Here is a 57,671-nt window from a genome sequence, read left to right as displayed (position 1 = left end):
ACAAAACACCATCAAAATCAAGCTGATTACGAATGATGTCTTTTAGCCAAATTTTAGAAAATCCTGCTGGCTTATTATCGACTTGCGAAAAGATAACATGGGCAGGCATTAACGCATCAAGTGATGTGAGTGTTTGGGCAAAAGGCTGCATATCGCTATTCATAATCTCATCAAAACTACGTGTATCGATGGCCTCGGCCACGTGTGAATCAGGCGCAACCGCACCATGACCAGGGAAATGCTTGCCTGTGGTTGCCATACCTGCCGTTTTCATGCCGCGCATAAACTGTGTCGCTAGGGCAGTGATCGCTTGTGGCTCATTATGAAAGCTGCGATCACCAATGACTTGACTGATGCCGTCTCTATCAAGCACTGGTGCAAAACTGAGGTCAATACCCACGGCCAATACTTCTGTCGCCATCAGATAGCCACAATCATAAGCAAGGCTCAGCGCAAGGCTAGGGTCTTGGTTGAATAATTCACCAAGCTTGCCCATCGCTGGCAAAGGGGTGAAGCCATTGCGCAGACGCGCGACCCGACCGCCTTCTTGGTCGACGCCGATTAATATATCAGGGTTGTGGTAGCGTATATCATCGCACAAGGCTCGCACTTGCGCAGCATCTGCTACATTTCGAGCAAATAAAATTACTCCGCCAACTTGTGCCTGTTTGAGTAAACTAACATCTTCAGCAGTCAGTGCGGTACTATCGATATCAATCATTAAGACGCCGTACATTGCGTAATCCTTATGGTGTTATATATTGTTATATGATGGGTAGCGCTAAAAGTAGTAAGTGATGAATCAGAACTGTCTTATTATGACAGCTATTATTAATTGAGCATAATGTGGCATAGGTATCGACTTAAATCAATTTTTAGATAGCCATTAGAGCAGTACCAACATGTCCAAATAATGATGCACAACAAATATCATAGAAAGTTTGGTATGTGCAGGTGTAGCGTGTAATATTGCTTATACAGTTTGAGACAGTCGAACCATAATGCTCATGATAATATTGATTGATTTTGAACACTATTTGAACACTGTACTGGCAGTTTTTGACGAATTTTAGGGGCTATTATTAGGACGCTATAATCGAAAAATATCCAACAGGCATTATTAGTGATAAACATGCTAACGCATAGAAAGAGTGACATTTATAGGCAGCGAGATATTTAAGCACTTTTGATCTTTATAAAACAAATAATATTATTAACGCAAAATAACTAGGGATACATGATGAAAAAACAACCAGCACAGTGGTTACTCAGTGCAGCGTCAGTGGGCATCGCCGGTATTATTCTTACCCAGAGCTATGGAACGGCAGTCGCCGATACCAACACTGAAAGCTTCGTACAAACTCCCGAACAAAAAGTCACCACTCGCCAAGTAGCGGCATTGCTGGACCGTAGTCATTATCTGAATCAGCCGCTTGACAGCAAAACGGGTAGCGAGATTCTATCCATGTATATTGATAGCCTTGATCCAAACCATACTTTGTTTTTACAGTCCGATGTCGATGAGTTTAAGAAAAAATATGCCGATGACTTCGGTGCTCGTCTCAAACGAGGCGATTTATCTGCAGGCGTAGATGTTTTCGAGCGATATCGCAAACGTTCAAATGAGTATTTTGCGATGGCAAGTAAAATGCTAAAAACGAAGATCGACTTGACTGGCAAAGACACCATCGTACTCGACCGTGAAAAGCTCAATCATTTCAAAACCAAAAAAGAGCAACGTGACTACTGGACACGTCAGCTAAGATTTCAGTTGATGAGTATTACGCTGGGACAAGAAGATGAAAAAGCTAAAGAAGAAGTGTTTTTAAGCAATCCAGATATTACGCGTGGACAAGACTTGGTACGTAATGATCAGCGGACGCCAAGCGAGATTCTACAGAATCGTTTGTCACGTCAGCAAGAGCAGTTCAAGCGTCTCACAGATGATGAGATCATGGAAACGGTCTTGAATACAGCAATGCTGACTTACGATCCACACAGTAATTACTATGCACCGATTCAGGCGACTGAGCTGCAAATTCAATCTAGTTTACAACTAGAAGGAATTGGCGTTTCTATCCGTCCAGACCGTAAAAACCCAGATTATACTCGAATTGTCACTTTAGTAGATGGCGGTCCAGCAGCTAAATCTGGACAAATCAAGCCAAATGATTTGATCGTTGGTATCGCAAAAGACGGTGAAACCATGACCGATGTGGTTGGCTGGTCAACGCGTGAGATTGTGAGTTTGATTCGTGGTAAGCGCGGAACCTCAGTGACCATCAAAGTACGCCAGCCTAATACCCCTGATGCTAGCGCCCGTAACGTCACGGTCGTCCGTGATATTATTCAACAAGAAGAATCAGGTGTTACCCATCGCGTGGTAGAAGTACAGCGTCCTAATGTTGATAAAACACCAAAACGTATCGGTGTCCTTGAGATTCCAAGTTTTTATCTGAATTATCAAGCCCGCCGTAACGGTGAAGACTACCGTAGTGTCAGTATCGATACCGAAAAAGCACTAAAAGCGCTCAATAAAGAAAACATTGATGGTTTGGTTGTCGATCTACGTAATAACCCAGGTGGCTCATTAGATGAAGTCGCTAGAATGCTTGGCTTCTTTATTAAGAGCGGGCCGATGGTGCAAATTCGTGACAATCGCGGCAATATTCAAGTCTACCGTGACGATGATGGTGGTGAGCAACTTTATAGTGGCAACATGACGGTCATTACCAACTTAGCATCTGCTTCAGCCAGTGAGATATTTGCGGCTGCTATTCAAGATTATGGCCGTGGTCTGGTCGTCGGTAGTACGACGACAGGTAAAGGCTCTGCCCAAATTCAATTGGATAGTTTGGCGCTAGGCTCAGCTACTTTAACGCAGCGTAAATTCTACCGTATTACTGGTGGTAGTACGCAGAATAAAGGCGTGGTGCCTGATGTTGAACTGGTCAATATCTATGATGACGCTACCTTTGGTGAGCGTGCACAGAAAAAAGCCTTACCGTGGGATACTATCAAAACAGCCCCTTATAAGCCTGAAGGCAAGTTTACCAACGATACATTAGCGACACTCAATCAACAATCCAAAATCCGTCAAGAGCAAAATCCACAGTTTGTTTATTTATCAGCGCTAAATGATATTCGTGATATGGAAGATGAGAAAAAACCTATCCAACTCGATATCAATAGTCGCCGAGCCAAAATGCAACTGATTGAAAAACGTTCGTTGGAAGCTGAGAACAAACGTCTTATCGCAACTGGTGAGCGTCCTTATGCCAACTGGAATACTTATCAAGCGGCAATGGATGCAAAATTTGAAGAACGCAGTCGCATGAAGGCTAGTGAACGTCCAGAGTTACCTGAAGACGAAGCCTTCATCAATGAAGCCGCTTATGTCATGCTGAGCGCTGAACCGAAAGCGTTGCTTAGTCCTCAAGAGAAGCTATAAGCAACAGTGCTGTGAATGGCAAAAATGTATTATTCAAATCCATGTAAGCATATGCTTACATGGATTGACGTTTATACCTCTTACTAACCATGGGGCAATCTGCGATTATAACTGTACGGCACGGCTGAACGAAAAGGTTCATTGGTACTAGGGATTGGTATCTTACAGGTCGCATCAAGGATAGGTGGTTTGCTGGTTAGGGATGATAGGGCTGGATGCCCGAATAGTTATAAGATGCCCCGGGATTAGGTATCTTATAGCGATGACATGGATGGTTAGTGATAAAAGCCGCATAACGCTTGTCGTTATGCGGCTTTGTTACGTCTGGAGGATGGTAATCGATAGATTTTGGCTGAAGACCTATTAAACGGTCCACAGTCTCAGCAGTATTTTTTATAAATTGTGGGTATAAAAACAAGCACAAAAAAGGGTCAGTAGCGATAGCTACTGACCCTTTTTAGATTGAACGACAATCACATTAGTGACTTACCGCCTCATCCTTTCTTACTATTCTCTAGAAGAGATTAGTGCTCAACGCCACCAGCACCATGTACATGGCCATGGTTTAGCTCGTCTTCAGTTGCTGTACGTACTTCTTGGATTTCAACGTCAAACGTCAAACGCTTACCAGCCAATGGATGGTTTGCATCAACGGTTACTTCTTCATCGTTTACAGCAGTAACGGTAACTAGCATTACTTGGCCACCAGCTTCTGACTGAAACTGCATACCAGGTTGGATGTCTTCAACGCCTTGGAAGTTGTCACGTGGTACGTGTTGTACTGCTTGCTCTTGATACTCGCCGTAGCCATCAGCAGGTTCAACAACTGCATTGACTTGTTCGCCAGCAGATTTACCTTCTAGCTGTTGCTCTAGGCCTGGGATGATGTTGCTATGGCCATGCAAATAAGCAAGTGGTTGACCTTCTGGTGATTGGTCAAGAATGTTGCCTTCGTCGTCTTTTAGTGTGTAATTGAATTTGACGGCGGTATCTTTTGCGATAGTAGTCATAAATTATCCTAAATATATCTGTGTAAAAAATTAAATACGGTTGCAATAAACCTAAAAAATCCAATTAGCAGGCCAAATAGCCACGTCATGAGTCAATTATCATCAGTTTATTAAAGTAACTTTAGCAGTTAGCATCTTTAATTGAGATGGCACATATAACTTTCAAGGTAAAAACAAGAAAAAATGCCATTTAATCTCAATAAATGTCACATTTTATTAAAATAAACGGTGTTTTAAGCAGTTTAGAGTGAGCTATTGGGTATTCGTGGTTTGGCGGTTGCGTTTTTGAGTAAGGGCTTCTAACATAATGATAAAAACAAGGATGAAAAAGACAATGACTTCCGTTACCACTACTGCAAATAACCAATTCATAGATAGCAATACCAACAATAACGATGTGAACAATACCAACGCAAGCGCTGATATCAGTTATCGCTTCAATTTTGATCGTTTCTTTGAGCATTTGATCGATGTATCGCTGAGCTTTACGGCAACGGCCAATTCTCCTCAGCTTTGGTTGCCAGCATGGATACCGGGCAGTTATCTGATGCGTGAGTTTGCCCGCAACATCACCGCCGTGCACTATCAGGTGTTAGATAGTCAAGCAACGGATAGCAAAACAACTAGCCAAACAACAGATAGTGACACACCACTTAAGACTTATCGTGCGCAGAAAACAGATAAACATACTTGGCAGCTACCTCAAGTAGAGGTAGGGCAGACAGTAGAGGTTAACTATGAAGTGTACTGTTATGATCTGTCGGTACGTACTGCCTATGTTGATCAGCAGCGTTTGTACGGCAATTTCACCTCGCTTGCATTGGCAGTTGAGGGGCAAGAGCATACGCCTGTCAATGTGAGCTTAATTATTCCGGCCACGTTTTTTGCAGATAAAGAAGAAGCGCGTGTCGTTCTGGCATCTGGTTTGAAATCTACGCATCTAAAACTTGACGGTCAGCATGCTTATAGGCTACAAGCAGATAGCTATCACGAGATAATCGATTATCCTTTTGAAATCGCAGAGCAAGATAAGTTTGATTTTATTATTCAAGATAACGAACATCAGACGCTACATCATAGTTTTTACCTCGCTGGTAAGCATAATGCCAATATGGGCAGATTACAGCAAGATATCACTCAGATTTGCCAGACGTATTTAGGCTGGCTAGGTGATGCACCTTTCCATGATTATACGTTTATGACGTTTGCCAGTGGTCAAGATTATGGTGGCCTTGAGCATATCAATTCTACCAGCTTGATTACCCCGCGCCGTGACTTGCCAAGTATTGATGAGCCAAAGATACCCAGCACAGATTATCAGCGGTTTTTAGGTTTATGCAGCCATGAGTATTTTCATTCATGGTGGGTCAAAACAGTACGCCCTGATGTCATGCTAGAGGTTGATTTGCGCCGTGAGGCTTTCACACCGTTACTTTGGGTGTTTGAAGGTTTTACGTCTTATATCGATGACTTTATGTTGCAAGCGTCAGGTGTGATTGACAAATCAAGCTATCTAAAACTATTGGCGGAACAAATAAATCGCTACTATCAAACCGCTGGGCGTGCGTATCAAAGTGTCGCAGAGTCGAGCTTTGATGCTTGGATTAAGTTATACCGCAATGACGAAAATACGGGTAATGCGGGTATTAGCTATTACAATAAAGGAGCGCTGGTTGCATTATGTTTGGATTTGACGCTGCTACAAAAGAGTGCTGGTCGCTATCGTCTGTTTGATGTGGTCAAGGCCTTTTATACTCAAGCCAAGCAAAATGATAACAAGCGTGTTGGCATCAGTAGTGCTGATATGGGTGCGGTCATTGGGCAGTTTATGCCAGTAGAGGATTGGGAAAATTTTGAGCATCGTTATGTCAATGGTGTTGAAGAATTACCAATTGAAGCGCTGTTGGCTGCCAATGGTACTAACATGCGTACTAATACCAAAGAGACCGCGGATAAGCATGTGCCGTGGGGCATGCGTTGTACTGAAACGCCCGCCGGACTAAAGGTTAATCGCGTACAGCGTGATAGTGCGGCTGCCAGAGCTGGGATTTCAGCCCATGATGTCATTGTGGCGATTGACGGCATTAAAGCGGATAGTAAACAGTTGGCTTCGCTTAGCAATGCAGCACATAGTGTTGAATGTTACTTGTTTCGCCGCGATGAGTTAATATATGTCAATGTACTGCCGAAAGCAGCTATGGAAGTACAACAGTCAGCCAGTGCTGATAAGAGTACGAATGATGTTAATGAAACGGCATTCCCGCATAAAGTAAGTCTGCACTTAGCAAAAGAGGATATAGCGTCAAGAGCCAGTGATGAGAATTCTTCAGGTAATGCGGGCTGGCAACCATGGCTTAATGCGATAGAGCGTTATCATAATTAAGGGCATTGAGTTGAGTGCATTAATTTAAGTATTATTTATTTTAGTCACTTTGCCTAAGTATTCTGTTTGGATATTCATACAAAATAAAAACCCCTGTTAAATGATCATATTTGACAGGGGTTTTGCGTTATACGCTATCGGTATATTTTGGGGTTTTCTTAAAACATCAGAAGTAACTCAGTCTCTAAGAGTCAGGTGTTTCAGTTTTTGCGTCTACTTCACCTTCATCAAGCTTATCTTCTGTACTTTCATCTGTTTGAGAGTCTGCAATCCAATTTTGCATCCGTTTGATTTCGGGTTGCTGAGTGTCGATGATATCTTGTGCCAGTTGACGCATCTCTTCGTCAGTACCATATTTCAGCTGGATAGTGGCCATTTCTACTGCGCCCAGATGATGCGGTAGCATGCCGCGCGTGAATGCCATGTCAGGGACAGGATCGGCAATACCTAATACCATCTCACCATTCAAGACATCCATACTTCTAGCATAGGCTTGTTGCATAGCTTCGGTATTGGGTTTAGGTTTGGCTGTATCAGGGTGGCTGGCAAGCCATTTATTCAAAATATCGATTTCAACTTGTTGAGCGTCAATAATCTCTTGGGCAAGCTGACGTACTTTTTCATCAGTACCATATTTCAGCTGAATTTTTGCCATATCTATCGCGCCACGGTGGTGCCCAAGCATGCTTTTAGCGAAGGCAGTGTCAGGGTCGTTGTAACCCATGCCGATCATCATTTCATCATGCATTCTAGTCATTGATTTTGTATAGTCTTTGAGCACATCAGTCATTTGGCTTTCGTCAATGATGTCTTCATTTTCCGCTAAATCATTAGCTTCGGCTTTATCTTGAGTCTCTGCTATATCAGTCACTGGCGTGGTGACTTCTTCGTCAGTGGTCGCTTCATTGTTTTCTGTTGTCGGCTGACAGGCACTCAGTATGAGCGCAGCAGAAATACTGGTGGCCAACAATAAAAAACGATGAGAAGCAATCATGATGTATTCCTAGAATAAAAATTTAATAATAAATGAATGAAACCTATTGCAGACAACCACTCATGTTTCGAAGCTTAGCAGATAAACCTTACCCGTTCGAGACGCTATGTTTAATAGGTCGTAATATATCTAGGAGATTTTATATCAGGTTAAAGTAAACTCTGATAATTTTTCCATCATATTTCTCTGCATAAACGGGATACATACCATCTCCTAAGACTGTTTTTACAGCTATTCCTGCACCTTCATGTCCTAGTTTGAAAGGCAATGCGCCATAACCTTTTTCTGATAGCGTTGAGTAACAAGCGCCTGCATATGAGAAGTCAACTCTATCAGAGTAGTCAATCTCTATTTCCTCTAACCTTCCAGAAGCTATGAGCTCATTAACCGTTTCGCTAAAACCATCAATTTTGTCTTCATAATTAGAGAAATCTTTTCTGAATTGATAAATGGAAGCAGTTTCCTTGTCCTTTAGCAAGCGGATATCCTCGAATTGAGTATCTTGCCATTCTGAATCGATATAGCATGGATCTGTTATCATCAACTGACCACTATCAACTGCAACAACTCCCATTTCTTCAATTTCATATTTAGCGTCAGATGAAAATAATCTAAACTCAACATCTTCTTCTTCGAGGTCAAGATCTAGAAGCTCCATTGTTTTTCGAATATCTCTAGATTTTTCGACTTCACTTCTCAATCGGTTTATCTCTTGAGTTTTCAATTTTAGTTCGTCAGTATGCTTTTGCTTGTCATGATTCAGCCTTAAAACCTCTTCCTCTCTGATCTTTATCCTTTCGTTAAGAATCTTCTCTATGTTCTCTGGGCTTTTCTTCTCAAGTTCAGAGTTTTTATCCTTTAAGAAAAAAATATTTTTTTCTACAGTTTTAATTTGCTCATCTTTTGAGGTAATGGTTGATTTCAATTTTTTGATATAGGCACTATATATCCAACCTGCAACCAATAATGCAAAAGCATTAACCCCTAGCTGTAGGTGGTTCAATATTTCTTCCAAAATAAAATCCTCATTAATTTTAAAATTTTGATAGCGAGCATGTATATTTTTCTAAAATCCAAAGATTGACTATATTCAAATCAAACAATAAGTAGTTAAGCTATTTACTTCTGACAATTATGATTTTAGTAATCTAGCAAACCAGCTATCAAGTAATACTCAACTGCTTACAGCGCTCACTATCCAAATGAACTCGTATAGACTCGCCAACCGCTAATTCGCCCAGCTCAAAACCTGCAACTGACCAACGTATCAAACGTAAGCAAGGCAGCCCCACATGTGCAGTCATGCGCCTTACTTGGCGATTTTTACCTTCATAAATAGTCAACATCAACCATGAGTCTGGCACACTTTTACGCTCACGTATCGGTGGGTCACGTTGCCAGAGTGGCATTGGCAATTCATCTTCACTGACATGCTTAATCTCAGCAGGCAGGGTTTTGCCATCTTTGAGAATCACACCTTTTTGGAGCTTACTAAGCTGCTCAGGCGTAGGGATACCTTCAACTTGTACTAAATACGTCTTGCCTTGTTTCCGCCCAGCATTGGCTTTGGGTGGATGGGTAATTGCTTTATTTACTCGACCATCATCAGTCAGAATCAGCAAACCTTCTGAGGTCGCATCAAGTCTGCCAGCCACGCGCAATGATTTGTCCGTAAAATACTCCGATAGCGTGGTGTGGTTGTTATTACTGTCATCTCTGAACTGACTTTGCACGCCATAAGGCTTATTGAATAGTACGAGACTAGAGGTCGACATAAACAGCTATTTCCTAAATATAAATGAGTCAGTATTACTTACTATCCAAATGATGATACACCCTAACATTCAAAATAAAAATGAGCACACACCCTGAGTATAACGTGTCCTGCTAAAAAATAAGACGGTACGAGCTAGGAGCTTCCATTTCATCCGTATTTTGATAGGCTTGTCATGTTTTTTGGATACTATATATTTTTCTAATTAAGATAAGCGTCTATTATAAAGTGTTTTTCTATTGTTCACAGGGCCACTCATGTTTTTTGCTGAGATGATAAGAGGGCATCGGCTGTACGACGGCACCCGGAAAAGGGCTCTACAATATAATCGTTCCAATACAACTTGGATATGCTATGAAAGACCATAAAAAACACCTCAACGCACTAAAGCGGTTGAGGTGTTTTATTTGCTAAGACTTAAACTTGCTTAATCGCTTTTGGATATAAACCCCAACAGCGATTAAGCTTAATGGTCTAAGTGCAATCGCTTAAAATTATAGCGATGCCAGTGTTTCGTTAAACAAAGCACTTGGACGCATGGCTTTCTTAGCCAATTCTTCATCGGCATAGTAGTAGCCTTTGATATCTACAGGCCTGCCTTGAGCTTGGTTAAGCTCTTTGACGATAGCTTCTTCGCTGTCTTTGAGCTTTTGCGCAAATGGTGTAAATTGTGCTTTTAGCTCGCTATCTTGATCTTGTGCTGCCAGCTCTTCAGCCCAGTACATGGCCAGATAGAAGTGACTACCACGGTTATCTAATTCACCTGTTTTGCGTGATGGTGATTTATCATTTAACAGCAGTTTTTCGGTCGCTGTATCTAGTGTGTCAGCCAATATTTTGGCTTTAGCATTGTTATCGTTCTCGGCTAAATGCTCCAAAGATACGGTCAAGGCTAAGAACTCACCCAATGAATCCCAACGTAAATGGTTTTCTTCTACGAGCTGCTCAACGTGTTTCGGAGCTGAACCACCTGCACCCGTTTCAAACAGACCACCACCTTTCATTAGTGGTACGACTGATAGCATCTTGGCACTGGTGCCTAGCTCTAGAATTGGGAACAAGTCAGTTAGGTAATCACGCAAGATGTTACCAGTAGCAGAGATAGTATCCAGACCACGAGCAACGCGCTCTAGGGTATAACGCATGGCACGAACTTGTGACATGATCTCAATGTGTAGACCTGTAGTGTCATGATCCTTCAAGTAAGTCTGAACTTTTTTGATCAGCTCATTCTCATGTGGACGATATGGGTCTAACCAGAAGATAACAGGCGTGTCTGATTCGCGCGCACGGCGAACAGCCAGTTTCACCCAATCTTGGATAGGGTCATCTTTAACCTGACACATGCGCCAGATATCGCCTTTTTCAACACGTTTTTCGAGCAATACTTCATCAGTATCTACGTCAACAATACGTGCAATACCAGCATTGCTCGACTCAAAAGTCTTGTCGTGTGAGCCGTACTCTTCTGCTTTTTGTGCCATCAAGCCAACGTTAGGGACAGTACCCATCGTCGTTGGATCAAAGTTACCATGCCATTTGCAGAAATTGATCATTTCTTGATAAATACGGGCAAAGGTAGATTCAGGCATAACGGCTTTACAATCATATAGTTTGCCATCGGCGCCCCACATTTTACCACCATTACGAATCATAGCAGGCATTGATGCATCTACGATAATGTCGCTTGGAGAATGGAAGTTGGTGATACCTTTTGAAGAATCAACCATGGCCAGACGTGGGCGATGCTCTTGACAAGCATGCAAGTCTTGCTCAATCTCTTCGCGCTTTGAGGCTGGCAAAGTTGCAATTTTGTCAAACAAATCAGCCATGCCGTTGTTGACGTTGATACCCAACTCGTCAAACGTAGCGCCATGCTTTGCAAAGGCTTCTTTGTAGTAGATACGAACCGCGTGACCAAATACGATAGGGTGTGAAACCTTCATCATGGTTGCTTTTACGTGCAGTGAGAACAAAATTCCTGCCTCACGGCAATCTTCCATTTCACGCTCATAGAATTCTAGCAGCGATTTTTTGCTCATGACCATTAGATCGATGACTTCTTTGTCTTGTAGCGCAATTTCAGGTTTTAAGACCTTGTTAGTGCCATCATCAAGCAATAAGTCCATACGTACAGTACGGGCCTTATCTAAGGTTATGGATTGCTCACCATCGTAGAAGTCGCCGCCATGCATGTGCGAAACGTGCGTGCTTGACCACTGTTTCCATTCGCCCATAGAGTGCGGATGTTTGCGAGCATAGTTTTTGACGGCTTTAGGAGCGCGGCGGTCTGAGTTACCCTCGCGCAAAACAGGGTTAACCGAACTACCTAAGCTTTTACCATAACGCTTACGTAACTCTTTTTCTTCGTCAGTCTGTGGGTCTTCAGGAAAGTCAGGTAACGCAAAGCCTTTGCTTTGCAGCTCTTTGATCGCAGCTTTAAGCTGTTGCACAGAGGCACTGATGTTTGGCAGTTTAATGATGTTGGTGTTTGGATCTTGTGTCAGACGACCAAGCTCAGCCAAATTGTTTGGTACGCGTTGCTCTTCCGTCAAATATTCTGGGAATTCAGCCAATACTCGCGCTGCAACAGAGATATCAGTTGTCTCAACAGCAATCCCTGCCGTTTTGGTAAACGCTTCAACAATAGGCAAGAATGAAAGGGTTGCTAGAGCAGGGGCCTCATCAGTTTTTGTATAGATAATTTTTGACATTGTAATCGGGTATCCCTTTAGTTGTCGTTAAAAATAATACGTACACATAAATTCGAATATCGTCGGATGATACTATGCAACAACGAACTATGTGGTTAGATCAAGTACATCATATGTGGTCTCAGAAATATTGAAGACCATTTAAATTTTTCTTTTACGCACGTCTATTAGCGTTCATCAAACAGGCCTCTTAAAACAGTACGATGCTTTGACTGCCTATACAAAAGGGCTTGAAGGTGAACTGCTGACTTCATATTATAGTTAATCCACTATAAATCGGCTATGATGTCAATCTTGTATAATGAACTAAGTATACTGTTTTCGCTCATATCCTATGTATCTGAATTATATTAAGCTAATAACAACCTTATTCTACCAGTCATCAGCTTCGATATCATCTTTTCCATGCAACTACTGTCTTTTCTTGAGCTTTTATATTGAGATGGAGAATAGGATAGTAAGCATCATTATAAAACATAGCCACCTCTATTATAGTAGGTGGTTTTTTATTGCATATAGATGAATTTTTGCAAATTGTGACAGCAAACTATCAAAAATTTGCTAGGCTAGGTCACTAATCAATCGGTTATCGATAAATATATAGCGACTATAATAATGACAAACAGTATGAGTTTAGAGTATGCGCTGATTAATGATACCAGTTGGCAGAACCAAGCAGACTGGCAAACACCAGATACGCCTTTTATGTCATTTGCCTTTTGGCAGGCGCTGGCAGACACGGGTGCGATAGGTGAGCAGGCAGGTTGGTTGCCAATATTTATCTTGGTACATCGTGTCGCCGATTATGCTGATAGCGGCGACAGCAACGACAAAGAAGACAGCAACGACAAAGAAGACAGCAATGGCAATGCAATAGACGGTATAGAAGGAAGTGCATTGCATCCTGTTGCGGTATTACCCGTATTTATAAAGGGTCATCATCGCGGTGAGTTTGTGTTTGATCATGCATGGGCAGAAGCCTATGCACGCTATGGCATTGATTATTATCCGCGATTGGTCAGCAGCGTTCCTTATACACCGATTACGGGTCAGCGCTTGTGGTTGGCCACAGGTGAAACCTTAAACGAAGATATTATAAAAACAGCTATCGCAGGTGTTGATGATATTGCTCAACAAGTAGGTGCATCTAGCTGGCATGGACTGTTTGTCACGCCTGAGCTTGCCTCTGTCGCGACCGCAGCGCTGCCGACAGATATCGATATAGAACAGACGTTAGCAGCCCAAGATAATGGTTTAGAGCCAACCGAAATTGAGATGCCCATATTGGAGCGTCAAGGCTGTCAGTTCTTGTGGCAAAATAAAGACTTGCTGCAAGACAGTCAGCCATTCGCAGATTTTGATGCATTTCTAATGACGCTAAAAGCCAAAAAACGTAAAACGATCCGTGCTGAGCGTCGCAAAGTTGCTGAGCAAAATATAAGCTGTCAGCGTAAGTGTGGGGCGGATATTACCGATGCCGATTGGAAAGCGTTTTATCATTGTTATGTGATGACGTATGCAGTGCGTGGTCAACAGCCTTATCTAACGATAGATTTTTTTATGGCATTAGCACAGAGCATGCCTGAGCATTTGATGCTCGCCCAAGCATTAAATGATAATGGCGAAATCATTGCTAGCAGTCTGTTCTTGTACGATAATGCTGATAGCGACAATGGTGATGTTGATGAGAATGCGACCTTATATGGGCGCTATTGGGGGGCGCTAGGTGAGTATGACAGTTTACACTTTGAGCTGTGCTACTATCAGGGTATCGAGTTTGCCATTGAGCAAGGTCTGACGTATTTTGATCCGGGTACGCAAGGGGAGCATAAACTGATTCGTGGTTTTATCCCGACCACGACGCACTCGCTGCACCGTATCTATGATCCACGTTTTGTACCCGCGATTGCAGATTTTTGTCGCAAAGACCGTGAGCATATGGCGCAATATCGTCAGCAGGCATTTGAGGCCTTGCCATTTAATGCGGACAATATGCCAGAGTTTGATACGAACCATTAGTATCAGCCTTTCCTATTTAATACTTCACAATTAGCCGTTAACTATGTCCAGTACTCAAACGTCTTGTTTTAGCAATATGTCACCTCCTAGTGAGCTACTATCGTGGCTCAACGCCAAAGGCTCTCTCACTGCTATGTTGGAAGTAAAAGCAGGGCAGCCCTTGCGTGTAGAGCGCAGTTTTGAGGGCTATCAGCAGCTGTCTCTGATACAAAAGCAGCAATTGGGCCTGCAGGGTGCTGCGCTTAATCGTCCGATGTTGGCTTGGGTGCGTGAGGTACAGCTTTATGGCAATGATGAATTACCATGGGTAGATGCACAAAGTATCTTTCCGCTATCCAGTCTAAAAGGCCGCGCCCGCCGTCTACAACAGCTCAAAGGCACACCCATCGGTTATGTGCTATTCAAGCGCAGCCGAACATTACCTAATCAGCGATTTATTCAGCAAACTGCCACAGGTTGGCAACGGCAAACCCGTTATGATTGGTATGGTCGTACGCTAATGATCAGTGAAACGTTCCTTCCTGCATTTTTATCTAGCGACTGTTAAAAATATTTTATGCTTATATACGTGTAAAACGGCCTGTTGCCAAGAATTCATAGCAGGTAAATCCTTTATTTTATTGGCTATTTATCTGTGTTATATGGTCATTTAATTCCCTCATCTTAAGGTGAGGTTTTTTTGCGTTCGCAGCACAAATTTTCATGTTACACTTAATCTTTAGCGATGATATCGGTGCATACGTGTATCGAATTTATTGCCGAATTGGACAACTTCATGGCGGGCCACTCGCCTGCATTTATTCTTATTTTAATCTCTGCTAATAGACCCCATTCACAATAATGGTCATGCCATAAAACAGATTGCCGAAAAACGATAGATTGCTGAAAAAAAGTGCAGAGGTATCACGCGTACTTCTAGCGACGTTGATGCAGTAGTTGTTTTATTGTGGGCAGGCTATAAGCTTCTTTTAAATGACATTTTTTCAATGACAGTCACTACTTAGGACATTAAATATGTTTAAAAATATCTCTCTTCAAAGTTTTGATCCAGTACTTGCTGAAGCGATGGCCGCAGAAAGCGTTCGTCAAGAAAATCACATTGAGCTTATTGCTTCTGAAAACTACTGCTCACAAGCAGTGATGGAAGCGCAAGGTACTGACCTAACCAACAAATACGCTGAAGGCTATCCTGGTAAGCGTTATTATGGTGGTTGTGAGCATGTGGACGTTGTAGAGCAACTGGCTATTGACCGTGCTAAAGAATTGTTCGGTGCAGAGTATGTGAACGTTCAACCACATTCTGGTAGCCAAGCAAACTCAGCTGTATTTTTAGCATTGCTAGAAGCAAATGACACGGTATTGGGCATGAGCCTAGATGCTGGTGGTCACTTGACTCATGGCGCGCACATCAACTTTTCAGGCCTGAACTACAATGCCGTACAGTACGGATTAGTAGATGGTACTGGTCTTATTGATTATGACCAAGTAGACGCTCTAGCACGTGAGCACAAGCCTAAAATGATTATTGCTGGTTTTTCGGCATATTCGCAAGTAGTTGATTGGCAGCGTTTCCGTGACATCGCGGACGAAGTAGGCGCTTACCTGTTAGTCGATATGGCTCACGTTGCAGGCCTAGTTGCTGGTGGTGTTTATCCAAACCCAGTACCTTTCGCTGATGTGGTTACGACTACCACGCACAAAACCCTACGTGGCCCACGCTCAGGTATGATTTTGGCACGTGATGAAGTACTTGCTAAGAAACTAAACTCTGCGGTATTCCCGGGCAACCAAGGTGGCCCATTGATGCATGTTATCGCTGCTAAAGCGGTTTGCTTCAAAGAAGCGTTAGAAGCCAACTTCTCTACTTATCAGCAGCAAGTGGTTAAAAATGCTAAAGCGATGGCAAAAGTCGTTCAAGATCGCGGCTACGAAGTTATCTCTGGCGGTACTGAAAACCATCTAATGCTGATCAGCCTAGTTAAGCAAGAAATGACGGGTAAAGAAGCGGACAAATGGCTTGGCGAAGCTCACATCACTGTGAACAAAAATGCCGTACCAAACGATCCAAAATCTCCGTTCGTAACGTCTGGTATCCGTATCGGTACACCAGCCATTACTACTCGCGGCTTCAATGAAGCACAAGCAGGCGAGTTGGCAGGTTGGATCTGTGACGTACTAGACAGCCGTGGTGATGAAGCGGTTGCTACTGAAGTACGCGGTAAAGTAGAAGCGATCTGTGCAGAATTGCCAGTTTACGAAAAAAACCAGTAAGCTCAAATCCGTACTGATTTAGCCAGCTCTGATTCAGAGTTGTACAAATAAAAAACCGCTTAGCTTTTGCTAGGCGGTTTTTCTTTTTTAATAAAAGGATAATTCGATGACGCTACGTATTCATGCCCTGTACCATGTTGATTTTGAAGAACTTAGCTATATTAAACAGTGGGCAGATAATCAAGGTCATAGCATTGCTGTCACTCGCTTTTACGAAAACTATTCATTGCCTTCTCAAGACAGTTTTGATTGGTTGATTATTATGGGCGGGCCAATGAGCATTCATGATGAAGCTGACTTTCAATGGCTAGCGGATGAGAAGGCCTTCATTCAGCAAAGTATCAAAGAAGGAAAAACAGTAGTTGGTGTTTGCTTAGGGGCGCAGTTAATAGCCGATAGTTTGGGGGCAAAAGTTGCTCCATCAGGTATAAAAGAGGTTGGTTGGATGCCAATTCAACTAACCAAACAAGGGCTAGAGCATCAGCTACTAAAAGATTTACCAAAGCAAGAGTTTACGGTTTTTCATTGGCATGGCGATGGTTTTGAGTGTCCTCAAGGTGCGACTGCAATTGCAAAATCAAACGCTTGGGACAATCAAGGTTTTATCTATCAAACGCCAAAACATAAAGAGTTAGGTACGTGGGTGCTTGGTTGGCAATGTCATTTTGAAGTGACTAAAAATAGTATGGTGGATATGGTGATGCATGGGCAGGATTATATACAAGACGCCATGACTGACTATCCTCACACAGTTCAAGCGGGGGATGAAATTATCGAGCTAGGGGACACGTATATTGCAGATAACAATGCATGGCTTTCTACAATGCTAGATAATCTAGTGAAGTATGGTTAAGGGTTTGTAGACGATAAAAGTCCGGTATAAATGAAAGGATTAAAATTTCAGAAAAGTAGAGAATGTAACGCAAACCTGTGTTGAGATTGTCATTTCGCCCTTTCAATGATACTTAGGTCTGTTGTTTATACTAAGAATAGCTACCGACATTTATTGATAATATAGTGAGCCTGACTGATTCTGGCTGTCAGCTTTAAAGTGCTAAGTTGATGTTTAATTGAGAAAAATATGCAAATGTTTTTGTTTATATAAAATTATTAGTATATAGTCGACATTGAACATTTAGTAATAATACTGATACAAAGTATAATAAATAATTACACTTTGTATCAGTATCGCTGTAAATGATTATATAAATATTATTTTCACTAAAGGAATTTATATGAAAAAACAATATTTAGTCGCAACGATCCTATTACTTAGTACTACTCTTGCGCAAGCAGAAGAACAATCAGGTTTAGCAGCATTTGGTGCTGGCCTTGATGGCTTTATGGCCAATATATTTGGCTGGTTCGTCGATCTTATTTTCTTTTCAGTACCTCTTGGTGAAGTAAGCTTTCCACTAATTGTAGGTTGGTTATTAGTTGCCGCATTAGTCTTTACCTTTTATTTTGGTTTTATTCAATTTCGTCATATAGGCCTGTCTTTAGATATTGTCAGAGGCAAATATACTGATCCAAACCCTGCTGTCAAAGAAGAAGGCGAGGTTAGCCATTTTCAAGCACTAGCCACTGCTTTGTCAGGTACGGTTGGTCTTGGTAATATTGCTGGTGTCGGTGCAGCACTCGCCATTGGTGGACCTGGTGCTACCTTTTGGATGATCATGGTTGGTCTGTTCGGTATGGCGACCAAGTTTGTAGAGTGTACGTTAGGTGTTAAATACCGTACGATCCTGCCTTCTGGTGCCGTATCAGGTGGACCTATGTATTACTTGAGCCGCGGTATGGCTGAACGTGGTATGGGTGGATTTGGTAAGGTGTTAGCCGTCGGTTTTGCCCTTATGTGTATATTGGCGACCTTTGGTGCTGGTAACATGTTTCAGGGTAACCAAGCCTTTGCAGTTATGAGCTCTACTTTTAGCATTCCAACGGATTACAGTATATTCTTTGGTATTGGCTTAGCGTTTTTGGTCGGTATGGTTATCATTGGTGGTATGCCGCGCATTGCAACCGTTACCGAAAAAGTCGTGCCTTTTATGGCTTTATTGTATATCACAATGAGTGTCATCGTACTGGTTGCAAACTTTAATCATATCGGCGCTGCGTTTGGCGAGATTTTCACGGGTGCCTTCACTGGTGCTGGCGTGGCTGGTGGCTTTATTGGCGCGTTAATTCAAGGTTTAAAACGTGCAACTTTCTCTAACGAAGCAGGTGTTGGTTCAGCCGCTATTGCTCACTCAGCGGTAAAAACGAAAGAGCCTGCTACTGAAGGTTTAGTAGCGCTGCTAGAGCCTTTCATTGATACGGTTGTTATCTGTACTATGACGGCGCTCGTTATTACTATCTCTGGGGTGAACACTGTCGCAAACTTGCAAACCCAAGCGCTTACTGGTGTGGATCTAACCCGTGCTGCCTTTATGGAAACGGCGCCTATCTTCCAGTATTTCCTAGCTGTCGCGGTATTATTGTTTGCTTTTTCAACGATGATCTCATGGTCATATTATGGTCTAAAAGCTTGGACTTACCTCTTTGGCGAAGGTAAAGGCGGCGAGATGATATACAAACTTATCTTCTTAGTCTTCGTTGTTATCGGTACCATCGTACAGTTTAGCTTTGTTATCGACTTCTCAGATGCGGCTCTGTTCGCTATGGCGATCTTTAACATCATCGGTCTATACTTCTTGATGCCAATTGTGAAAAAAGAGGTTAATTCTTTCATAGCTCGTGTGAAAAGTGGTGAAATTAAAAAGTATAAATAATGAGTTTGATTGAACACTTTATTATAACTTGATAATTAAAAAAGCCCGCCAAGATTAGTCTTGGCGGGCTTTTCGATGGCTAGTATTTGTCAAATCTCTATCAGTAGCTAGATAGAGGCGTTGCACTATTAAATACCTGAATATGCGTTGTATTCAATCTCAACTCTAAACGAGAGTTTGCCTATAATCTACCCAATAAAAAATAAGCCTATCGTAAATTAATCGTTGTAAAAAAGCGTACTACTTGCTCACTTCTTTTCGGCCAATGCGCGTTCTGTATCAATGTAAAATTGATTACCGTCTTTTTTTATTAGGATAATGCCTTTATTGAAAGGTTTTATAGCACCTTGGTTCTGCGGAATAATAGCGATATTATTATCGAGATACCCTAACTGCGCGTCTTGTTTCACACTGGTAATGTCTTCTGTAAAAGACCATACACTATCCTCTGAAAATTTTGCTTTGTTGTCTGCTAAAGCTATAAGGTTACCTTGCTCATCTTCTAATTTAAGCGTAATAGCAACATCTGTATCGATATCCAAAAAATTAATATACGTTAAATCTAGAAACTTAAGATCATTAAACTGTACTGGCACAACCTCTTTACCCAGTTTATCTACCAAGCCTACCAAGCCTACTAAACCTACCTTATTGCTTTTGGTAACGAGAGCCATATCACTAACAAAAGGCTCAACCTTATCGTACTTAAAGGGAACAACGGTTTTATTTCCAGTATCAATAAAGCCCCATAAGCCTTCTTTTTGGGCTGAAGCCAAACCTTCTTTAAAGTTATCAATGTTATCGTATTCTAAGGGAATGACGACTTGTCCAGTTTTGTCGATGATTCCCATCATATCTTCTGTATCAACTGCCAATAAGCCTTTATCAAAATGCCAAGCATCATCGTACTGTAGAGGGATTATGATAGCTCCTGTATTATCTATAAAACCTGATTTACCGTTTTTGGTAACTGCAGCAAGGCCTTCATTAAAGTCTAAGGCAGCCTCGTATTGCAAAGGAATAACAGCGTTGCCAGTTCTATCAATAAAGCCATATTTGCCGTCTTTTTTAACCCGTGCTAAACCATCAATAAATACACTGGCCTCATCGTACTGTAGGGGTGAAATAACAGTACCTGATCTATCGATGAATCCATGTTTATCTGCTTGAGAGACATGTATGATACCGTCGGCAGTGTAGGAGATATGGTCAAACTGCACGGGCACAATGACTTTTCCTACATTATTTATAACACCTTCTTTTTCTTCTCTAGTGACGATGACTAATCCTTGATCGAAGCTCTCCATATAATCGTATTCTGTAGGTATGACCTCATATCCTGATCTATTAATAAAGCCAAATCTATCATCCTTCTCAACGCGGGCTAGCCCTTCATTAAAATTTTCAATAGCACTGTATTTTGTAGAAGTGACTCTATTGCCACTTGGGTCGATTAGACTCCATTTGTCTCCTTTGATCACCCGAGCTACACCGTTATCAAAGGCATAAGCATGATCATACTGCTCTGGAATGACAAAATCTCCTTTCTTATCAATAAATCCATAATTATCCTCTGATGATGGATAGTATTCTGTCATTGATACGCTGGCTAAACCCTCATTAAAAGAGGTTGCATAGCCATATTGTAGAGGGATAACTTCATCACCCTGCCTATTGATAAAACCATACTTGCCGTCTTTTTCGACGAGGGCTAATTCTTCAGAAAAAGAGTTTGCATAGTCATACTGGATAGGGATAACAATCTCTCCAGCTCTATTAATAAACCCCCATTTATCACCTTTTTGAACGCTTGCCACGCCTTCAGAAAAAGAGCTAGCTTGACTATATTGTAGTGAGATGACTTCCTCTCCAGTTTTATTGATAAACCCGCTACTACTGTTTTTCTCAACCATGGCTAAACCTTCAGAAAAAGATTTAACATTTTCATATTGTAGTGGAGCAATAAGTTCACCATTTTTATTGATAAACCCCCACTTATATATCGTGGCAACATTTGCTAATGGGCGAGACGTCGCAACAGCTGCGAGTCCTTCTTGAAAAGATCTAGCCTTATCATATTTTAGTGGCACAACGATTTGACCTGAGGTATCAATATAACCATGTTTGTGATAAAAATATGGACGTTCAAAGGTAGAGCGTATAACGACAGCAAGTCCTTCGCTTAAGCAATCAACACTATCGTAGCCTGCTACAGGAGGTTTCTGACATATCTCTATAGATGAGTCATCTGCCCACGTTGGCACTGCGCAGAACACTGTCGCTAGAGCGAGGACGATAGGTAATTTAGATAGAATAAGGTTTGAATTCATAAGAATTTGCAATAGTCGTCATTAGTTTGATAATAAATGGACGACTAAATTAAGTCTAGAGAAATATATAGGCATATCTAATTCATTTGCATGTTTGGCTTTACTACAACTTATCACCATTTTTAAATGAAGAGATGCCATCTAGAGTAATTTTTGTAGGGGAATTTTGGTATTGAGGAAAGGTTGAAAATTTGGGCTTGGTATTGGCTCCAATAAGTAACGTCAAAATACAGAAAGTAAAAGCCCCGATTATAAAAATATAATCGGGGCTTATTCACATCAATTCAGTCTAACCTTTTACCAAGTAACCTACATAAACGGCAATTTCGTAAATATCTGCAATACCGTCGCATTAACGATATCAACAAAGAAAGCACCAACCATCGGTACAATCAAAAATGCTTTAGGCGAGGGTAGATAGCGATCCGTAACTGCCTGCATATTAGCAATCGCCGTTGGCGTTGCACCCATACCAAAACCGCAATGACCTGCCGATAGCACAGCCGCGTCGTAGTTTTTGCCCATCACTTTAAAGGTGACGAAGTAAACGTATAGAATCATCACAAACGTTTGTACCAGTAAGATGACTAATACAGGGCCTGCCAAATCTGTTAATTCCCATAGTTTTAATGACAACAGCGCCATAGCTAGAAATAAGCTTAATGATGCATTACCAATCACATCAATGGCACGATCAAACATATCAAAGTTAAAAATCATGGTTAATGAATTACGCAGAATCACACCGCCTGCCAGTGCCCATACAAAGGTAGGTAGCTCAAACGAGGTGCCTTCAGCAACTATCGTCATCAAATCAGCAAATGCCAATGCACCAGCAAATAGCGCCAAGGTTTCAATGGTTGATGATGCGGTAATCAGACGAATGTTATCAGGCTTTTCAAACATTTCCTGAGTACCATCATCATCGTTTTCGCTGTGTTTGGTGCTGTATAAGGACTGTGCACCTGCCACTTTTTCAACGTCACTTGGGTTTGCATTGGCTGGTGTCGGTTTTAAGCCAAGTTTATTAATCAATCGACGCGCAACAGGACCACCAACGATACCACCTGCTACCAAGCCATACGTGGCAACAGCAATGCCGAGGGTCGTTGCACCAACCACACCATACTCTTGTTCTAATACAGCGCCCCATGCGCCTGCCGTACCGTGACCGCCTGTAAGTGCGATAGAGCCTGTGACGAGTCCGAGCAATGGATCCAGCCCTAAAGCGCTTGCCATTGTCACGCCAACCACGTCTTGCAATATAATAAATACCGACACCACAATGGTAAAAATCAGTAACGGTGTACCACCTGCTTTCAATCGACCAAAATCAGCACTCAGACCGATAGAGGCAAAGAACATCAGCATGGTGGCTGTTTGTAACCCTTGATGAAAATTAAAACTGTAGCCCCAAATAAAGTTAAGAGCATACACAATGACCGCAGCAATCAAACCACCTGCTACTGGTTCTGGAATATTAAAATCTTCTAAAAACTTGACTTTTTTGACCAAAAATCGTCCAAGCAATAGTACCAAGGTGGCAAAGATTAGGGTGTAATAGCCATTTAAAGTAATTTCCATAGGTTAATCCTTTCTATAAAACTAAATTAACCTGAATTTGGGATAAATATGGCTTTATCTCGAATTCAGGCTTGTTTGATGATTTATCGGCTAGGCGTCATCCGTAGACGGCATGATCACCCACAATTGCGGCTTGCCAAAATCTGTGTAGGCATCTTCTATGATGCTTTTGAAGACATTAAAATCTTCCGTGTCTATTTTTTTCACCGATGTTAGATCTAACATTAGGTGTGTCACGTCGCTATCTGTTAAGCAATCCCACGCACTATCCCAATTGTGTGAAAAATAACTGGGAAAATCACAGGCATTGGCTAGATTTGTTAATAACGTGTTTTTATTTAGTACTTCGTCCGCTGCTATGGTAACAGCCTGTGTCGGGATGCCAGCACTTAGTGCTGTAGCGTTTTGGTTACTATTCTTGTCTATATAATGTATGGCTTGGCTCATATTATTTTACGTCCAGTCTGCGAAAGCTATCATAGTGGTCAACGGTTAAGTAATAGACAGTTGGCGGATTGCCACCCGTGACGATACGTCTTGCACCGCGATGTGATATGCCAGGGGTTGGCACGGTATATTCACGATAGTAGCCTTTTGATTGTGTTGGTAGCTGTCCCTCACGATTATAGAACGTCGTGCCATCTTTATTAGGGTAGGGAAATGGTCCTCCTTGCTTGATCAGCATGATGGTCTGATCTATTTGCGCATCACCCGTTACTGCAGAGTTAGATGCTGGATTTGAGTTGTCAGAGTACGTTTGAGGTATCGTTGTAGGTTCTGTGCTACTAGCAAAGAAGGTGGACTGTAAGTCATCAAAGAAGTAAAACGCGACCGCAATAATGGCGATGAGACTAAATAGCGTAGACAGCGGGCTTTTTTTATTTTGATGCTGGTTTCTAGTATTGCGACCAGTATTTTTTCGGCTAGCATTGTTATTATTGGAGTTGTTCTGCCTAGAATCGTTCTGATTAGCATTGTATGACGTGCTTTTAGCGGTATCTGTATTTCCACTTTCTTGAATACTGAGCGAAGCAGGGGTTACTTCGGTTGCTCTCAACTGATTTTTGTCATTACGTGCACTATTGAAGTAGACTCTTTGTCCGACCGTTATCGGCTGTGGTATTCGCGCTTTGCTAATATGAAAAAATACGTCTTCACTTTGATCATCGACATCAATAAAGCCATAGCCTTTATCTGAATTCCAGTGTTTGATTTCACCACTTTGCATGAGCCTACTTTCCTATCGCATGTTTGTGTTATGGTGCAAAATTACGATTGCGCCGTCTCTACAACCTATTCGTCCCTAATAAAAAAACGCCAGCAATGGAGCTGACGTTTTTTGTGGATTATACTTTAAGTGAGTAGATAAGTGCTAGGTTGAGACGCTATCCGTTAAGCGCGTGTCTCACCGTGGCCATACACGATCCATTTTTGTGAGGTCAGACCTTCTAGGCCTACAGGACCACGAGCATGAATCTTGTCTGTTGAGATACCAATCTCGGCACCCAATCCATATTCAAAACCATCAGCGAAACGGCTAGAGGCATTAATCATGACGCTTGCCGAGTCGACTTCACGGATGAAGCGTTGCGACTTGGTATAGTTATCCGTAATGATGACATCGGTATGATGACTGCCATGCGTATTGATATGCTCAATCGCTTCATCAATTCCAGACACGACTTTTACCGCTAGGATAGGAGCAAGGTATTCGGTATCCCAATCTTCAGCAGTGGCAGCTGATAGATGACCTTTAAGCGCAGCATTGTTATTTAGGATGGCTTGTGAGTTGTCATCAAGGCGCAGTTGCATGGCATCGTCAGCAGCGATGATAGCTTCAGCAATTTTTGGTAATAGCTCATCGGCGACTGACTCATCGACCAATAGTGTCTCCATGGTATTACATGTACCGTAGCGATGCGTTTTTGCATTGACGCTGACTTTGATAGCGATGTCGGCATCTGCATCACTGTCAATAAAGGTGTGGCAGTTACCATCTAAATGCTTAATCACAGGCACACGGGCATCACGACTGATACGCTCAATCAAGCCTTTGCCGCCACGTGGTACGATAACGTCGACATATTCAGTCATGGTGATGAGCTCACCGACAGCGGCACGATCAGTAGTTTGTAACACCTGCACGCTATGACCAGATAGATTGACCTTTTCCAGACCTTCCAAGATACATTTGGCAATCGCTTGGTTGGATTCAAAAGCTTCAGAGCCACCACGTAGAATAATGGCATTTCCTGATTTTAACGCCAGTGAAGCCGCTTCTAACGTTACATTGGGACGCGACTCATAGATCATACCGACCACGCCGAGAGGCACACGCATTTTACCCAAATGAATCCCTGATGGCTGATAGGTCATATCAGTGACTTCACCGATAGGGTCTGGCAATGATGCCACGTCTTTTAGACCTTGTAGCATGCCATCAAAGCGCGCATCATTTAGCTCCAGACGATCAAGTAATGCGGCATCTAAATCGTTGTTTCGACCATTGTCCATATCGATTTTATTGGCTGCTAGGATATCTGGCTTAGCGGCTTTTAATACATCATGAATGGCCATGAGGGCAGCGTTCTTATCACCAGTATTGGCAGCAGCGAGGGCGCGTGAGGCTGCGCGTGCTTGCTTGCCAACAGATTGCATATATGCGGTAATGTCTGTGGTATTCGATTGACTCATAAATTATTTTCCTTATAACTATAAATGTTTTAAACAGATAAAAGCGCCCAAAAAGGTGAAAGTTTGGCAAAAAATGACATTTGAATGCTTATCCAGCATTATGCTATTTAACATAGAGCAGATGAGGGCGATAGTAAAGTTGATTTTGTGAACAGCGCCCGTTTTATAAAGCGTTTATGAGCACTGTTTTGATTTTCTTCTTGTTTTATTCACATGCGTTTCTAATATGGCTACTGTTAAAGGTTGGTTAAAAATCAAATACATCGTTACATGGTTTTAACAGAACTGCGTTGTAAGTACTAAGGTAGCGATGATCGATCGTCAGTATAGTAAGTGCTAAGACTAGAGTTTCTACGAATATCAATACAACGCTATCAATCAGATAATTTTTATTGATAGCTAAGCATTAACTATAACGAGCGGAGCATTATTATGGCTACTACAAATGATAATATCGAAAAAAATGGAATGGCTAAAAGCTGGCTGACGATAGGGTTAGTGGCAGCTGCATTGACGTTGAGTGCTTGTGGTAAAAAAGATGAGGCACCTATGGAAACTGAGCCGGCGGCTGATGCACAGACGGCAGTAGAGGAAGATGCGGCTATCGCAGGTAATGGTGATGATATTGCAGTTGCTAGCGCCGATAATGGCATGGCAGTGGGAGATAATGACGATGTAGCGGTAGCAACTGCCGATGATACAGAGATGTTAGACGGTACTGAAAGTGAAGAGCATGTTTCGACGTACTGATTTTTAACGTGCTAAGTTTTGATATGCCAGATTTTGACATGCTAAGTCTCGACGTACTGAGTTTGGACATATTGATTTTTGACATGTTAAGCAGCTATCACTTATACACATTAGATATTGAAAGTGGGTAAACAGATAAAACAACGCCTAGTACGTGAAAGTGATAAAATAAGGCTCAGCACTGCAAATGCAGTCTGAGCTTTTTTATGTCAGCTATTCAGTGGTTTATAAATGCTGAGTGGCAGATTGCTTAAACGCAGGATTTGCCTTTTTACTGTGTAATAAGAGACAATGTGTCACTTTTTCTCTTTGTATGACGAGTTATAAGCGTATCACGACCTTATTAGGGTTGATACTTATACTCCATACCACGATTTTTTACGTATTTTCATTCATATTTATTGGAAGTCTGCTGAACCATGCTTGATATTGAAAAAAATCCGACTCGGCCTATCGCCTTAGATTTACAAGACATCCATAAAAGCTATGGCTCATTGGCAGTGTTAAAAGGGGTATCCCTTACCGCATATGATGGTGATGTTATCTCAATTTTGGGCTCATCTGGCTCAGGTAAATCCACCTTATTGCGCTGCATTAACTTGCTCGAAAAGCCCAATCAAGGTCGTATCATTATTGGTAACGATGAACTCATGTTAAAGCCTGCCAAATCAGGTGAGTTGCAAGCAGCAGAAATCAAGCAATTAGAACGCTTGCGCGCGCGTGTTGGCTTCGTTTTTCAGAATTTTAACTTGTGGCCACACAAAACGATTTTGCAAAACATCATCGAAGGGCCAACGCAGGTCTTAAAAATCAAAAAAGACCAAGCCATTAGCGATGCTGAAAAACTGCTAGATAAAGTAGGTCTACTTGATAAGAAAGATGCTTATCCAGCGAACTTGTCTGGTGGTCAGCGTCAGCGTGTGGCTATCGCACGCGCATTGGCTATGCAGCCGCAAGTGCTCCTGTTCGATGAGCCAACCTCTGCTCTAGACCCTGAATTGGTCAATGAAGTACTCGCTGTGATGCGTGAGTTGGCAGAAGAAGGCCGCACGATGCTTATCGTCACGCATGAGATGCGCTTTGCCCGTGAAGTATCAAGCAAAGTAGTATTCTTACATCAAGGTGTGATTGAAGAGATTGGCACCCCTGAGCAAGTCTTTGACAATCCTACCTCTGAGCGTGTTAAAGACTTTATGGCGTCACATCGTCAAAACTAAGTACTTATCAAAGCTAAATGTTTATCAAAGCTAAATATTTATCAGAGCTAAGTATTTAATAGTCATTGTCTCAAACAGCTCTCGCAAGCTCTGATTCTCTACTCAAAATAATAGGATGGTAAGGCTCTTACCATCCTATTGTCGTTTTAAATATAAAATTACGGATTAGTAAGTATCGTTGACTGTTTATTACTCGTTAATGACAGTCGGTATGCAAAACGTTTGTTTTTGATATTTTACTCAGGTATTATCAAAAGGCTTACGGGTGGTCATCTATGACGGCTACTTGTTTATTTTGCTGTCTATATTGCTTGTCTGACAGGGACGTCAGAGAACAAAATATCAGAACCCTACATTAAAAACCCATCAGAATTTAAGGAATGTATGATGTCGAATTCTCGCCTATTGTGGTCGTCGATGACCGTTACTGCAGCATTGATGTTGAGCGCTTGTGGTCAATCTTCTAATGAAGCCGCCGATAGCAATGCTGATGCCCCTGCAGCAGAAACGGCTGGCAAAACCATTCGTATCGCTACCGAAGGTGCTTATCCTCCTTTTAACTATACCAATGCTGACGGCACTTTGGCAGGCTACGATATTGACGTCGCCAATGCCTTATGTGATCAGATGCAAGTTAAATGTGAAATCGTAGCTCAAGATTGGGACGGTATTATTCCAGGTCTATTGGCGCAGAAATATGATGCCGTTATCGCAGGTATGTCGATTACGCCTGAACGTCAAGAGAAAGTAGACTTCAGCGAGCCTTACTTTGCCAACACAATGGTATGGTTGACGGATAGCACTGGTGGTTTTGACCCTATGTCGATCAAAGACTTGACCCTTGGTGGTCAACGTTCGACCACGCCTGGCGCTTATCTACAAGATAACTATGAAGGCAAAGACGGTAATACCGTGCAGTTGTATGACAACTATGACAATGCTTACTTGGATCTAAAATCTGGTCGTAGTGATGCTGTATTGGCTGAAAAAGTTTCTGCCAAATCATGGTTAGCGGATAATACTGAAGGCTTCGGTATCGTTGGCGATGAAATTGATAACAATGACAATATTGCTATTGCTGTCCGTAAAGGTGATGCACTCAAAGCTGATTTTGATAAAGCCTTAAGTGAAATCCGTAGCAACGGTGAGCTGGCTCGTCTTGAGCAAGCAAACTTTGGTCAATAAGCTGTAATAAATGAGCTTTCATACATCAGTCATGAGTGACTACCGGCTAGTAACTATATTAAGGAACAACGAGAATGACAAATTCAATGACATCATCAATGGGTAAAAAAGTATTATGGCTTGCCCCATTAAGCGCTGCAATGCTTCTGCTGGCAGGTTGTAATAATAGTTCAGCACCAGCAGAAAGCGCTGAAGCTGATACAGCTAGCGATGCACCTTTGAACATTAAAATTGCGACAGAGTCGAGCTATAAGCCATTTAGCTATACCGATGCTGATGGCAAACTGATTGGCTATGAGATTGAGCTGGTCGATGCGTTATGTGCACAAATGAAAGCTGAGTGTGAAGTTATTTCTCAAGATTGGGATGGTCTAATCCCTGGCCTAAATGCACAGAAATTTGATGCAATCATCGCTGGTATGTCGATCACCTCTGAGCGTAAAGAAGTCGTGGATTTCAGTGAGCCGTACTTTCATACCGGTATTATCTTGATTGGTAAAAAAGGCGACGATATTAGCGTTGCTGATCTAAACAATCAGCCTATTGCTGCGCAGCGTTCTACAGTCTCTTCACAGTACTTACAAGATGAGCATACCGAAGCTGACATCAAGCTGTATGACACTCAAGACAATGCGTATTTAGATCTGACTTCAGGTCGTGTGCGCGCGATGATGTCTGACAAAGTCACTGGTAACGATTGGCTAAAAACTGACGCTGGCAAAGACTATGAAGTAAAAGGTCAAGAAATCAGCACTGAAGAAGATGCCATGGGTATTGCATTCCGTAAAGGTGATCCGTTAGTGGCTAAATTCAATACTGCTTTGGCTGAGCTAAAAGACAACGGTACCTATGATCAGATCACAGGTAGCTATTTTGGTACTAGCTCAACGGCTGCCGCACAAAAAGCAGTCGCAACAACTGATAGTGTTGAAGAAGCGCCAGCTGATGCGATGGCTGCTGAAGAAAAATAATTACTGAAGAAAAACAGCCGCAAGCGACTACTGATGTATCTCGCCGTTTATCACTATCTTTAGCTGATATAAGGGTGAGGTCACAGTACCGTGAGCAATAGTGCCGTGAACAATAGTATCGTGAACAATAGTATCGTGAACAATAGTATCGTGAACAAATACAGTACCGTGAACCGATAGCGATGAGCAATATTTCTATTAACAAACTCCAAGGATGATCATGAAAAACCATTTTGACCAACACAATGCAGTCACGAACGCATCAGTTATCAATGGTATAAAGGCACGACGATTTTCAGTGCCTTTAGTGACGATGGCTGCGCTTTTAACTTTAGCAGGCTGTAGTAATGGTCAAGATGATGCGAGTGATGATGCCACTCAAGTGACTGCTGAGGCAGAAACGACGGGTGAAGTGCTACGTATTGGTACTGAGGGTGCTTATGCGCCTTTTAACTATACCAATGCGGATGGCACTCTTGGTGGTTTTGATGTAGATATTGCCAATGCTCTCTGTGCCGATATGAAGATGACTTGTGAAATTACGGCGCAAGATTGGGACGGTATTATTCCTGGTCTAAAGGCGGGTAAATATGATGCGATTGTGGCGGCTATGTCAGTCACCCCTGAGCGTGAGCAACAAGTCAGCTTTACTGAGCCATACTTTAGCAATACGTTGGTTTTTTTAGCCAAAAAAGACAGTAGTTTTGATCCCAGCAATAGCAGTGATATCAATGCAAATTCTATCGCTGCTCAGCGCTCGACCATCTCTTCGCAGTGGTTTGAGAAGGCATATCCAGACGCTGATATGAAGCTGTATGATACGCTCAGTAATGCGTTTTTGGATTTGGGCTCAAACCGTGTTGATGCAATGGTATCTGATAAATTGCCAGCGTTAGAGTGGCTTGGTTCAACATCAGGCAGTCAGTATGGGCTCAAAGGTGAAGAGATTGATATCAATGATAACTTTGCGATCGCGGTTCGTCCAGGTGACGAGCTACAAGCAAAGATCAATCAGGCATTGGCCAATATTAAAGCAAATGGCACGTATGATGATATCAATAACAAATATTTTGCGGTACCAGAGACCAGCGCCACAATAGCAACTGAGACTGAGACTGAGACTGAGACTGAGACTGAGACTGAGACTGAGACTGAGACTGAGACTGAGACTGAGACTGAGACTGAGACTGATACGGTAGCAGAACCTGCCGAGTAAGCTCAGTAACTTGTTCAGTGATTTGCTCAGTGACTTGTTCAATAACTCGCTAAATACTTTATTGAGCGAGTAGCTATAATCTGACGTAATAACCGTTTGGATGGTCATGTCTCATAAACTAGCGTTTGATTTAATCAGTAAGAAGGGTATTGCCTTAATGGTAGTGCCCTTCTTTTTTTCTAAAAAATAGTTGGATATTCGCTATATTGACTGCTTGGTTTATAAAAGCAGTCCTGATTTGACTCGTTTTTAAGAAGATAAGTGCCTATTTAGGCACTGCTTTTACATGTGAGTATTAACATAGCTTGCAGTGAATATGATAAAATCAGCCCTCATTTCTACCGCGTCAATTTTCGCAGTAATTTTCGTATCATTTTGACGTTAATATATGACGCAAAATACCCATACCTAATTTGGTATAAAATACGATTATTAGTAGCGCTCAGCTATTGATGCTGATTCTTTTAACTCATATTTTGCAAATTGCTAATATAAAGAGACAGAGTGGATAATTGTGTTTGATTTACAAGGATTTGGCGCGCTACTACTGAGCGGCGCTACCGTCACCATCAAGCTTGCTGTTACCAGTTTAATTATTGGTATGGCTTTGGGCTTGCTTGGTGCGACCGCTAAGCTGTCTAATGTCTGGCTGCTACGTAAGCTTGCGACTGTATATACGGCGACGATGCGTGGTATCCCTGAGTTGCTATTGGTGCTGTTCATCTATTATGGCGGCTCGATACTACTGATGACGATTCTCAAAAAATTCGGCTATAACGAATATGTTGAGATTAGTGCTTTTTGGGGTGGCGTCATGGCGCTATCGATTGCTTTTGGCGCTTATGCGACTGAAATCTTTCGCATGTCGATTCAAGAGATTCCCATTGGTCAACGTGAAGCCGCGCAAGCGATTGGTATGCGTCCTTTTCAGACGTTTTATCGCATCACTTTGCCACAAGTTTGGCAAATTGCGTTGCCAGGATTGGGCAATTTGTTTTTGGTCTTGCTCAAAGATACCGCATTGGTATCGGTCATAGGCCTCAAAGACATTATGTATCAATCATCACGTGCCGCTCAATCAACGCAGCAGCCTTTTACTTTTTATATGGCAGCAGCAATTATTTATTTGGGTCTGACCATGTTGATTACTGGCTTTATGATGTGGCTTGAATGGCGCGCCAATCCAGCAGCACGCTATGCTAAAAAGCTGAGCCGTCAGTCCACTCATCGTCAATCGACCATAGGATAGGGGAGAGATACTATGGATTGGAATTGGCAGGTCATTTTTGATAATATTCCTGAGTTATTAGAGGGCGCTGTGTTGACCGCACAGCTGGTCGTTGTCTCCGGTATTATCGGCCTATTTTTTGGTTTGGTTTTAGCGCAGCTACGCTTGTCAAAGAGCTGGCTGGTGCAAATACTACCATTCTCTTATATTTTCTTTTTCCGTGGCACGCCGCTACTGGTACAGATATTTTTGATTTATTATGGTCTAGGTCAGTTCGAGGCGGTACGTGAATCATTCTTATGGGAACCCGTACTTAGCCAAGCGTATTGGTGTGCCATTATTGCTTTCACGTTAAATACCAGTGCTTATTTAGCAGAAATCATTCGCGGTGCGATTCAGACTATTCCTGTTGGTGAGTTGGAAGCGGCTGATGCTATTGGCATGTCAAAGTGGCAGAAGCTGACACGTATTACGTTGCCTCGTGCCTTTGGTATCGTGATTCCAGCCTACAGTAACGAAGTCATCTTTATGCTAAAAGGTAGTGCATTGGCATCTACCATTGCGTTGATGGATATCACAGGGGTTGCTCGTACGATTAGTGCGCGTACTTATACCTTGATGGAGTTGTTCTTCGCTGCTGGTATCGTGTATCTGCTATTGTCATGGGTGATTTTGTTTAGCTTTAGATTGTTTGAAAAGAGAATGAATCGCCACACAAGTTATGTACCACCAGACGTGATTACTAGTACGATTCCTTAAGAAGTTGTGGCAAAAATTATTTATCATAAGCATAATGCTAGGACACGATACGACACGCCCTAGACTAAATAGTGCGGTATGTACATTTACGAAAATAACAATAATTTGCTGTGAGCGCCTATTATGAGCCAGTCACCACATATGTCTTTAGCCGATGCAATTTCTGCTAGTGTCCATGATGATACTAGTGTCGCCAACGTTAACAACAGATTGCGTGCCTCCATCGGCAAGGTAGTCTGTGTTGGTCGTAATTATGCCGAACATGCCCGCGAGCTGGGAAATGAGATACCGAAATCGCCCATCTTATTTATGAAGCCTGCATCGTCAGTGGTCAGTACACGCAATGCCATTGCTCGTCCTGATTCAGCAGTATATGGCGATACGCATTACGAAGCGGAGCTTTGTATTCAGCTGTCAGCCGATCTATCTGCGGCAACTGCTGAGCAAGCCAAGCAAGCGATTGGTGGTGTAACGTTGGGATTGGACTTAACGTTACGTGACTTGCAAAGTAAGCTAAAAGAAAAAGGTCATCCATGGGAGCGTGCCAAGTGCTTTGATGGCTCTTGTGTCTTGGCTGATTGGGTTGATCCACAAGCCTTTGGGGATTTTAGCCAAGTAAACTATCAGCTCATCATCAATGATGAGCTCAAGCAAGATGGTGATAGCGCCTTAATGCTGTTTTCAGTTTACGAGTTACTTGCAGAAATTAGCCACGCGTTTAGCTTACAAGCAGGCGATGTGATTATGACTGGCACCCCAAGTGGTGTTGGTATATTGCAAGCCGGTGATCAAGTAAAACTTAAGTTAGGTGCACATGAGTGGGTATCACAAGTAGAGTAAACTTGCTCAGCCCACGGTTAGTATTAAATAAATATCAAAAAATCCCAAGTTATCGCTTGGGATTTTTTTTGTGTTATAGGGTTACCAAAACTTCTTGTCATCAAACCGTCATCTAACGTTCAACATACTGTCATGAATGCTGAGTAGGATAGCGGCTACTTCATATTTTTTTGGTGCTGTTGATAGCAGTGCCATGATATTTTTTATGCCAATCTAGCCGAATAGCAAGGTGACTGATAATGACCCTATTAAGCAATAAGCCAGTAAATAACGATCAGCAAGCAAACAACAATCAAATAAATAATAAGCAAAATCTCGCTCATGAAGTCATTGAAGATTCTAATCCTACTAATAATATGGATTTTCAAACCATTATCAGCCGTCGATTGAACCGCCGTAGTCTATTAAAAGGTGGCACGGGATTAACCGCTGCTGCCTTTTTTGGTGCATTACCATTGGTTGGTCATACCAAAGGCGCCAATAGCACCATGACAGTTCGTAGTGGCGATGATGCTACTGTTCCAGCACATGGTAATCGAAGCCGCCCAGAAACATTAAAGTTCACTGCCGTGGCACATTCGACCGCAGCAGAAATGAGCGTGGCTGATGGTTACAAGGCAGAAATGATATTGCCACTGGGCACACCGCTGATGTCGGGTATCGAGGACTGGAAAGACAACCGTGAGCAATCTGCTGAATCATTTGATTGGCGCATGGGTGACAATCATGATGGCATGTGGTTTTTTGGCAAAACAGGTAATAATTACGATGTCAAAGCCTCTGAAAGCGGCTTGCTAGTCATGAATCATGAATACGTGAACAGCGCCGAATTAAGTCCATTTGGCTATGATGTGAAAAAAGACAGCAGTGCTGAGCCCATCTTTCAAGAAGTTCGCCGAGCCACTGATGTGCGCCGTGAGGTGAATTGTCATGGGGTGGCGGTAGTTGAGATGAAGCGCCGTGCTAGTGGCAAAGGTTACGAGATGGTTCGAGACTCTAAATATAACCGCCGCATCACCAGTAGCACCACGTCACAGCTCACTGGCCCTGTTGCAGGATCTGATTTGGTCAAGACTAAATTTGACCCTACTGGCTTAAAAACACGTGGCATCAATAACAACTGCGGGGCAGGGTTGTCGCCTTGGGGTACTTATTTGACCACCGAAGAGAATTTCTTAGGCGTGTTCGCTCGCGGTAAAGACGCTAGCCAATTAAGTGCTGCCCAAAATTATGGCCGCGAGCGTTATGGTGCAAAAGAAGACCATGCTACTTGGGGTTACTTGTGGCATACACCGAAAGCAGCAGACGCTACCATGGCAGATGAATTTGCACGCTGGAATATGACCGTCGCAGGTAAAACAGCCATTGATGATTATCGTAATGCTTTTAATACTTTTGGCTATATCACCGAAATTGACCCGTTTGATAAAAATGCCATGCCTCAAAAGCGTACAGCTTTGGGTCGTTTTGCTCATGAAAACTGTGCGTTTGCACCTGTTAAGCAAGGTCGCCCTGTGGTGTTTTATATGGGTGATGACTCACGCGGTGAGTATATTTATAAGTTCGTGTCAAAAGCTAAGTGGTCAAAAAGCGATATCGGTGGCGGCCTAAAAGCGGGTGACAAATATATGAACGAAGGCACGCTGTACACGGCAATCTTTAATGAAGATGGCAGTGGTACATGGCAGCCGTTGGTTTATGGTCAAAATGGATTGGACAATACCAACAGTGTACTGCCGTTTAATGGTCAAGATGACGTATTAGTCTTTGCGCGTGCAGCTGCCGATGTGTTGGGTGCTACGAAGATGGATCGCCCTGAATGGGTATCTGTCAGCCCCGTTACTGGCGAAGTGTATGTAACCTTGACCAATAATAAAAACCGCGGCGTCGATGACGATCAGCCTGTTTCAGCCAGTAATCCTCGCAGTTACGATGTGAATGGCAAAGCCGCTGGTAACGATAATGGTCATATTATCCGCTGGGCCGAAACAAATGGTGATCATGCAGCCACCAGTTTTGAGTGGGACATTTACCTATTTGCGTCACCTAGTGACAAATCTTCAGAAAACCTATCAGGATTGAATGCCAATAATGATTTGTCTTCTCCAGACGGTTTGTTTTTTGACCCGCGCGGCGTATTGTGGATTCAAACAGATGATGGTGCATATACAGACACGACCAACTGTATGCTATTGGCAGCATTGCCCGGTAAAGTGAATGATGGGTCAGTTAAAACAGCCTCGACAGGGCAAGAGACTCGTATAGGCTTGGCAGCGACTGATGACAATCTTAAGCGTTTCTTTGTCGGTCCTGAAGGCTGTGAAGTGACAGGTATTACCATGACACCAGATTTTAAAACCTTGTTTATCAACATTCAGCATCCTGGTAATGCTTGGGGTGCAGTCAAAGGCGGTATTACGCCAAGATCTGCCACGGTAATGATTACTAAAAATGATGGTGATGTGATATTGGCAGAATCGTTCTCGTAAATCGTTCACGCCATATCGAGCTGGTGACAGACATAAATAACTAAGCGTTTTACCAGAAAAATCTCAAGCCATGGCTTGAGGTTTTTTTGTTTGGGTACAGCATAATCAAAGAACTCTAAAATGGGTACAAGGCAGCCAACTTCAGATTGTACAAGTAGTACCTCTAGAGAAGGTAACACTGTAGCGGTTTAGCAGTTCGCTGGCTATATTAAAAAAACAAGCAACATCAACTGCCTATCAATCCTTTCCAACAATATTTCCTAACAATTAATACACTTCAAAATCCAATGATTTCTTCTATTTATGCTATTTAAAGACTAGTATAGAAAACTATCCTTTTCGCTAAATGTGCCAACACAATGAACGCTATGAGCAACATGATGAACCCTCCAAATTTGCGTTATAAAGACCGTGTAAGCGATAGCATTGGTTGTGACGACAGCGATACTATCCGACACGAACTTGAAGCACATTTTGTACCAGACAACAGCGAGCCACTGCACAGTGATTTGTATGAGCAGATAGACCAACTCGAAGCCATTGACGTGGATGAGTTGGTCAAGCTGTTGGCCGATGGCAGTCAAGAAACGATAACGAAACCCGTGTCTTTGACGGATTTTTTTGAAGGCTTAGCGCAGCTTGCGACAGTTGGTGTGGTAGAGGTGACTGATATTGTAGAAGCCATTCACCGCGAAGTGATTTTGCGTCCTCTAGGTCGTTTTAACGAAAATCATTTAAACAAGTGGCAGCGCGGTATCACTGGCCGCATTTATGGCACGATACGTCATGTCATGCTGATGGTGGGTAATAATCTGGCATCGGTGCTCAGAGTATATAAAAACATCATTATGCAAAAGACGTCTCAGCCATTGCCTGAGTCCTTAAAAAAACTGGTCAATGTATTAAATGGCGTCATGGGCGATCATTTGGTCAATAGCCAAAACCCGCTCGCCATTCCGATGGTGCTATACGATAAAGACGGCAACCCACAATGTGAAGTACTGTCAGAACATAGAAAACTGCCAGAACGTGAAAAACTGTCAGGGCGCGTGGTCATCCTATGTCATGGTCTATGCATGAGCCATTTGAGTTGGCAGTCACAAGAGGGTAATGGTCTTGGTAGTGCGATTAGTCTTAGCCAGCCTGATACCACGGTGCTATATCTTGATTATAATACGGGTCGGCGTATCTCACGCAGCGGTCGTAAGTTTTGCCGAATATTGCAAGAGTTGGTCGATGACAACCCTAATATCAGTCAGCTAGATTTGGTCGGTCATAGTATGGGTGGCTTGGTCTCTCGCAGTGCGCTGTTTTATGGTGAGCAAGATCACTTGGATTGGGTGAAGCGAGTCGGTAATCTCATCACGCTAGGCTCGCCACACCATGGTGCCGTGCTCGAACGTATTGGCAATTACGTGCAAGAAATTATCGCCAAGCTGCCGTTTGCAGGCTCGCTTGCAAAGCTGGGTGACATGCGCAGCGCCGGCATTATTGATCTGCGTCATGGCAGTATTCGTGATGTTGATTGGAAATCTTTAGAGGGACGTAGTGTGCTGCCACAAGACTTTCGTCATCCTACTGGTTTGCCAAGTGGTATCAAAACCTACTTTGTCGCCAGTGCCTTGGTCGAGACGCATTATGATTCTAAAATGACAGACTTGTTAGGTGATGGTCTGGTGTCGGTAGCCTCTGCGCTAGGTGAAGATGATACCGAGCATGCGCTGTTTGTGCCAGATGGTCACAAAGCGGTGTTTTATGGGGTGAGCCATATGAATCTAATCAATAGTAGAAGAGTACGTGAGCAAGTGGTTGCATGGTTACTGGATAATGGACAGCGTGACTATACGGGTGAAGATCGGATATATTCTTATCCTAGAAGTTGGGATGTGGCGGTGTAGATTCTATTTTTTTTAAACTATTCTGCCTTATAATTTTCATCCAATAATTACGGCATTGATATAGTCTGAGTGCTACTCTTTGAAAGAATTATTGCCTGATTAAAAATATAAAAGTTATATTTTTCAACTCCCATACCTGTACGTATTGAATCGTAGTAAATTGAAAGCTGGCAAAGTATCAGTATATCCATTAGTATTTTTCTCATTACATATACAGGTTTGCCTGTGTCTTTACCCTCTTGGACATAGTTTCCTAACATAATTTGTTCATGTGCCAAATCATGTAATGAAAAGTTAGAGTTGATTGTAAGGTTATTTGCATTCCATGTAACTATGAAAAGTTGTTGTTCTAAAAACTTAGCAATTGGGGAGTTGATATGGTTTTGTCTTAAGACCATACATTCGATATCTCTAATGTCGGCCTTTCCCCTCTTATTTAAATATTCTATGGTGATTTGAATATTCTTACGATTAAGGTTGCTGTCACATATCTGACCAAGCTGTATATCAGTTACTTCTACAAAAAACTTTGGTCTATTAATATTTTTTTCTTCAATTGCTGTCTTGAACTGATATTCAGTAATTTCTAGCTGTTTTTCAATAATAGATAGTTGAGCTTTCATAGCTTCAGATTGTTCCTTTAAAGCTGTCTCTGAGCCTTCTTGAGCTAACACTGATTGCTCTAATGCTTTACGTTGTAAAGTTAGCTCTTCTCGCTGCAATTTTAATTCGTTGCTTTGTATTCGATAGCTTTTATAAAACCACAGCAGCGCAAGCGGCGCAAGCGGCGCAAAAATTCCTGATAAGAAGGCACCTAATCCGCCAAAGCCTTCTAAGCTATCAAAGCCTATCGCTAAAAGGATTAGCCAGAGAACAACCCAAGCAATAGTACCAACGACTGCCCAATCTATCTTTTTATAGTTCATTGTTTTAGCTCATCTTAATCAAGTTATCTATAATTGATTATAGCAATGAAACTAGAAAATAGTCTGGTTTAATAAAGCTTTCATTTAAAAACAAAAACCCCTCAAGCATGACGCTTGAGGGGTTTTTTATAAATACTGATTTATAGTAAGTAGGACAACTTACTCAGCGAATATCGCTGCTACATCATCTTTGTTAAATTTATAGACCTCACCGCAGAATCCGCAATCCATCTCAAACGTGCCGCCTTGCTCTTCCACGATATCTAATGCCTCTGCTTCGCCGACTTGCTCAATGGCCATCTCACATTTTTCGCGTGAGCAGGTACAACCAAATGATAACGGAGCAGGTTCAGGTGTGACGATATTTTCTTCATGATATAAGCGATAGAGAATCTCGTTAGCATCGAGGGTCGTCAGCTCTTCGGCTTTGACCGTACGCGTCAATACAGACAAGCGTATCCATAAATCATCATCGATACCAGCATCTTCGTTTTGCTCAACTTCATAAGTCTCTGCGGCAGTACGAGGCAGCATCTGTACCAATATACCACCCGCTTGCAGGCCGTCAGACGCCAAATTAATCAACGTTGGAATCTGTGCAGATTGCTTTTGATAATGCGCCAAGCAGTCCGCCAAATTGTCATGGCTACGCTCAACGATACCTTGATACGGCTCGCCACCTTCAGGCTGAATATTGATAAACAATACGCCTTGTCCAGGCTCGCCTAGCTCAGCAAAGGCGTCTTTGGCATGGATCATATTGTCCCACGCTTGTACTTGCTCATCCGTTTCAGCTTTCCAGCTGGCAAGCGCGCGGATGACACCGTTTTGATCGCACTCTGCCATTGCCCAGTTGAGCAAGCTGTCGCTGTCTGATGACTGTAACTGAATGGACAAACGGCCATTTATTTTGACCGTACTGATGAGCAAACTGGCAGCGGTTAGCATCTCACCCAATAATCGTTTGATGGCTTCGGGATAAGGCTTTTGTGCAATCGTGCTCGCGTAGCTGCGTGATAGGCGCACCACGTCACCACGTACAGGAGAGTCTTCAATAAAGAAGCGTTGGCGCACGTCGTTGTCATGGTGGTTGCTAGCGGCTTGGCTATCCGTATTTGGGGCTTGAGTGTCTTGTGTCATAGGTCATGTGTAGTATTAAGAAGTTGTTTGCTTTATGGGGATTCATCGTGATTTATCAATCATCTCTCTCGTACAGTTTGCATATATTTATGGTTTATTATCAGTCTAAATATTACCAAATATACCTAGTTTTGGTGTAAGAAAGCCACTCATAGGTCGTATCTGTATGGCATAACGTTAGGATGAATCTGTGAAAAATTAATTGTCTTGACCGACATAGCTATAGATATATGACAGCGATGAGGTGGCTGCACCTGCTGAAACGTACATATGTGGAAAAATGAATCCTTTACTAAAAAAGTTTACTACCAGCATTAAATTTGTTGTACAGTAACATTCAGTTGCATTGTGATAAACAACAGCAACAACCGTATGGATACATGGTAACTAGGTTAGGCAATAAGCACTATGTTGTCCAACACTCATTAAATCTCGTAATAATGTGATAAAGGATGTTTTTCATGACTTACTTCTTTTCTAAACCGTTGACTTTAGCTGCTCTAGTGGCATTAGGCCTAACAGGCTGTAATAACAGCAGCGACACTAGCACTGACGCGCCAGCAGATGATGCAGCAGCGACAGAAACCATGAATGGTACGCTACAAAAAATTAAAGACTCTGGCACTATCGTTGTCGGCTATCGTGATTCTTCTATTCCTTTTTCATATGTTGCCGATGATCCTAATCAGCCTATGGGCTATGCACATGATCTAGAGATGAAGGTGGTTGAGGGTATTAAAGAAAAACTCAACATGCCAGATCTAGAAGTTCGTTATAACCTCATCACCTCACAAACTCGTATTCCTTTGGTCCAAAACGGTACAGTCGACTTTGAGTGTGGTTCAACAACCAATAATGTCGAGCGTCAAGAGCAAGTGGCTTTCTCTAATGGTTTCTTTGAGATTGGCACCCGTCTATTGACCAAAGCAGATTCTGGTATCAATGACTTTGAAGACCTAAAAGGTAAGCGACTAGTGACTACCGCTGGTACGACTTCAGAGCGTTATATTCGTCAGTATAATGACGAGAAAAAGATGGATACCGATATCATCTCTGCTAAAGATCATGGCGAAGGTTTCTTGATGTTAGAGAGCGGCCGCGCTGATGCGTTTATGATGGATGATGTATTGCTAGCAGGCGAAAAAGCCAAAGCTAAAAATCCTGATGAATGGGTTATCGTTGGTACGCCGCAATCGTTTGAAATTTATGGTTGTATGATGCGTAAAGACGATCCGGAATTCAAAACAGTCGTAAATGACGCGCTGAACAAAACCTTTAGCTCAGGCGAAATCAATAGCATCTATGACAAGTGGTTCCTAAACCCAATTCCACCAAAGAACGTCAACTTGAACTTTGAGATGTCAGACAACCTAAAAGCACTTATCGCCAATCCACATGATAGCGATCAGCCAAAAGTAGCAGCAGCACAGTAGTATTTGTCCTTCAATCTAGCTTGCTTACGTGTTCAGATCGGACTCATCGTTCCTCTAGCACGTAAGTTTTTCAATCGCTGTTCGGAGAGACAATCATGAATTATAGCTGGAACTGGGGTGTGCTCTTTGAGCATACGGGTATTGGCAACGAGCTGTATATCCACTGGATGATTACTGGTCTTGGCTGGTTATTACTGATTGGTAGTATTGCTTGGACCATCGCCATGGTCGTCGGTACTGTCTTTGGTATTATGCGTACCTTACCTAACAAAACAGCTCGTCGCATTGGCACCGCTTATGTGACCTTTTTTCGTAATATTCCGCTGCTTGTGCAGCTATTTTTTTGGTTTTATGTGGCACCTGGTTGGTTGACACCAGCGCTACAAGAATGGTGGTTTAGAGATTTGTCGCCGAATACATCCGCGATGCTCTCAGCCAGTATTGGTTTAGGACTATTCACAGCAGCTCGTATCGTCGAGCAAGTGCGTACCGGTATCGAGTCGCTACCAAAAGGACAAGTAAACGCGGCGTATGCGCTAGGCTTCACTATTCCGCAAGCTTACAAGCAAGTACTGCTACCACAAGCATTCCGTATTATCTTACCGCCACTTAGCTCTGAGCTGACCAACTGTTTTAAGAATGCCTCTGTCGCCTCACTAGTTGGTGTCATGGAGCTCATCAGTCAGACCAAAACCATCAGCGAATACACACAGAATAGCCTTGAGATTTATACTTATGCGACGATTATCTATCTCGTATTTAATCTCTCGCTCATCGCTATTATGGGTCTGATCGAGCGTAAACTAAGAGTACCAGGGCTTATCGCAGGGAGTCAGAAATGAGTATGATGACCGAACTTGCGACCGCGTATCCAGGCTTGATGGGTGGGATGATTACCACGCTAAAAGTCTTATTTCTAGCTATTGTCGGTGGTATCAGCTTAGGTACTGTATTGGCGCTCATGCGCTTATCAGGTATCAAAGCATTAGAGATCCCCGCTAAGTTATATGTCAATTATTTTAGATCCGTACCGCTGCTATTGGTACTACTGTGGTTCTACTTTGCTGTTCCGATGATTTATTTTTGGATAGCGGGTAAATACTTACAACTAGATGCAGCCTTTGCCTCTTGTGTTGTCGCCTTTATGATGTTTGAAGCGGCTTACTTCTCAGAAGTCGTCCGTGCGGGTATTCAGTCCATCGGTAGTGGTCAGGTCAATGCGGCCAAAGCGTTGGGCATGACTTATGGGCAGACGATGCGTCTGGTGATTTTGCCACAAGCCTTTCGCAAGATGCTGCCGCTCATACTGCAGCAGTGTATTATCCTATTTCAAGACACGACTTTAGTGTTCGCTATTGGTATGACCGACTTCTTCCGAGCAGCATACGTACGTGGTGAGCTAATGGGTCTATTGACGCCTTACATATTAGGTGCTGGCGCCGTGTATTTTGTCTTGAGCTTGGCAGCCTCGATAGGTGTACAACGCGTACAGAAAAGATTGAGGTTTTAATAAAGGACTTTTAAGCGTTAGAGTTGATCAATACATGGTTATCTGATTTCATGTGATTGGCGCTAATTCTTTTAAAATTTAACGGCATTTATTATTAATGTATCGTTGATTCAGTTTAAAAAAGAGACAAGGCAACCGAGTGCAGATGTATATGTGATACTTCAAGCGAGGTTAACGCTGTCACTCTTTTATAGAGGATTGACTGTATTTTGAATAAATGCAATTGGGCAAGATTAAGAATAAGGCTAGGAGCCAACGATGAATACTGCTAAAACGTTTATAAATGACTTTGGTGGACTGGTCACAAACAGCGGTCATGCTAGTAGCGAGATGGTCGTTGAGATAGATAGCGTTAGCAAATGGTATGGCGACTTTCAGGTACTGACTGACTGTACCGCTCATGTCCACAAAGGTGATGTCGTCGTGGTCTGTGGTCCATCAGGTAGCGGAAAATCAACCTTGATTAAGACTGTGAACGGACTTGAGCCATTTCAAAAAGGCAATATCATGGTCAACGGCATCTCTGTCGGTGATCCAAAAACCAACTTACCTAAGCTACGTAGCCGTGTCGGCATGGTGTTTCAGCATTTTGAGCTATTCCCTCACTTGACCATCATTGATAATTTAATGGTCGCGCAAATCAAAGTATTGGGCCGTAAAGAAGTGGAAGCCAAACAAAAAGGTATGGCTTATTTAGACCGAGTAGGGTTGACCGTTCAAGCCAATAAATATCCTGCGGAACTATCAGGTGGTCAACAGCAGCGGGTGGCTATTGCTCGTGCGCTCGCCATGGATCCCATAGCGATGTTGTTCGATGAGCCAACCTCAGCACTTGATCCTGAAATGATTCAAGAAGTGCTCGATGTGATGGTCGAGCTGACTCGTGATGGTATGACGATGATGTGTGTGACGCATGAAATGGGCTTTGCCAGTCAGGTAGCCAATCGTATCATCTTTATGGATGAAGGCCATATCGTTGAGAATTGTAGTAAGGATGAGTTTTTTGAAGGCGCGAAAAGTGAGCGTGCACAGCAGTTCTTATCGAAGATTCTCAATCATTAAATAGATTTTGATTTACGATTATTTATAGCGCTGTTTCTAACATAAAGACACGTTCTAACACTTATTTTTCTTTCCACTGCTAATGGTTATACGAAGCGCCCTATTAGAGACGGTTAAATGCTATCTTTAATAGGGCGCTTTGTATTCAGTTTCTTTTATATAGCTATTTGAAAAACGACTTGGAGCCTATGATGTTCACCCCCAAAGCATTTAAAGAGGAAGACTTTGAGACTATAAAAACCTTTATCAAAGAGCATCCTCAGGCTACTATCATCGTACAAACAAATACTGGACTAGATGCTTGTCATATTCCGATGTACTGGCAAGATGATGGCAGTCAATACGGTTGTCTATATGGGCACATTGCTAAAATAAATACTTTGAACAATAGTGGTAATATTGATGCACCATGGCTGGTTATATTTCAAGATGCTGGTCATTACATCAGCCCCAATTGGTACCCAAGTAAATCAATAACCCATAAAGAAGTACCCACATGGAACTATCGTAGCGTGCATATCACAGGATTAGTTCGCCTGATAACTGAGCCTGAAATGCTGATTGAAATCTTAACGAAGCTAACCACAGATTTTGAAGCCAACCAACCTATTCCATGGTCACTCAGTGATGCGCCAGTGAACTACATTCAAGCACTTTGTCGAGCGATTGTTGGTATTCGCATCAATATCACGGATGTTCAAGCACAGTTTAAACTTAGTCAAAATAAGACTGCTGAAAATAGAGCAGGCATAATCGCAGGACTAGGGCGACTGCAAACGGAAAAGGCAGATGAAATGGCTAAGCTAATTGATTAGACAAGCTTGAAAATATAGTGTTTATGATACTGACGGATTTAATTTTACTTAATGATATCAACTTAATTAGGATTGATTATGACGCTAAAGCGAACCGTTGGCATACTACTGTTTAATGAAGTAGAGGTGTTGGACTTTGCAGGACCTTTTGAGGTGTTTTCATTAGCTGAAAATGCTGATAACAATAAGTATTTTGACGTTATCATTATAGCTGAGAACCAAGCGCCAATATCTGCTAGGAATGGTCTGCAAGTTATTCCTGATTATAATTTTACCAACCATCCAGACATTGATGTACTAATAATCCCTGGTGGTTATGGTGCTGAAAAAATAGAAATACATAATAAAGTAGTGATTGACTGGATCAAGACTCAAGAAAATTTGGCAGAGCTTACACTTTCAGTGTGTACAGGAGCGTTACTATTGGCAGAAGCAGGTTTACTGGCTGGTAGGTCAGCAACCACGCACTGGATGGATCTGGATAATTTAGCATCCTATCCTGATATCGATGTGATCTCTCATACTCGTTTCGTAGATGCCAGTGATGATACATGTGATATTGTCACATCAGCGGGAATAAGTGCAGGCATCCATGCCAGTCTATACTGTATCGAAAAATTAATAGATAGTACAACCATGAGTGCAACAGCACGTCGCATGGAGTTCGATATTAACTAATTAAGTAAGTTTTGGATAGATGAGTGAATGGCTGTTTACTGATACAATAGCGGTCAATATTTTTAATAATTAAAATAATTCATAAATCACATTGGAGCTAATATGAGCGCTGAAAATTCAGAAGTATTAAACAACGGTATCGTCATTATTGGTGCAGGTTTGGCAGGCTGGCATGTCATTGATGCCATTCGTGCGAAAGACAAAGATATTCCGATTACGTTGGTGACAGCTGATAATGGCGATCGTTATCATAAACCAATGCTGACCATGGCCATTAGCCAAAAGAAAAGTGCGGCAGACTTGGTAAGAGCCACTGGCGTTGATGCTGCAGAAGCTGCAAACGTTAAGTTACTCGCCAATACGCAAGTAACGGATGTTGACACGACCACTCAACAGTTACAGCTGGTCTCCGCACAGCGTTCAGATCCAGCCAACACGGATTATGCCACGATCAGTTATGGTAAGTTGGTACTGGCGATGGGTGCGCATCCTATCTTCCCAAAAAGTTTACCAGAGGATCTAGTTTGGCATGTCAATCATATTGAGCGTTTTGGACAGTTGCAAGAAAAGCTAGCAACAGGTAGCCAGCACGTTGCTATCGTCGGTGCAGGTATGGTTGGGACGGAGATTGCAGAAGATTTACTCAAAGCTGGTCATCAGGTGACGCTCATTGATTTGAACGATGCGCCGCTATCACAAATGCTACCAACAAAAGCAACGGCTCGTATCGCCCAAGCGGTCAAGTCGCAAGGGATTAACTTTTTAGGGGGTTATCAAGTATCTGCTATTACTCGTATCAGTGATGGAAAGCTACAAGTCAGTTATGAGGCGCTAGCATCAGCGACAGACAGTACGACTGTTGAGCCAATTGAACCGCTCATCGTAGATCATGTGATTGCCAGTACAGGTCTGACGGTCGATGATAAGCTGCCTGCTGCTGCTGGTGTCGAGTTCAATCGCCGCACTGGTATCGTGGTGGATGCGCCAACCTTGCGTACCAGTACAGCCAATATTTATGCGATTGGTGACTGTATGTCTATCGATGGCGTGCCGTGTCGTTATGTGGCCCCATTACGCGCACAGGCTGCTACCATCGCTGATGATATCTTAGGTCATGAACACAGTGGCTATGAGCATAAACCGCCCATGATTCGCCTGAAAAACAAAGCAATCTCCGTCATGGTGACAGGTGTGCCACAAGCGACTGGCAACTGGCAGGTCAAGACGGAAAGTGATGAAGAGCTGGTCATGGACTTGCTCAATGATAGTGATGAAGTTAGCGCTACGTTGACCATTAAGTTACCGACAATCGTTAAAGCTTAATGACTGTTAAAACTAAATGGTCGTAAAGTTGGGTTTATTCTAAAGATTCAGTTTTAAATCACATGTTAATAGCAATTTTGATAGCAATGTTAAGAACTAAGCCAATTGTACTAGCCATAGTATGATTGGCTTTTTTGTGTCAACAATTTGCCATATTTTTGTGATAGTTTTAATGAAGTGCTTATTTTTTATAGAATAACGCATTAATTAAATGATACACATTGTATTACTATGATTGACAGCTGTTTGTTTACAACGGTATAGTAGTGACAATCTATATAAGACCTATTCAAGGAAGAATAACGGGTCTACAGGCTATCAATACGTACTATTTATAAATGACCAATACGATAAAAAGTAAAACGAAAGGACTCGTTATGACGCAAACTTCTGATTTTGATGCGACTCACATTGATTTTGATACTATTTTAAATAGCATTCCTAGTATTAATATGGGCGCACGCTCAGCAAATGCACCGCTTACCCAAAGCTATGATAAAGGTCCTGATGTGCCGCTTATTGAGGCGACTATCGGTGACTTTTTTGATGCTATCGTATCCAAGTATCCAGAGCGCGAAGCTTTGGTTTCTCGCCATCAAAACATCCGCTGGACTTACCGCGAGCTACAACAGCAAGTCAATCAGCTAGCCAGTAGTATGATTGAGATGGGGCTTGAGATTGGCGACCGTATCGGTATCTGGTCACACAACAATGCTGAATGGCTATTAATGCAATTAGCGACGGCAAAAGTCGGTGTTATCCTCGTCAATATCAATCCCGCCTATCGTACCTTTGAGCTGCAATATGCCTTGAATAAACTGGGCTGCTCAGCATTGGTATTGATGCGCCATTTCAAAACCAGTGATTATGCCAGTCTCATCAGTGAACTGTGTCCTGAAATTTATCATAAAGACTATACTCAGCTTGATTTGGTCGAAATTCCGACGATTGAGCGTATCATCTGGATTGATGAGCCAGCATCTGAGGAAACCTTTGGCTTTATGCAGAAATTCTCTGCATGGATGGCGGAAGGCGATGCCAACGACCCACGTGTTGCAGAGCGTCAAGCCCAGCTCAGAAACACGGATGCCATCAATGTGCAGTTCACCAGTGGCACGACTGGTACGCCAAAAGGTGCAACCTTAAGCCATCGTAATATTCTTAACAACGGTTACTTCATCGGTGAGGCTATGAACCTTACCGAAGAAGATAAGCTGTGCATTCCAGTGCCCTTGTATCATTGCTTTGGTATGGTGCTTGGCAACCTAGCGATTCTCACGCATGGCGGCTGTATCGTTTATCCGAATGACGGCTTTGAGCCTTTAACCGTCTTGCAAGCAGTCGAAGAAGAAAAATGTACAGGTCTGCACGGTGTACCAACGATGTTTATCGCTGAGCTTGACCATCCCGAGTTTAAAAACTTTGATTTATCGACTTTGCGTACTGGCATCATGGCAGGCTCTAGTTGTCCGATCGAAGTCATGCGCCGTGTCATTGATGAGATGCACATGAGTGAGGTCACCATTGCGTATGGTATGACAGAGACCAGTCCAGTATCTTGCCAGACCAATGAACATACGCCGCTTGATAAGCAAGTATCGACTGTTGGTTTAGTGCAGCCTGCGCTTGAGGTTAAAGTTGTCAATACGGAAATGGGTGAGACTGTCGCACTAGGCGAAACGGGTGAGTTATTGACACGCGGTTATTCAGTGATGAAAGGCTATTGGGGCAGTCGCTTCAAAACCCGCGCGGCCATCCAAGATGGTTGGATGCATACAGGCGATTTGGCAACGATGGATGAAGATGGCTACGTAAAAATTGTTGGTCGTAGTAAAGACATGGTCATTCGCGGCGGAGAGAATATCTATCCTGTCGAAATCGAAAATTATCTCTATCGTCATCCGAAGATTCGTGATGTGCAAATAGTCGGTATTCCTGATAAAAAGTATGGCGAAGTATTGGCGGCTTGGATTATTCCTAAAGAAGCAGACAGCTTGACGGAAGAGGAAGTGCGCGAGTTCTGTAGCGAGCATATTGCCCATTATAAAGTGCCGACTTACTATCGTTTTGTGACTGAATATCCGATGACCATCACTGGAAAAATTCAGAAATATAAAATCATTGAACAAATGAAAGAAGAGCTGGGTTTGTAGAAATTTAACCATTCTTATCTGTTATTTTATGAATAAGATATATGAGTAAAAGCTAAAATAAAGCATAAAATAAAAAAGCCACTCGCATTTACGCATTAAAGAAAAGGGATGTCATGAGCGCTATCATAACCAGTAAACTGAGTCCAAACACCGCTGAATTTCAGCAAAATAGTGCCGCCATGCAAGCGGTGGTCGATGACTTATATGGTCACTTACGTAAAGTCGTGCAAGGCGGTTCAGAGCGTGCCCGTGCCAAGCATTTAGCCCGTGGCAAACTCTTGCCTCGTGAGCGTGTCGAGCGTTTGCTCGATGTGGGCACACCATTTTTAGAAGTGGCACCGATGGCCGCGCACGATATGTATGGCGAAGAGATTCCAGCGGCGGGCGTGATTGCGGGTATCGGTCGTATCAATGGCACTGAGTGTATGATCGTTTGTAATGATGCCACGGTAAAGGGCGGCACTTATTATCCAATGACGGTCAAAAAACATCTGCGTGCGCAAGAAATCGCGCAAGAAAACAATTTGCCTTGTGTCTATTTGGTGGATTCAGGTGGGGCTAACTTACCCAATCAAGATGATGTGTTTCCCGATAAAGAGCACTTTGGTCGCATATTCTTTAATCAGGCCAATATGAGTGCGGCAGGTATTCCGCAGATTGCCGTGGTCATGGGCAGCTGTACGGCTGGTGGGGCATACGTACCAGCGATGAGTGATGAGTCTATTATTGTCAAAGAACAAGGCACCATCTTTTTGGGTGGTCCACCACTGGTCAAAGCGGCGACAGGTGAAGAGGTCACTGCTGAAGACTTAGGCGGCGGCGACGTGCATACCCGTCTGTCAGGGGTCGTCGATCACTTAGCACAAAGCGACACTCATGCATTGTCGATTGCGCGCAACATCGTGAGCCATCTAAATCGTCCTGCAAAACAAGTACCCAATCAAATCAAGCCGTGTCCACCACGCTATGATGCCAAAGAGCTATATGGCGTCATTCCAACCGATAAGCGCAAGCCATTTGATATCAAAGAAATCATTGCTCGTATCGTCGATGACAGTGCTTTTGATGAATTCAAATCACGCTTTGGCACGACGCTAGTCTGTGGATTCGCTCATATCGAAGGGATGCCAGTCGGTATCATCGCCAACAACGGTATCTTGTTCAGTGAGTCAGCGCAGAAAGGCACGCACTTTATTGAGCTATGCTGTAAACGCAAAATCCCACTAATATTCCTCCAGAACATCACTGGCTTTATGGTCGGTCGCAAATATGAAAACGAAGGCATTGCCCGTCATGGTGCCAAAATGGTCATGGCAGTCGCCAATGCAAAAGTACCGAAATTCACGGTTATCGTCGGTGGTTCATTCGGTGCTGGTAACTACGGCATGTGTGGTCGTGCTTATAGCCCGCGCTTCTTATGGATGTGGCCAAATGCACGTATCTCGGTGATGGGCGGCGAGCAAGCAGCATCGGTCTTGTCAACGGTCAAGCGTGACAATTTTGATCGTAAAGGCGAGGCGTGGAGTGATGAGGATGAAGCGGCATTTAAAGCGCCGATTCTCGATATGTATGAAAAGCAAGGTCACCCATATTATGCCACCGCACGTCTATGGGATGACGGCGTGATTGATCCTGCTGATACGCGACATGTATTGGCACTAGGGTTAAGCGCTGCCTATAACGCACCGATAGAAGAGACAACCTTTGGTGTCTTTAGAATGTAATAGTTTTAAGGCCTTCCCATAATAAGCTACTACTGCGTCAACCTCATTTGAAGTACGATTTGTACATCTACATTCGGTTTCCTTGTATTAACATTATTATGGATTGACCAAGAGTTTGTTTAAGTATTTACATAAAAAATATAGAGAAAATAATGCAAAAAAACAGTGATAAAAATTATAAAAGCCTACTGGTTAAAGTGGAACAACACGTGGCTACGGTGACGTTAAACCGCCCTGAGATACGTAATGCCTTTAACGATGAAATGATAGCTGAGCTAACCGATGCATTCAATATACTTGGCGCTGATGATGAGGTACGTGTCATCGTACTAGCGGCTGCTGGCAAGGCGTTCTGTGCAGGTGCTGATTTGAATTGGATGCGTGCCATGGCAGATTATAGCTATGAGGAAAATCTAGCAGACGCGGACAAATTGGCACAGATGCTTAAGACTATTTATGAATGCCCAAAGCCAACAGTTGCTGCTATTCAAGGTGATGTTTATGCTGGTGGCATGGGCTTAGTAGCCGTCTGTGATGTGGCCATCGCTGTCAAAATTGCTAACTTCTGCCTCAGCGAAGTGCGTTTAGGCTTAGCACCTGCAACGATTAGCCCTTATGTTATCAGAGCATTGGGTACTAGAGCATCACAGCGTTACTTCTTAAGTGCTGAAGTATTTGATGCCAAAAAAGCACGTCAGCTTGGTTTTATCCATGAGCGAGTTAGCGAAGAATGGCTGGCTGATGAGGTCGCTATATTTTGTAGCAAAGTCGTCAAAAACAGCCCTGATGCAGTCAAAACTTGCAAGCAGCTATTACACGATGTCGCTGGTGTGCCGATCACTGATGAGCTGATTGCGGATACGGTCAAAGGTATCGCTGATATTCGCTCATCAGAGCAAGGCAAAGAGGGCGTGCAAGCCTTTTTGCAAAAACGTAAGCCCAATTGGCTGACGGCAGATCAATAATGCACAAGAGATAGATGAGTAAATAGACAAGACGTCAAATAAAAACGATAACACACAGGGATAGTTATGTTTTCTAAAATTCTAATTGCCAACCGTGGTGAAATTGCCTGCCGAGTAGCCGCGACTGCCAAGCGTCTGGGTGTCAGTACCGTCGCTGTTTATTCTGATGCGGATCGTGAAGCTAAGCATGTGGCTGTCTGTGATGAAGCCATCTATTTGGGCGGTTCGGCACCAAAAGACAGCTATCTTAAAGGCGATGCGATTATTGCGATAGCGCTTGAAACTGGCGCACAAGCGATTCATCCTGGTTATGGGTTTTTAAGCGAAAATGCTGACTTTGCGCAAGCCTGCCAAGATGCTGGCTTGGTCTTTATCGGTCCATCGGTTGATGCTATCCGTGCCATGGGTGGCAAGTCTGAGTCCAAGCGCTTGATGGAATCAGCTGGCGTGCCATTAATACCGGGCTATCACGGTGACAATCAAGATGCAGAATTTTTGCAGCAGCAAGCCGATGCTATTGGCTATCCAGTATTAATCAAAGCTAGTGCAGGTGGCGGTGGTAAAGGCATGCGTATCGTGGAGCAAAGCCGCGACTTTGTGGATTTATTAGACTCATGTCGCCGTGAAGCCATTACCAGTTTTGGTGATGATAAAGTGTTGGTTGAAAAATACGCGCTAAAACCACGTCATATCGAAATCCAAGTATTTGGTGATACGCATGGCAATTATGTGCATCTATTTGAGCGTGATTGCTCAGTACAGCGTCGCCACCAAAAAGTATTAGAAGAAGCGCCTGCACCGGGTGTTGATATTGCGATGCGTGAAGCTATGGGAACCGCTGCCATCGAAGCGGCTCGTGCGGTCGATTATGTCGGCGCAGGCACGGTTGAGTTCATCGTTGAGCAGCGCGAAGATTCTATGAATTTTTATTTTATGGAGATGAATACGCGGTTGCAGGTTGAGCATCCAGTCAGTGAAGCCATTACTGGTGTCGATTTGGTCGAGTGGCAGCTGTTGGTCGCGGCAGGTCAGCCATTGCCAAAAAACCAAGACGATCTGACAATCAACGGTCATGCAATTGAGGCACGCATCTGTGCCGAAAATCCTGACAATAGCTTCTTGCCAGCGACAGGTACGTTGTTTACATATCAAAAACCTGAACACAGCACCTTTATGATTGATAAAGACGGTACTGGCGTGCGTATCGATGATGGCGTGCGCGAAGGCGATGTGATTAGCCCGTTCTATGACTCTATGATTGCTAAGCTCATCGTTCATGCTCCCACGCGAGAGCAAGCCTTAGCCAAGCTCGATCGAGCACTTGCCCAAACGCGTATCGTGGGTCTGCCGAATAACGCGGCATTTTTACGTTATATCTTAAATACAGAGTCTTTTAGTAAAGCCAATCTCGATACTGCATTGATTGAACATGAGCGTGATGCGATTTTTAACCAGCAGCCTTTGGCATTATCGACGCTCGTTGTGACCGCCATTACTCGTCAGCTTGCGAGCGAGATGGCAATGCAAGAGTCAGATATTGATCCATTTAGCAAACCTACTGGCTTCCGTGCTTATAACGATTACACTCGCTCATTCAGCTTGGTTTATGATGAGAGTGCTTATACTGCCCGCCTGAGCAACTGGCATAATGCAAGCTGTTCTGATAGTAAAAAAGGCAGTGACAAGTCGAGCAGCTTTACGCTCGTTATTGAAAAAGAAATCGCTAACACGCAGGATAATGACAATATTAACGTAGCTGCTCAGACCGAAACAGCCTATGAAGGTCAGGTGAGCTATACTAATAGTGACGAAAAAAATCATACGTTATGGTTAGATGGTGCACGTACTAGCGCGCAAAGTTGGGTACTTAATGAGACCGTTTATGTGTTCACAGACAGTGGCCGTGACGAGATTACGCTTGTTGATATTATGGCGCACGTAGGCGAAGAGTCCGCAGCGGTCGGTAGCTTAAAATCACCGATGCCAGGACAGGTTGTTGCCTTTAAAGTAGCGGTTGGCGATACCGTGAAAAAAGGTGAGCCACTGGCTGTTATTGAAGCCATGAAAATCGAACACACAATTACTGCACCAACGGATGGTGTAGTGGCAGAATTGTTATTTGGCGCAGGTGATTTGGTCGCTGATGGTGACGAGCTATTACGCATCGATAGTGAAAGCGAATAGCTGACGAAGCCTAATAAAAAGCCTCACAGAAAGGCGAATAATAAAAGGGATGATAAGTATGAGCCATTCGTATCCAAGCCATGTCACCATCGTTGATGTCAGTCCGCGTGATGGACTTCAAAATGAGTCAACGACGGTACCGACTGAGGTTAAGCAAACGCTTATCAATGATCTGATTGCGGCAGGTGTCAAAAAGCTAGAAGCAACAAGCTTTGTCTCGCCAAAGTGGGTGCCACAAATGGGCGATAATAGCGCGCTACTTGACGCGCTAGCGCCGACACGGCAGAAAGATATTTGCTACTCAGTCCTAGTGCCCAATATGCGCGGTTTTGAAAATGCCATTTTGCACCGTCCTGACGAAATCGTTATTTTCGGCTCAGCCAGCGAAACCTTTAGTCAAAAAAATATCAATTGTAGTATCGATGAGAGTATCGAGCGTTTTGCACCAGTGGCAGCGGCTGCAAAAGCGCAAGGCATCAAAGTACGCGGCGTTATCTCTTGTACGGTCGGCTGTCCTTATGAAGGCGAGATTGATCCTAGCCAAGTGGCTTACGTCACCAAGCGTTTGATAGAGATTGGTGCTGAGCAAATTGGCATTGCCGATACCATTGGTGTTGGTACGCCGCTCAAAGTTCAGCGCGCGTTACAAGCCGCATTAGAATATGCTGATATTTCTATGCTATCAGGGCACTTTCACGATACTTATGGTCAAGCATTGAGCAATACTTTGGCTGCACTACAAATGGGTGTCAGTGAATTTGATACTTCAGTGGCTGGGCTGGGTGGCTGTCCTTATGCCAAAGGCGCAACGGGTAATGTCGCGACTGAAGATGTGGTGTATATGCTGCATGGTATGGGTATTAGCACAGGTATCGATCTGGATAAATTGGTCGTGGCAGGCGAGCGTATCAGTGCGTTTTTAAATCGTTCGAATGGCTCAAATGTGGCACGTGCCATCATCAATAAACGCCAGTCTTAAATAGCAGAGTCAATCCACTATAAAAGCCTGATAGCGTTAACCTCGCTTGAAGTATTCGATATACATCGACACTCGGTTGCCTTGTCATACTTTCACATTGAATTGACTATCACATTAAAAATAATGTAGTTTTAAAAAAAGATTAAAATCCGAAATTTAAAAACATCAAAACACAAGGAATGGTTATGAGTTTACCTAAATTGAATTTTCAGCTTGGCGAAGATATTGATGCATTACGCGATATGGTACAGCAGTTTGCAACCAATGAAATCGCTCCACGTGCTGCCGAGATCGATAGTAGCGACGAGTTCCCAATGGATCTGTGGCAAAAGATGGGTGACATCGGTCTACATGGCATTACCGTTCCTGAAGAGTATGGCGGATCTAACATGGGCTACGTCGCACATATGGTCGCGATGGAAGAGATTAGCCGTGCTTCGGCATCGGTAGCGCTAAGCTATGGTGCGCACTCAAACCTATGTATCAACCAAATCAAACGTAATGGCAGTGAAGCACAAAAACAAAAGTATTTGCCAAAGCTGGTCAGCGGCGAGTTCATCGGTGCATTGGCCATGAGTGAAACGGGTGCTGGCTCAGACGTCGTCAGCATGAAGCTCAAAGCTGAAGAGAAAGACGGTAGCTATGTGTTGAATGGTAGCAAGATGTGGATTACCAATGGTCCCGATGCTGACGTGATGGTAGTTTATGCCAAGACCAATCCAGAGCTGGGCGGCAAAGGCATGACAGCCTTTATCGTTGAAAAAGGCATGGAAGGTTTTGGCACAGCGCAAAAGCTTGATAAGCTTGGCATGCGTGGTAGTCATACGGGCGAGATGACCTTTAACAATGTGACCGTACCAAGTGAAAATATCTTAGGTGGTCTCAATGAAGGCGTTAAGGTATTGATGAGTGGCCTAGATTATGAGCGTGCCGTATTGGCCGCAGGTCCTATTGGTATCATGCAAGCCGTGATGGACAATGTGGTGCCTTATATCCATGATCGTAAACAGTTTGGTCAAGCCATCGGTGAGTTCCAACTTATCCAAGGTAAAGTTGCGGACATGTATACGATACTGCAAGCAGGTCGTAGCTTCTTATATACCGTCGGGAAAAACCTCGATATGTTGGACGCGCGCGGTGCCGGTCATAGTCGAGAAGTACGTAAAGACTGCGCCAGTGTGATTCTATGGTGTGCCGAAAAAGCCACTTGGATGGCAGGCGAGGGCATTCAAATATTTGGCGGTAATGGCTACACCAACGAGTATCCACTTGGTCGCTACTGGCGTGATGCCAAGCTATATGAGATTGGCGCAGGAACCAGTGAAATCCGCCGTATGCTGGTCGGTCGTGAGCTGTTTAACGAGACTAAATAAAGCGTAATAATTATTTAAAAGTTAACTTTTATCGAATAATTTTATGTTAAGATCGAAAAATGTGCTACGTTATGTCTTTCATAGCGTGGCACTTTTTAATTACTGAAATAAAAGAATTTTACAATGACCCGTAAATTACATACCAAGCTAGCCTTTAATAAAGATTCTCATTTTTTCACCAATATAAAATCTATTAGTGCTTATAGCCTATTAGTTACTATGTTTGCACTGTTTACGATGACAGCAAGCATAACGACTGCACAGGCAGAGCTGGTTGATTTGTCTAGTCCTGAACCTGTTATTAAGTTTGCTAGTCGTGATGCAAGTTGGTTGAAGACGCCTAGTTTTAATTTTACTAGACAGTCTCTTCGCTGTACAGATAAGGAGACGGGTGAATCTATTAAAGTGGTCCGTGGACAAAAGCTTAAGGTTGTGTTGGGATTATTAGTTGATAGACAAGGTAAGATTGTCAGAGTAGGTGTTAAAAAAACCAGTGGCAATAGATGTTTTGATAGAAGCGCTGCTCGTCAGATAAGAAGTAGTCGGATGAGGCCGTTCGTGTTAGAAGGAAAGGCAATTCGTGGAACAGTTGAGGTACCTATTGCATTCACAGCAGAATAGGCAATAGCAAGAAATTAGGCGTGTTAAACCAAAAAAAGCAGTACGCTTTAGACGTACTGCTTTTTCTATTCTAACTTTATAAAATACGACAACACACTTCAATTATTTACTATGATCGAAATATCGTGCCAGACCATTCAACAATAGGTCATCACGCAGACGTACAGGGCGATTGACGTGCTGCGAGATAATGGCTGCATCACCACCCGTCATGATGACTTCAAAGTTGGGGTGACG

Annotated in this window: 45 protein-coding genes (2 of these 45 cut by a window edge); 31 read left to right on the top strand and 14 right to left on the bottom strand. The window is 42.9% G+C overall.

The genetic code is table 11. From position 1 onward, the window contains the following. Positions 1–736, bottom strand: partial view of a beta-N-acetylhexosaminidase gene (nagZ, locus tag DFP82_RS00680; RefSeq protein ID WP_110921810.1) — the 5' portion only. It extends 350 nt beyond the left edge of the window; only the first 736 of its 1,086 coding nucleotides appear in the window; the start codon lies at positions 734–736; its stop codon lies off the left edge, out of view. Between the two features lie 504 nt (positions 737–1,240). On the opposite strand from nagZ, the gene DFP82_RS00675 reads away from it, so the two are divergent. Then, the gene (locus tag DFP82_RS00675) at positions 1,241–3,451 is read left to right on the top strand and encodes a carboxy terminal-processing peptidase (protein ID WP_110921809.1); all 2,211 of its coding nucleotides are present in this window, start codon (positions 1,241–1,243) and stop codon (positions 3,449–3,451) included. Between the two features lie 524 nt (positions 3,452–3,975). On the opposite strand, the gene DFP82_RS00670 is transcribed toward DFP82_RS00675, so the two are convergent. Next, positions 3,976–4,461 (bottom strand): FKBP-type peptidyl-prolyl cis-trans isomerase, encoded by a 486-nt coding sequence (locus tag DFP82_RS00670; protein WP_110921808.1) that lies wholly within the window; start codon positions 4,459–4,461, stop codon positions 3,976–3,978. A 334-nt stretch (positions 4,462–4,795) separates the two neighbouring features. Between DFP82_RS00670 and DFP82_RS00665 the strand changes: the two genes are divergently transcribed. Beyond that, positions 4,796–6,844 carry a M61 family metallopeptidase gene (locus DFP82_RS00665; RefSeq protein WP_110921807.1) on the top strand — a complete coding sequence of 683 codons (2,049 nt, stop codon included), beginning with the start codon at positions 4,796–4,798 and terminating at the stop codon, positions 6,842–6,844. Between the two features lie 184 nt (positions 6,845–7,028). Here the strand turns inward: DFP82_RS00665 and copM are convergent, their stop codons facing one another. The 4 genes from copM to DFP82_RS00645 all read right to left on the bottom strand — a co-directional run bounded on the left by copM (position 7,029) and on the right by DFP82_RS00645 (position 12,326). Continuing rightward, positions 7,029–7,838, bottom strand: coding sequence for a CopM family metallochaperone (gene copM, locus DFP82_RS00660; protein WP_110921806.1), 810 nt, complete (start codon positions 7,836–7,838; stop codon positions 7,029–7,031). 139 nt (positions 7,839–7,977) lie between these two features. Then, on the bottom strand, positions 7,978–8,853 hold the full coding sequence (locus tag DFP82_RS00655) for a hypothetical protein (RefSeq protein ID WP_110921805.1): 876 nt from the start codon (positions 8,851–8,853) through the stop codon (positions 7,978–7,980). A gap of 148 nt (positions 8,854–9,001) precedes the next feature. After that, complete coding sequence (locus tag DFP82_RS00650) at positions 9,002–9,613, bottom strand: pseudouridine synthase (protein WP_110921804.1); 612 nt, start codon at positions 9,611–9,613, stop codon at positions 9,002–9,004. A 493-nt stretch (positions 9,614–10,106) separates the two neighbouring features. Then, on the bottom strand, positions 10,107–12,326 hold the full coding sequence (locus tag DFP82_RS00645; protein ID WP_110921803.1) for an NADP-dependent isocitrate dehydrogenase: 2,220 nt from the start codon (positions 12,324–12,326) through the stop codon (positions 10,107–10,109). 627 nt (positions 12,327–12,953) lie between these two features. Between DFP82_RS00645 and DFP82_RS00640 the strand changes: the two genes are divergently transcribed. The 5 genes from DFP82_RS00640 (at position 12,954) to DFP82_RS00620 (ending at position 19,387) form a co-directional block, all read left to right on the top strand. After that, positions 12,954–14,345 (top strand): GNAT family N-acetyltransferase, encoded by a 1,392-nt coding sequence (locus DFP82_RS00640; protein ID WP_110921802.1) that lies wholly within the window; start codon positions 12,954–12,956, stop codon positions 14,343–14,345. Positions 14,346–14,388: 43 nt separating this feature from the next. Then, entirely contained in the window at positions 14,389–14,892 is a 504-nt protein-coding gene (locus DFP82_RS00635; protein ID WP_110921801.1) for a chorismate--pyruvate lyase family protein, read from the top strand. Between the two features lie 467 nt (positions 14,893–15,359). Beyond that, positions 15,360–16,616, top strand: coding sequence for a serine hydroxymethyltransferase (gene glyA / locus DFP82_RS00630; RefSeq protein ID WP_110921800.1), 1,257 nt, complete (start codon positions 15,360–15,362; stop codon positions 16,614–16,616). Between the two features lie 106 nt (positions 16,617–16,722). Further along, positions 16,723–17,469, top strand: coding sequence for a type 1 glutamine amidotransferase (locus DFP82_RS00625; RefSeq protein ID WP_110921799.1), 747 nt, complete (start codon positions 16,723–16,725; stop codon positions 17,467–17,469). A gap of 382 nt (positions 17,470–17,851) precedes the next feature. Next, positions 17,852–19,387: an alanine/glycine:cation symporter family protein gene (locus DFP82_RS00620; RefSeq protein WP_110921798.1), complete on the top strand. Its 1,536-nt coding sequence runs from the start codon at positions 17,852–17,854 to the stop codon at positions 19,385–19,387. Positions 19,388–19,635: 248 nt separating this feature from the next. On the opposite strand, the gene DFP82_RS00615 is transcribed toward DFP82_RS00620, so the two are convergent. The 5 genes from DFP82_RS00615 to DFP82_RS00595 all read right to left on the bottom strand — a co-directional run bounded on the left by DFP82_RS00615 (position 19,636) and on the right by DFP82_RS00595 (position 25,995). After that, positions 19,636–21,717, bottom strand: a complete 2,082-nt coding sequence (locus DFP82_RS00615) for a WG repeat-containing protein (RefSeq protein ID WP_110921797.1) — start codon at positions 21,715–21,717, stop codon at positions 19,636–19,638. 309 nt (positions 21,718–22,026) lie between these two features. Then, a complete protein-coding gene (locus tag DFP82_RS00610; protein WP_110921796.1) occupies positions 22,027–23,301 on the bottom strand; it encodes a sodium/glutamate symporter in 1,275 nt (424 codons plus the stop codon). Between the two features lie 90 nt (positions 23,302–23,391). After that, on the bottom strand, positions 23,392–23,748 hold the full coding sequence (locus DFP82_RS00605) for a barstar family protein (RefSeq protein ID WP_110921795.1): 357 nt from the start codon (positions 23,746–23,748) through the stop codon (positions 23,392–23,394). Position 23,749: 1 nt separating this feature from the next. Beyond that, positions 23,750–24,529 (bottom strand): ribonuclease domain-containing protein, encoded by a 780-nt coding sequence (locus tag DFP82_RS00600; protein WP_110921794.1) that lies wholly within the window; start codon positions 24,527–24,529, stop codon positions 23,750–23,752. A gap of 164 nt (positions 24,530–24,693) precedes the next feature. Further along, positions 24,694–25,995, bottom strand: a complete 1,302-nt coding sequence (locus DFP82_RS00595) for a glutamate-5-semialdehyde dehydrogenase (RefSeq protein WP_110921793.1) — start codon at positions 25,993–25,995, stop codon at positions 24,694–24,696. 432 nt (positions 25,996–26,427) lie between these two features. Here DFP82_RS00595 and DFP82_RS00590 point away from each other — a divergent pair, with 432 nt between their 5' ends. The 10 genes from DFP82_RS00590 to DFP82_RS00545 all read left to right on the top strand — a co-directional run bounded on the left by DFP82_RS00590 (position 26,428) and on the right by DFP82_RS00545 (position 38,548). Further along, entirely contained in the window at positions 26,428–26,745 is a 318-nt protein-coding gene (locus DFP82_RS00590; protein ID WP_110921792.1) for a hypothetical protein, read from the top strand. 419 nt (positions 26,746–27,164) lie between these two features. Continuing rightward, a complete protein-coding gene (locus tag DFP82_RS00585; protein ID WP_110921791.1) occupies positions 27,165–27,962 on the top strand; it encodes an ABC transporter ATP-binding protein in 798 nt (265 codons plus the stop codon). A 384-nt stretch (positions 27,963–28,346) separates the two neighbouring features. After that, positions 28,347–29,147, top strand: coding sequence for a transporter substrate-binding domain-containing protein (locus tag DFP82_RS00580; protein ID WP_181416207.1), 801 nt, complete (start codon positions 28,347–28,349; stop codon positions 29,145–29,147). Between the two features lie 74 nt (positions 29,148–29,221). Then, positions 29,222–30,118, top strand: coding sequence for a transporter substrate-binding domain-containing protein (locus DFP82_RS00575; protein ID WP_110921789.1), 897 nt, complete (start codon positions 29,222–29,224; stop codon positions 30,116–30,118). Between the two features lie 313 nt (positions 30,119–30,431). After that, positions 30,432–31,334 carry an ABC transporter substrate-binding protein gene (locus DFP82_RS00570; protein WP_425450584.1) on the top strand — a complete coding sequence of 301 codons (903 nt, stop codon included), beginning with the start codon at positions 30,432–30,434 and terminating at the stop codon, positions 31,332–31,334. A gap of 514 nt (positions 31,335–31,848) precedes the next feature. Beyond that, positions 31,849–32,583 carry an ABC transporter permease gene (locus DFP82_RS00565; RefSeq protein WP_110921787.1) on the top strand — a complete coding sequence of 245 codons (735 nt, stop codon included), beginning with the start codon at positions 31,849–31,851 and terminating at the stop codon, positions 32,581–32,583. Between the two features lie 12 nt (positions 32,584–32,595). Then, positions 32,596–33,321 carry an ABC transporter permease gene (locus DFP82_RS00560; protein WP_110921786.1) on the top strand — a complete coding sequence of 242 codons (726 nt, stop codon included), beginning with the start codon at positions 32,596–32,598 and terminating at the stop codon, positions 33,319–33,321. Between the two features lie 123 nt (positions 33,322–33,444). After that, complete coding sequence (locus DFP82_RS00555; RefSeq protein ID WP_110921785.1) at positions 33,445–34,161, top strand: fumarylacetoacetate hydrolase family protein; 717 nt, start codon at positions 33,445–33,447, stop codon at positions 34,159–34,161. A gap of 356 nt (positions 34,162–34,517) precedes the next feature. Beyond that, on the top strand, positions 34,518–36,650 hold the full coding sequence (locus DFP82_RS00550; RefSeq protein WP_245905608.1) for a PhoX family protein: 2,133 nt from the start codon (positions 34,518–34,520) through the stop codon (positions 36,648–36,650). Between the two features lie 377 nt (positions 36,651–37,027). Then, positions 37,028–38,548 carry a GPI inositol-deacylase gene (locus tag DFP82_RS00545; RefSeq protein ID WP_245905569.1) on the top strand — a complete coding sequence of 507 codons (1,521 nt, stop codon included), beginning with the start codon at positions 37,028–37,030 and terminating at the stop codon, positions 38,546–38,548. A gap of 47 nt (positions 38,549–38,595) precedes the next feature. On the opposite strand, the gene DFP82_RS00540 is transcribed toward DFP82_RS00545, so the two are convergent. Together DFP82_RS00540 and hslO are read right to left on the bottom strand one after the other, a co-directional pair. Next, entirely contained in the window at positions 38,596–39,474 is an 879-nt protein-coding gene (locus DFP82_RS00540) for a hypothetical protein (RefSeq protein ID WP_110921783.1), read from the bottom strand. Positions 39,475–39,633: 159 nt separating this feature from the next. Continuing rightward, positions 39,634–40,614 (bottom strand): Hsp33 family molecular chaperone HslO, encoded by a 981-nt coding sequence (hslO, locus tag DFP82_RS00535; RefSeq protein ID WP_110921782.1) that lies wholly within the window; start codon positions 40,612–40,614, stop codon positions 39,634–39,636. Positions 40,615–41,075: 461 nt separating this feature from the next. Here hslO and DFP82_RS00530 point away from each other — a divergent pair, with 461 nt between their 5' ends. From DFP82_RS00530 to DFP82_RS00465, 14 genes are all read left to right on the top strand, one after another. Continuing rightward, positions 41,076–42,047, top strand: a complete 972-nt coding sequence (locus DFP82_RS00530; protein ID WP_110921781.1) for a glutamate/aspartate ABC transporter substrate-binding protein — start codon at positions 41,076–41,078, stop codon at positions 42,045–42,047. A 95-nt stretch (positions 42,048–42,142) separates the two neighbouring features. Continuing rightward, positions 42,143–42,889: an amino acid ABC transporter permease gene (locus tag DFP82_RS00525; protein ID WP_110921780.1), complete on the top strand. Its 747-nt coding sequence runs from the start codon at positions 42,143–42,145 to the stop codon at positions 42,887–42,889. Continuing rightward, a complete protein-coding gene (locus tag DFP82_RS00520) occupies positions 42,886–43,557 on the top strand; it encodes an ABC transporter permease subunit (protein WP_110921779.1) in 672 nt (223 codons plus the stop codon). Before DFP82_RS00525 ends, DFP82_RS00520 begins: the two co-directional genes overlap by 4 nt. 330 nt (positions 43,558–43,887) lie before the next feature. Then, positions 43,888–44,619, top strand: coding sequence for an amino acid ABC transporter ATP-binding protein (locus tag DFP82_RS00515; RefSeq protein WP_110922200.1), 732 nt, complete (start codon positions 43,888–43,890; stop codon positions 44,617–44,619). A gap of 188 nt (positions 44,620–44,807) precedes the next feature. Further along, the gene (locus DFP82_RS00510; protein ID WP_110921778.1) at positions 44,808–45,434 is read left to right on the top strand and encodes an FMN-binding negative transcriptional regulator; all 627 of its coding nucleotides are present in this window, start codon (positions 44,808–44,810) and stop codon (positions 45,432–45,434) included. A gap of 78 nt (positions 45,435–45,512) precedes the next feature. Next, entirely contained in the window at positions 45,513–46,112 is a 600-nt protein-coding gene (locus DFP82_RS00505; RefSeq protein WP_110921777.1) for a DJ-1/PfpI family protein, read from the top strand. Between the two features lie 102 nt (positions 46,113–46,214). Next, on the top strand, positions 46,215–47,435 hold the full coding sequence (locus tag DFP82_RS00500; RefSeq protein WP_110921776.1) for an FAD-dependent oxidoreductase: 1,221 nt from the start codon (positions 46,215–46,217) through the stop codon (positions 47,433–47,435). 377 nt (positions 47,436–47,812) lie between these two features. Continuing rightward, positions 47,813–49,588: an AMP-binding protein gene (locus DFP82_RS00495; protein WP_110921775.1), complete on the top strand. Its 1,776-nt coding sequence runs from the start codon at positions 47,813–47,815 to the stop codon at positions 49,586–49,588. 113 nt (positions 49,589–49,701) lie between these two features. Continuing rightward, on the top strand, positions 49,702–51,312 hold the full coding sequence (locus DFP82_RS00490; RefSeq protein ID WP_110921774.1) for a carboxyl transferase domain-containing protein: 1,611 nt from the start codon (positions 49,702–49,704) through the stop codon (positions 51,310–51,312). A gap of 152 nt (positions 51,313–51,464) precedes the next feature. Then, complete coding sequence (locus tag DFP82_RS00485; protein WP_110921773.1) at positions 51,465–52,277, top strand: enoyl-CoA hydratase/isomerase family protein; 813 nt, start codon at positions 51,465–51,467, stop codon at positions 52,275–52,277. Between the two features lie 66 nt (positions 52,278–52,343). Further along, positions 52,344–54,461, top strand: coding sequence for an acetyl/propionyl/methylcrotonyl-CoA carboxylase subunit alpha (locus DFP82_RS00480; protein ID WP_110921772.1), 2,118 nt, complete (start codon positions 52,344–52,346; stop codon positions 54,459–54,461). A gap of 58 nt (positions 54,462–54,519) precedes the next feature. Continuing rightward, positions 54,520–55,440 (top strand): hydroxymethylglutaryl-CoA lyase, encoded by a 921-nt coding sequence (locus DFP82_RS00475; protein ID WP_110921771.1) that lies wholly within the window; start codon positions 54,520–54,522, stop codon positions 55,438–55,440. 185 nt (positions 55,441–55,625) lie between these two features. After that, positions 55,626–56,813, top strand: coding sequence for an isovaleryl-CoA dehydrogenase (locus DFP82_RS00470; RefSeq protein ID WP_110921770.1), 1,188 nt, complete (start codon positions 55,626–55,628; stop codon positions 56,811–56,813). 123 nt (positions 56,814–56,936) lie between these two features. Beyond that, positions 56,937–57,434 (top strand): energy transducer TonB, encoded by a 498-nt coding sequence (locus DFP82_RS00465; protein ID WP_110921769.1) that lies wholly within the window; start codon positions 56,937–56,939, stop codon positions 57,432–57,434. 102 nt (positions 57,435–57,536) lie between these two features. On the opposite strand, the gene DFP82_RS00460 is transcribed toward DFP82_RS00465, so the two are convergent. After that, on the bottom strand, positions 57,537–57,671 hold the end of the coding sequence (locus DFP82_RS00460; RefSeq protein WP_110921768.1) for a pantothenate kinase. It continues 588 nt past the right edge of the window; only the last 135 of its 723 coding nucleotides appear in the window; its start codon lies off the right edge, out of view — the gene reads right to left on this strand; its stop codon occupies positions 57,537–57,539.

This window comes from Psychrobacter fozii (assembly GCF_003217155.1).
Lineage (GTDB): Bacteria > Pseudomonadota > Gammaproteobacteria > Pseudomonadales > Moraxellaceae > Psychrobacter > Psychrobacter fozii.
This window is presented reverse-complemented; position numbering and strand designations above follow the sequence as displayed.

What these genes read in the sequence shown, in the direction of transcription:
- DFP82_RS00675 (WP_110921809.1), top strand. Translation starts at nt 1,241, where the DNA reads ATGAAAAAACAACCAGCACAGTGGTTACTCAGTGCAGCGTCAGTGGGC.
- DFP82_RS00670 (WP_110921808.1), bottom strand. Translation starts at nt 4,461, where the DNA reads ATGACTACTATCGCAAAAGATACCGCCGTCAAATTCAATTACACACTA.
- DFP82_RS00665 (WP_110921807.1), top strand. Translation starts at nt 4,796, where the DNA reads ATGACTTCCGTTACCACTACTGCAAATAACCAATTCATAGATAGCAAT.
- copM (WP_110921806.1), bottom strand. Translation starts at nt 7,838, where the DNA reads ATGATTGCTTCTCATCGTTTTTTATTGTTGGCCACCAGTATTTCTGCT.
- DFP82_RS00650 (WP_110921804.1), bottom strand. Translation starts at nt 9,613, where the DNA reads ATGTCGACCTCTAGTCTCGTACTATTCAATAAGCCTTATGGCGTGCAA.
- DFP82_RS00645 (WP_110921803.1), bottom strand. Translation starts at nt 12,326, where the DNA reads ATGTCAAAAATTATCTATACAAAAACTGATGAGGCCCCTGCTCTAGCA.
- DFP82_RS00640 (WP_110921802.1), top strand. Translation starts at nt 12,954, where the DNA reads ATGAGTTTAGAGTATGCGCTGATTAATGATACCAGTTGGCAGAACCAA.
- DFP82_RS00635 (WP_110921801.1), top strand. Translation starts at nt 14,389, where the DNA reads ATGTCCAGTACTCAAACGTCTTGTTTTAGCAATATGTCACCTCCTAGT.
- glyA (WP_110921800.1), top strand. Translation starts at nt 15,360, where the DNA reads ATGTTTAAAAATATCTCTCTTCAAAGTTTTGATCCAGTACTTGCTGAA.
- DFP82_RS00625 (WP_110921799.1), top strand. Translation starts at nt 16,723, where the DNA reads ATGACGCTACGTATTCATGCCCTGTACCATGTTGATTTTGAAGAACTT.
- DFP82_RS00620 (WP_110921798.1), top strand. Translation starts at nt 17,852, where the DNA reads ATGAAAAAACAATATTTAGTCGCAACGATCCTATTACTTAGTACTACT.
- DFP82_RS00615 (WP_110921797.1), bottom strand. Translation starts at nt 21,717, where the DNA reads ATGAATTCAAACCTTATTCTATCTAAATTACCTATCGTCCTCGCTCTA.
- DFP82_RS00610 (WP_110921796.1), bottom strand. Translation starts at nt 23,301, where the DNA reads ATGGAAATTACTTTAAATGGCTATTACACCCTAATCTTTGCCACCTTG.
- DFP82_RS00605 (WP_110921795.1), bottom strand. Translation starts at nt 23,748, where the DNA reads ATGAGCCAAGCCATACATTATATAGACAAGAATAGTAACCAAAACGCT.
- DFP82_RS00600 (WP_110921794.1), bottom strand. Translation starts at nt 24,529, where the DNA reads ATGCAAAGTGGTGAAATCAAACACTGGAATTCAGATAAAGGCTATGGC.
- DFP82_RS00595 (WP_110921793.1), bottom strand. Translation starts at nt 25,995, where the DNA reads ATGAGTCAATCGAATACCACAGACATTACCGCATATATGCAATCTGTT.
- DFP82_RS00590 (WP_110921792.1), top strand. Translation starts at nt 26,428, where the DNA reads ATGGCTACTACAAATGATAATATCGAAAAAAATGGAATGGCTAAAAGC.
- DFP82_RS00585 (WP_110921791.1), top strand. Translation starts at nt 27,165, where the DNA reads ATGCTTGATATTGAAAAAAATCCGACTCGGCCTATCGCCTTAGATTTA.
- DFP82_RS00580 (WP_181416207.1), top strand. Translation starts at nt 28,347, where the DNA reads ATGATGTCGAATTCTCGCCTATTGTGGTCGTCGATGACCGTTACTGCA.
- DFP82_RS00575 (WP_110921789.1), top strand. Translation starts at nt 29,222, where the DNA reads ATGACAAATTCAATGACATCATCAATGGGTAAAAAAGTATTATGGCTT.
- DFP82_RS00570 (WP_425450584.1), top strand. Translation starts at nt 30,432, where the DNA reads ATGGCTGCGCTTTTAACTTTAGCAGGCTGTAGTAATGGTCAAGATGAT.
- DFP82_RS00560 (WP_110921786.1), top strand. Translation starts at nt 32,596, where the DNA reads ATGGATTGGAATTGGCAGGTCATTTTTGATAATATTCCTGAGTTATTA.
- DFP82_RS00555 (WP_110921785.1), top strand. Translation starts at nt 33,445, where the DNA reads ATGAGCCAGTCACCACATATGTCTTTAGCCGATGCAATTTCTGCTAGT.
- DFP82_RS00550 (WP_245905608.1), top strand. Translation starts at nt 34,518, where the DNA reads ATGGATTTTCAAACCATTATCAGCCGTCGATTGAACCGCCGTAGTCTA.
- DFP82_RS00545 (WP_245905569.1), top strand. Translation starts at nt 37,028, where the DNA reads ATGATGAACCCTCCAAATTTGCGTTATAAAGACCGTGTAAGCGATAGC.
- DFP82_RS00540 (WP_110921783.1), bottom strand. Translation starts at nt 39,474, where the DNA reads ATGAACTATAAAAAGATAGATTGGGCAGTCGTTGGTACTATTGCTTGG.
- hslO (WP_110921782.1), bottom strand. Translation starts at nt 40,614, where the DNA reads ATGACACAAGACACTCAAGCCCCAAATACGGATAGCCAAGCCGCTAGC.
- DFP82_RS00530 (WP_110921781.1), top strand. Translation starts at nt 41,076, where the DNA reads ATGACTTACTTCTTTTCTAAACCGTTGACTTTAGCTGCTCTAGTGGCA.
- DFP82_RS00525 (WP_110921780.1), top strand. Translation starts at nt 42,143, where the DNA reads ATGAATTATAGCTGGAACTGGGGTGTGCTCTTTGAGCATACGGGTATT.
- DFP82_RS00520 (WP_110921779.1), top strand. Translation starts at nt 42,886, where the DNA reads ATGAGTATGATGACCGAACTTGCGACCGCGTATCCAGGCTTGATGGGT.
- DFP82_RS00515 (WP_110922200.1), top strand. Translation starts at nt 43,888, where the DNA reads ATGGTCGTTGAGATAGATAGCGTTAGCAAATGGTATGGCGACTTTCAG.
- DFP82_RS00510 (WP_110921778.1), top strand. Translation starts at nt 44,808, where the DNA reads ATGATGTTCACCCCCAAAGCATTTAAAGAGGAAGACTTTGAGACTATA.
- DFP82_RS00505 (WP_110921777.1), top strand. Translation starts at nt 45,513, where the DNA reads ATGACGCTAAAGCGAACCGTTGGCATACTACTGTTTAATGAAGTAGAG.
- DFP82_RS00500 (WP_110921776.1), top strand. Translation starts at nt 46,215, where the DNA reads ATGAGCGCTGAAAATTCAGAAGTATTAAACAACGGTATCGTCATTATT.
- DFP82_RS00495 (WP_110921775.1), top strand. Translation starts at nt 47,813, where the DNA reads ATGACGCAAACTTCTGATTTTGATGCGACTCACATTGATTTTGATACT.
- DFP82_RS00490 (WP_110921774.1), top strand. Translation starts at nt 49,702, where the DNA reads ATGAGCGCTATCATAACCAGTAAACTGAGTCCAAACACCGCTGAATTT.
- DFP82_RS00485 (WP_110921773.1), top strand. Translation starts at nt 51,465, where the DNA reads ATGCAAAAAAACAGTGATAAAAATTATAAAAGCCTACTGGTTAAAGTG.
- DFP82_RS00480 (WP_110921772.1), top strand. Translation starts at nt 52,344, where the DNA reads ATGTTTTCTAAAATTCTAATTGCCAACCGTGGTGAAATTGCCTGCCGA.
- DFP82_RS00475 (WP_110921771.1), top strand. Translation starts at nt 54,520, where the DNA reads ATGAGCCATTCGTATCCAAGCCATGTCACCATCGTTGATGTCAGTCCG.
- DFP82_RS00470 (WP_110921770.1), top strand. Translation starts at nt 55,626, where the DNA reads ATGAGTTTACCTAAATTGAATTTTCAGCTTGGCGAAGATATTGATGCA.
- DFP82_RS00465 (WP_110921769.1), top strand. Translation starts at nt 56,937, where the DNA reads ATGACCCGTAAATTACATACCAAGCTAGCCTTTAATAAAGATTCTCAT.